Here is a 57,671-nt window from a genome sequence, read left to right as displayed (position 1 = left end):
GCAACAGCACGGGCAGTCACAACATCAAATTGTTCACGATACTGTTTATTTTGCCCCACGTCTTCGGCACGGCCATGAACCAAGGTAACATTTTCTAAATTTAACTGGGTGATTAAGCCCTGTAAAAAATTCAACCGTTTGCCCAAAGAATCGACGATTGTAACCTTTAATTCAGGCAGCATAATCTTTAAAGGAATAGAAGGAAAACCGGCACCGGCACCAACATCACATAAAGTATCAGCCCCTTTTAATACTGAACCAAATGTGAAAAGAGGTGTGATACTATCCCAAAAATGCTTTAGATAGACCTCATCTTTTTCTGTTATCCGCGTAAGATTAACTTTTTTATTAGTCTCAATCAGACTGGTAAAGTATTGGTTAAATTGGTTGATTTGTTTTTCATTTAATTTAAAATTACGTTTTGATAATTCTTGGACGAACTGTTCAGGATTCATTTTTCACCCGTGAAACCTTGTTTCACACCCTTTAAATTTAACGCTAAAATTGGCTTAATGTAAAGTCAATGCATCCCTTTAATTATGAAATATTTTTCGACTGTCGTCAAAGTCTAAACGCATAAATTAAGCTATAATATCGTCAAAGGAGATAAATATGATTGTTACTTTAATTGTACTGGCTTATTTGACACTAAAAACCTACAAAGGATTTCAAACGGGCTTCACCAGATTAATTATTAATCTGATATTTGCTGCCATTGTCTTCATTACAGCTATTCTGTTTCAAAATCCTGTTGGCAATTGGCTTTACAGTCAGATCACCGGGCAAAATATTCAAACCACTTTAACTCCCGGAACTAACTTAATGCTCTTTCGTTTTTTGGCATTCTTTATCATTGTCTTTTTGGGCAAAATGGTTGTTAAGATTTTTAAAGGCTGGGTACCTAATAAAAATCCCCATGCAACTAACTTTGGCAATTTACTAGATAGTGTTTTAGGTGCTGTCGTATCTTTTTTTGCCAGTTATTTCTTCGTTTACATTATCTTGTCAATGCTTAATGCTTTGCAAAATCCGTGGTTTATCCAGCAAACTTTAGACTCATCATTTATTCGTTTCATCATTTATAACACACCTGGCTTATCCAACGGGTTGTTCAACAGTATCTTTAGTATCAGTAGAACTGCTGCCTAAATAAAATAAAATAGTCATCAGCGTTTAAACTTGTTAGTTTAGACGCTGTTTTTGTTTATCAATTAGCAAAAGTTTACTTCGATCTTTAACTAAAATAATTTGAGTAATTATGTTATATACACTTCTACTAATAATAGAAATCCACATAATTTTTTGGCATATATTTGCCATTTGTTGTAGTAAACTTGTTATGAAGGTATTTTGAATAAGAAAAATTAGGAGGATAAATTGAAAAGTAAATTAACTTTAAAGAAAATTGCAACTATTTCTGCAGCTGTTATTCTTGCAGCACCTGTTTTCAGTAACAATCTGACCAAAACAGTTAGCGCAGAAACGGAATCTCAAAATAAGCAATTAAAGCAGGACCATAATCAAGTAAATAAAGAGTCTGAGACACAAAAGCCGCAAGAAAACCAAAAGACAGACAAAGAAACAGGTAAGACCGAAACCAATGTCCCGGCTGCCGCGACCCAGAATAAAAAGCCTGCTAATGCCACTGCCAAAAAAGTCAAAACTTTCAAAGTAGCAATTGTTAAAAAGAATTATGGTATTTATCTTGATAATTTTACCAAGAAGAAGGCAGCCAAGAATTATTTTCACCAAACATTTAATGTCAATAAAAAATTTACCCACAATGGCAAAACATACTATTGGCTTAACAAAAAGGGTAAAAAATCAATTGGCTACATTAATAAAAAAGCCGTAGCTACTCCTAATCAGGCTAAAACAATTGAGAATACGCCATATGTCAGTCAATATGTTCCTGTTAAAACCCCGTGGGGCTGTGCAGGAGCATCAATGGCAATGTTGTTAGGTTCTCAGGGACAGAAAATCACCACTAGCTTGCTTACAAAAATTCAAAATAATTTACCAATGCAACCAGTTAAAGGCGGACAAAAAGGGAATGTTTACACTGGCGTCGGCTTTGGCTACGTAATTAGCCCCGGTGCTCTAGCTAAATATGCCCGGACTTTTAAAAAGGGCAAAAAGATTATTAATATTTCCAGTAAAAAACTAACTGTTGATGATCTTAAAATGTATATTCAGGCTGGCAAGCCAGTGTTATACTATGGCTTTTCTTCATATCAAAAAGCTGGCGATTACAAGCGCAATCACTGCAAAGTTATCACCGGCTACAAGAAAGACAAGTTCTTGGTTTATGATCCCCTTTATTACTCCAAGTTTGATAAAGCGGGTACTGGTGGCAAGAACATGAATTATGATCATGGTGCAATTGCCTGGGTACCAAAGAGTGCTATTGAAGCAGAATTTTGCCATAAAGCTCTCTCGTTAAAATAATATACTTACCTTACAAATTTAAATTGTAATTAAAAAAGTGCCTTAGAGGCACTTTTTTATTACTTTTGAAAGTTATCATACTCAACGTGTTCATCGTTATAAACAAAAACTGCTCCAATGCGGTCAGGATCATCATGCCAACCAGCAACCGGCTTACCTGCAAAAAACAATCTCTTACATTCGATTTCAGCTTCAACTGAATACTTGGTAAAAGTAGTCACGCCAGCCAAATCAGTTTCAACCGGATAACCAGTTCGCGGATCAATTAAATGGTGATACTTATGACCGTCAACTTCTAGATAACGTTCGTAAGTTCCGCTGGTAACTGCAGAACATTCCGGTACCATCACCGAAGCAATATTATTGCCACGAGGCTCTTTGGGATCCTGTACTCCTACTGACCACTGACCACTAGTCCTTTTAGGTGAGTCGCCAACAAGTAAAATGTTACCACCAAGATTAATAATTCCGGCGTGAACTCCGTAAGCTCGCCAGTAATCTTTGATACGATCGGCAATCCAGCCTTTAGCAATACCGCCTAAGTCTAATTCCATGCCCTCTTTTTGCAAAAAAATGGTTTGATCAGCATCGTTTAGGTCAACTTTAAACGGATCAATCAGTGCCATTCTTTCCTTAATTTGCTCAGCAGTAGGAACGTGAGCGTTTTTAAAACCAATTGCCCATAACTTAACAACCGGGCCTATCAAAGCATTGAAGCCAAAATTTTCCCGACTTTTTTCTACCGCCAATTTAACTAAATCATAGGTACCGCTTGAAACTTGAACGGGGTGCTTACCTGCAGCATGATTAACATCCATTACTTCCGATTCATCACGATTAACTGTCAATAAGTCTTCATAATGGTCAATCAAAGTAAAGGAATCATTAATCACGCTTTTATCACGAGCACCAAAAACCTGTAAAGTGATTGCTGTACCCAAGGCATGATGCTGTCCTACTTCTTGTTCTATAGCCAAATTTTTAATCATTATTTTATCCCTAATTTTCCAAATAATTCTTTCTTATCTTCTCTTGCATTTGCTGGTCAATTCCTAACTGGTTAGCAATATAGGAATCAATTCCACCAAAATCCTCATTGATGGTAATCAGGCTGGTATCAAAATATGCATTTGCAACTGAACCCAAAATACGCATGTTAGCCCGAAACTTATCATTTTCACCGGCTTTTTTAAATCGGGCATCGCGAACTTTACGGTAATCGTTGAGCATTATATTGGAATAAAGGTAATCCTGGCGAATTGTTTCTAAATCCACGCCTAAAATGTAAAGCAGTATTACTGTGACTAATCCCGTTCTATCCTTACCTTCTGAACAATGATATAAAACTGCGCCATCAGTTGTAGCAGCAATTAAACTAACAATTTGATGAATATTATTCTGAGAAAATTGATTACTGATATGATCATGATATCTTTGACACATCATATAAAAGCCGGCATATTGATCCTTGCGGTATTGCTCAAATTCCCTGCTCATATCCAAACCCTTACCACCGGTATTATCATCAGCCGATAAGGGGAATTCATAATGAGCAACGCCCTGAATACTTTTATCAGAATTAGCTTTGCATTCTGCCGGAGAGCGCAAATCAATAATTTTAGTCAGACCATAATTAAGTAAAAACTGTTCATCTTCTGGCGTTATTTTACTTATGTTACCAGTGCGTAGTAAGCGATGAAACTTAATCTGATGTCCGTTTAAGCCAATATAGCCACCCAAATCACGCGGATTACGAACAGATTTTACAGGTAAAATGACAGGTTCAGTCATGCCAACTTCCTTTCAAAAAAATAACCGGATAGGATACCCCCTATCCGGTTATTTTACTCTCTGCCAGTTAATCTAGCAAAAGTTTATTTATGTGCTTGCTCAACAAACTTAAAGAAGTTGTCCATCATGCCATCTAATTGCTTGATGGTTGCTTCATCAGTCAATTCACCAGTTTCTTTGTTGAATTTATCTGGAGCTTGACCAATTAAAACTTCATTGCCTGGTAAAACATTTGCACTCATATCAGGTGAAAGCAAAATTTCACGCATATCTTCTTGGGCACGGCCAGTACCTTGTGAACCATATGATGCACCAGCAATAGCAACGGGCTTCATTTTCATAACGTTAGGGCCAGCGTGTGAGCCTAACCATTCAAGACTGCTCTTTAAAGCAGCAGGAATTGTATGATCATATTCTGGAGTAGTAATTACAATACCATCAGCACTCTTAACGTCTTCGATCCAAGCCTTGATAGTATCATCAGCCATTTCTGTTCTGCAGAAAGGTGTCAATTTGTCGACTTCTTTAACTTCAATATCTGCTTTATCACTATAATGCTTGGCAATAAATTGTGCTAAAAAGCGATTATATGAAAAAGGTGCATTTGTACCAACAATTGCTAATATTTTCATTCTCAGCCCTCCTATTTAGTTACTTGTGCGTACCAACTATCAACTTCATCGAAAAAGTGATCTAAGAATTTAACGGTTTCTTCATTTTTCAAGTCACCATTATCATCAAATTGAGTTGGTGCAACACCCATCATGAATTCATCACCATTGAAGACCTTAGCGCCAAAACCAGGTGCTAAAAACAGACTCTTCAAACGACTTTGTGAACGAGAAGCACCTTGTGGCATTGGTGAAGTTGAAACAATAGCAACTGGCTTACCCTTAAATGGGTGAGTTACACAAGATAACCACTCAAGCGCGCTACTTAAAGCACTGGTAACAGAGTGTTGTTGTTCAGGAGAACCAATTAATACCAAGTCGGCATCTTCAATTTCTTTACTCAAGGCTTGGACTGCTTCTGGGGCATCTTCACCTTCTTTAAACATTGGCAACCCTTTAACTGTTGTCAGCTTAAAATCATACCTGTCGGCAAAACGCTTAGAAATAAATTTAAGCAATGCCTCATTAAATGAATTTTTGGCATTTGAGCCAGATAATGCAAGGATTTTCATAAAAACCACCTTTCAGGAAACTAATTTCACTGTTAATTATAGCATATCCGTATCTTTTTAACATGTTCCTGATTTCAGATAGCTTTAATAATTTAATACTTTCGTATAGCTTATCTTGCTTACACTATGTAAGTAGTAAAAACTATTTCGGGGCTTTAACTGTATTTTCCTTCTGTCTTAAACAGAGAAACATTACTTTTCTTGCTAAGCCAATCGTTTAAAATTGCATCATTAATTTGTGCCTTTAAAACGTTGATAATTTGTGTTTGGGAAAAAGTCGCAATTTTATTAACTATTAATGAAGCAATTCCACAAGTAGTTATCCAGTTAGCAATAATAATACTTCTGATTTTTTCTGCAGAATACTTACTATCCGGATATTGCTCTTTAAATTTCTCAGTTCCAAAATCTATTAAAGTATCAGCGATTATTTCATTGCCACACTTACCTTCAACAAACATTGCTTTAAAGAGGTTCTCTTGTTCTTGGGCAAAATCAATATACGATAAATCCATGTCAATCAATGGTTCAGCAATATAGCTTTTCTGTAAAATTTTATTCTTTAAGTTGTCTGCAATTTTACGCAAAACCTCTTGGCGTAAATCGTCCATACTATCAAATTCAAGATACAAAGGCTGAGTAGAAAAATGGCCAGCCTTAGCAATGCTGCGGGCCGTTAAGCTTTCAACTCCATCCTTAACAACCATTTTATAAGCAATATTTAAGATCTTACTTTTTCCTATTTCTTTTTTTCTAGCCATTTTGATTTTTTCCTTGATTAACTTTAAACGTATTTTTTAGACCAGCTTCTAGAACTGGTATTGCCACAGGTGAAATATATTTAAGCACACAAATGTAATGAGCAGTTAATCCTCATTATTCAAAAACTCATCATAGTAAGTTGAAACCATATCACTTAATTCTTCTTTACTTAAGCCTTGAGCTGCACAAAATGAAAAGAAAGCAGCTGATAGTATATAGCCACGTTCAGAATCATCTGTTAGATTATCCGAAAAAGCCATATTAATGCTATGGTTCTGGTAGTCAGTTGTTAATTCAATAGATTTGTCTTCGGGAATATCGTTCATCATTGTACCTCTAGATAAAAAGCTTTATTTAGCAAAAATTTAGTATTACACTATTAAGCTATAGACAAAAATCCTGCCAAATAAAAACATGAAATAAAATATTTTAGTCAGTTTAACGTAGAATCCATCTCTCAATCAATTCTTCAAACAGCTTAAAAATTAATAATTTTATTTTTAATTACTTCTGTTATTTTGCTTAAAAATAACATCTTTTTTACTATTATTAAGAATAGTAAATTTAAAAGTACTTTGTCAAGGACAAAGTACTTTTTCCTAACACAAAAGAATAAAGGATTTTTCTAACTTTTAATAAGCGGTTTCAATTAATAACAATAATTAGAACTAGTTAAAAAAATTACAAACAAAAAATTACTATTGATAAAACAATTTAGTTACTTTGACATTTTTTTAAAAAACATTGCTAATAGTTATTTTATTCTTAAAAATTAACAATTAACTCTTTTGCCTGATTTTTCCATCCATCATTTCATAAATGTGATCTGCGTATTGTTCTAGTCGCGGATCATGTGTGACCAGCAAGACGGCTTTGTGATAATCTTTAGCTAATTTTTTAAACAATTGACCTACTTCAGCCACATTCTCACTGTCAAGAGAAGCGGTAGGCTCATCGGCCAGCAAAATTTGCGGGTTAGCATAAAGAGCACGAGCAATAGCTGCGCGCTGCTGTTGCCCACCCGATAGTTCATTAGGATACTTATTAATTAAAGAACTAATTTTCAGCTGCTTGAGTAATTCTTGCAATTTTGCAGCACTGATATTGCCCTCTTTTTTTACCTTATTAACTAATTCAAATTGCTCTTTAATTTTTAGAAACGGTACTAAATTATAAGCCTGCAATACAAAACCAAGTTGCGTTAGTCGTAAACGGTCACTTTCTCTAGTAGAAATATGCGCAATGTCCTGACCACCAACAATAACTTTGCCCGCAGTCGGTTTTTGCAAAGAGCCGGCAATTGTTAAAAAAGTGCTTTTACCAGCTCCTGACGGGCCCATAATTAATACCACTTCACCTAGGTTTGCCTTAAAATTGATGTTTTTTAACGCAACGACTTGTGCAGCCCCTGTACCATAAACTTTTTGAACATTCTTTAATTCAATAATTGCCATGTTATTCACCTATCGCCTGTGCTGGATCTACTTTTAATATTGATCTGACTGGAATTAAGCTGCCGATAATTGCAGTTACCAATAAGCCGATTGTTCCGGTCAAAATAATTTGGGGTGTAAAACTAATCGGAACAGCGGGCGGTAAAACCTTGACTGTTATCATTGTGGCTATCAATCCGATAATTAAACCTGCAAGTACTAATATCAATGCCTGACTAATAGTTGCTTTAACTAATGTACTGCTGGGAATCCCCTGTGCACGCATAACCGCATAGTTATGCAGTTTCTGCATTGTTAAAATATAGAGAAAAACTGCAATTATAATTAATGAAATAACATATAAAAAACCAATCATTAATTCAAAAGTCATATTTTGGGCAGTGTACCCCGGGAGTTTTTTAATAAACTGGTTAATGGGGTAGGTCTTACAGTTTTGATAATTATAGTTATAATCTGGATTACGAGAAACTATTGCCGCAGCCCGCAAAGTTGGCACTCCTTGGCGTAATTTTTTCCAAGACTGCAGCGTGCCATAAATAATTGGGGCAATATTGATTTTGGCATTTTTAACAAAACCAACAATGCGGTACTTTTTAGTAGATCCGTTTAGCGCTAATTTATCACCTAACCGGTAACCCTTGGTTTTAAACGCCTGATCAACAGTTACTTCATAATTCTTTTTTGCTCTTCTACCTGCAATCAGTTCCTGATCATGATAAATAAACTGCTCCTTTTTAATTCCGATGAACTGCGCTGAAATTTGTGGTCGCTTTGAGTTTTTGACTACCACCGGAATTTGTCCAACTAGGGCTTCATCTTTAGTCAATGCGTCTTTTTTTAAGTCATTTTTTGTTAAAATCGACTGACTCATACTGACATTGGCATTTTTGTTTAAAACTACTTTCTGTGCATTCCAAGATTCTAGTGCCTGGGTATTTTCACTGGCCAAACCTGTTGCCAGTGCTGACAAAATAAATATTAGATAGCTAATCAAAAAGATCATTAAAATAATTAAGCCGTAACGAAGTTTTTCTCTTTTTATTTCTTTAATTGCTAAAAACATTAATTTTTCCCTCTGTTTAACAATTCCAAACTTGCCTTCAAGCGCTTCATAATAGCTGCTTTTTGTTCTGGATTCTCAAGAACCATCCTAATAGCTGCATGACTAAGTACCATAGCACTCCAATTTTGCGGATCTAATGCGGACAGTATTTTTGACGGAAAATGATGATCAAATGTATGCTCGTTATACAAAATATGCATTTTAATTAATCCTGCATATGTACTTTCTTTTGTTTCATCTAAGAAATGAGTTACATTATCGTAATACTGCTGGGCTTGAAATTGCGGCAATATTTTCACTGGTGAATGAACAGTTTTTAGAGCTAAATCATATATATAGTGATAAGCATCATTTAAATCCGTAAAATACTTATAAAAAGCGCCACGCGCAATCCCAGTCGCCTTAACTATTCGCGCTACCTGTGCTTTTGCCAAAGGATATTGACTGAATTCTTTCAGTAATGCACTTTCAATTTTTTGCTTTTTATCCTGTGGCAAGTTAATAAAAGTCGCCTTAACCATATTCTGATTCATCTCCTCTTCTTCTCGGTGACACTGTGTCACTTAAAAAGAATAATTCACTGACGATTAATCGTCAATTATAATGCTCATTTAATTGCCGCCATCAAAAAAGACCTCTTATTGAGGTCTATTGCTTTTTATTCTAGTGTCAAAATACGATTATAGTAGTTTACCCGCGGAATGCCACTGCGATAAGAAACTTTTGCTAACGCACAATTGTCCATAGTTTCAAAGAAGTTCATATCACCTTGCGTAAAATAATGAGCAAACATCATTCTGATAAGAGTGCCATGACAAAATACCAAAACTTTTTTAGTTAAATAGTTCTTTTTCATATCAGCTAAAAAGCTGCCGCATCTTTCATCTAATGACTCAAATGATTCACCACTAGGTGCATATTTGATGTAAGCAGCAGCGGCCTTACCCCAAGGATCAATTGCGTCAGGATATTTTTGTCCTAATTCGGAAAGAAATTCACCATCCCACTCGCCAAAATTAATTTCCGTTAACCTCTGATCAATTTTAATTTCTTTTTGTCCCTTGGTGAAAATTTTAGCGGTGGTCAAAGACCTCTTTAAGGGACTTGAAAAGACCACGTCAAAACCAGAAGGATCAAAATTAGCAGCGGCTCTTTCAGCACTTGCATGGCCAACCTCATCCAAATCATGATCATAGACTGAGCCTTGAATTCGGCCAGTTTTATTTAAATCAGTTTGACCATGACGAACAAAAACAATTTCCATAATAACCTCACATTTCCATGTCGTAAATATATTCTTTTACTCTAAATTCTTCAGCGCCGCCTAAAATCATACTCTGTCCGAAATATGTAAGTATTGTCGGTGCTAATATTTGGTACAAAATTAAAGCCAAAATCATGAAAGTCCTGCAATTGCTGCGGCTTACTCAATTGCTTTTCTGCAATATAACGCACCATTTCTCCACGTGCCATTTTGGCATGCACACCAACTGTCTTCCACTGACCATTTTTCTTTTCTTGAAAATTAATGCTAATCATTTGTCTGTTATTTGCTACAAAGGGCGCAATATTGCGCGAATATTCTTTTGAAGCTAAATTAATTAACACTTGATCTTCATTAAAAAGATTATCAGCGATTGTTGAACCCCAAAATTGGTATAAGTTGGGCTGACTAAACCCCCAAACTTTATTTTTCATTTCTAAACGGTAAGGCCATACTCCGTCAAAAGGCCGTAAAACACCATACAAACCCGATAATATCCGAACATTATCTTGTAAATAAGATAGAGCAGGGGCAGTAAACAGGTCAGCAGCCATGTATTGATATTGAATACCGGAATATGAAATAATGGCTGGAGTTAGATTGTCCTTTTGCTGCAAATTAAGTTCCTTAATTTGTCTTTGACCTTCCTTGGTCGTGCGTTCACTTGACTGCCAGATTTTTTGCAATTCCTGATAGCTGCACTTTTTTAAAAAAGCAGCTAATGCTTGGGCTTGCGCTAAAAACTGCGGCTGCGACTTAGCAGGAAAAGATTCGCGGTCGACTATCATCTTCATCGCTGGTGAAATAATAATTTTCATCTTTACCACCTTTTGGGTTAAACTTATTACTGATACTTACTAGAGGAGAAAAATTAATGAATCCTGATTTTGCCATCGTATTAAATTTTAAACTAAAAAATGCTAAAGATGTAGACGCTGATTTTTTAGTAAAAACTGCACGCAATATTGGTGCTCGAGCTGTTGCTACGGATGCATTTAAAACTGACTTTGAGAAAGCCTGCAAAAAGTATACTATTGCTTTAGTCACTACTGAATCCATTCAAGCTAACTATGAATTATCTGCCGCGAATGTGGTAGAGCAACTAGTTTCGCAGCGCAAAGCAGGACAACAAGCAGTAATTGATATTCCCGTCACAGATGACGGCAATTTATTGGCAGAAACTAAAGCACTGCTTACGCAAATCAATAACTGGATGCATCTTTTTGGTCATGCCTTTAATGAAGGCGAGCCGTGTCATCTTACTATCAGCAATGTTAATGAAGATAATGGCTTTGTGTTGCAAAATAGACACATGCACTTTCAGAAGTATATCTTCATCAAGGCCCCTTTGCCTGAAATAATAAAAATTGACGGCTTGACCACTGAACCCAACCGCATTGAAATGATCGCCCAAAGAACTGAACTTGATTTCACTTTTGCTGATAACCAATTGACTATCAACTTAAAAAATGCACCTAAAAGTGATTTTACCTGGCAAGTGATCAGGATTCAAGAGCATCGGCCAGAAGATGATATTAAGGAAACAAAATATTAAAAGTTAAAAACAGGGATGAAGATTTTGTTACTCTTCAACCCTGCTTTTTCATTTAAGATATTCTAATACTTGCCCAATATTTTCTTTTTTTATCCTCCGGCATATTCTGATTATTTAGAATTTCAATTGCATGCTGCAGCAATGAATAAATTTGTTTATCATCATTACTGTCAATAATTAAGATAACTTATTTTAAAGTATGATTCCAAGTTTGAAGTATCTTTTTCTTCTAAAGCCTTTTTAATTAAAAACGTAAAACTAGCCTTCATATTACGTATCTTTTTACGTTTTTCCTGCTTTTTGTCATAAACCGGCAAAAATAGTGCAATACAAACAGCTGCAATTTCGGCAAATGCTGTCACTCATTCTGACAAAGGTCCTATACTAATAGTCTCGCCTCCACAATTATTATACAAGTATTGGTTAAAAGCAAAACGAGATTTTTTACTGAATAAATACTCATAACAACAAATATAATGCGTATTGTATTCATTTATATAAAAAATTACACATTTTATTTCTATATGAGGTATGATTATATTAAACAGCTGATTGTGTTATTGAGGAGGTAAGATATGCAGTATAAAAGACCTTTTTATAAAAAAATGTGCTTTTGCTTTGCAATTATTTTTATATCTTTTTTTACTAGTTTTATTTCTGGCAATACAGGTATGCAAGATTCTCAACAAACTGTTATTGCAAAATCGACCAAAGTAGTAAAAAGTAATGCGAAAAAAGTAGTTACTGAAAAAGTAACTGTAAAAAGCAGAAAAACTACTCGTAAAAGAAAGCTAACTGCAAAAAGAAAGCAAAAAAAGCGGAAAGGTGTCGTCAAACGTAATATACGCAAAGTATATATAGCTCCTAATTCGGGGAGAAGATACCATTTTAATCCGAGTTGCCGTGGTCTTCGAAGAGCGCATGGCAATATCACCAAAATATCACTAAAAAAGGCTATTAATCAAGGTTATACCTTATGCAAATGGGAAGATTAAGGAGAAGAATAAATAATGATTAAAATTGGTTTTAGAAAGCCTAGTTTAAGAAGGTCTATCTCTGCCAGAACAAAGGGGAGAGCGACAAGGGCTATGAAAAGAGCTATCATTCCCAACTATGGTAAGCGTGGTAAGGGTTGGGCCCATCCAAAAAGAAAGATATATAACTCAATTTATCTTAAGACTACCTTTGATACTCGTAAATTATTTATTCATGACAGTTCTAGAAAAAGCCAATAAATATTTAAAACTATTTCTAAGCAATTTAAAGTGAATTATTAAAATAATGAAAGTATGGCTACCGCAAGAAATTCAATATTTTAAAATAAATAGCCAAAAAGATTAAAAACTAACCGTAATTCGTATTGTATTACTAAGGTCGGGTCTTAATAGTGACACATAAAGAGACTGCTAAATACGTTAACAAAACGTTGATTTAGCAGTCTCTTTATATAACATTATAGTTTTTAAACTAATTATTCATTACAAAATCTTGAAATAGGTTAAGCCAACTACTACCACCATCATTGCAATAATTAACATTGCTGCATGTTTACCATTAGTCTTCTTTAAGATGTAGTAAACCAAAACAGTTACCAGTAGACTTAACAGACCCGGCATAATTTTATCAAACATCGATTGCAAGCTAATGACATTGCCACCAACTTTGTTAGATACATTAGAGTGAACAACAATTTTTAATGGTGTTTTGACTTTAATAACTGTTGAAATCAGAGCACCAACAACCATTAATCCAACTACATTAGCCATTGTGGAAATACGCTGGATGACGTCGCTTTGTTCGTTATTATTTAAAAAAGCAATTCCCTTTTTATAACCAAATGAAACAGCATAGTATCTTGCTCCCATATTAATTATGTTATAGAGAATAAACATCAAAATTGGGCCAAAGATGCTGCCACCAAAAGCAATTGAGGCACCAATACTACCAACGATTGGCAACCATGTAAATTTAATCAGACTGTCGCCTAAACCGGCCAAAGGTCCCATTAACCCGGTTTTTAATGGATTGATCCCATCTTTTTCATCAGGAGATGTTGTTTCCTCCATTGCGGCTGATAATCCTAAAATTACAGCATCAAAATTAACGTGAGAATTATAGAAAACCAAATGCCGCTTCATAGCTTCTGATAAGTCTTTTTTATCAGGATAGATTTTTGCCAGAGCCGGTGCGATTGCCCGCATAAATCCTACACCTTGCAGCGTTTCATAATTTAAGGTAATGCGCATAGTATTGAGTCGCATAAACATGCGCCAAATATCTCTATTGTTCAATTTGTGTTCAGGCGCAGTTAACTTTTCTTCACTCATAGGTCATAGTCCTCCTCATCGTCTTCTTCATCGCTGCTTGAATTATTTAATTGCGTGCTTGGTGAAACTTGAGCTTTAGCACTAGGCTCACGAGTTGCTCTTTCGTATAAGAAAGCAAACACCAAAGCGATCAACGTAATTGGTAAGATATCTAATTTTAAATAGGAAGATAAGACGAAACCTAAAATAATAAACATCCACAATTCGCCTTTTTTAAGCATTGTCATCATTAATAATGCAATACCCACTGAAGGAATGATGGAACCTGCCGTGCTTAAGCCATTAATGATAAATTTTGGCAGGTCATTTATTGCTTGTTGAATTGCTCCTGCACCAAATTGCAGGGCCAAAAAAGTAGGGAATGCACAAGCAAAACCGTATAAAAATGCAGGTGGCCATGTTAGCCAAAATGTACCTTTAACATCAGCATTATCAGCTAGCCGTTTGGCCCAGCCGTTAAGAGAACAGTTAATTGTTTCGATTAAAACAAGTAGTTGTTGCGCCAAAATTGAAGTTGGAACAGCCAGTGTAATGGCAGTTGCCACCATTGTTGAAATATTGCCACTGGTGTTACCCATTATTGCAAGAGAAGTACTAATCATCGTACCGGTAATGATGTCTGGAGCCATATAGGCACCAACATCACCAATACCCATCCACATAACTTCAAGTGTTGCGCCAATAATAAGTCCAGCTTGCAAATTGCCTAAAATAATACCCACAATTGGTGCAATTAACAAAGGCCGCCTGAACATCTTTGTACTGACATTATCAATTCCTAAGAGAAAGGCCAAAGCCGTTAAGATAAAGACTTTCATTTTTGTAAAACCTCACTTAATTTAACTGCTCCATCTGTTGGAACCATTTGAATCTCTATATCTACTCCTAAATCCAGCAATTTCTCCAGTGATTTCTTTTCCTCATCAGTTAAGAAAACAGCTTTGGTATATTGTTTACGTTCATCATTGCCGCGAATGCCACCAATATTTAATTTTGGTATCTGATAACCACTGTCAACAATCTTTTCCACCGTAAATGGAGAGGCAAATAAAAGCATGGTTCTTCTTGTAACTGGGTTGTGAGGGACAATTTTTAAAAATTTCTCAGTTGAAAAAATATGTAATTTAACATTGCGCGGAACACTCATTTTTAGAACATTCGATTGAATTTTATCCTTAGCAACCTTATCATCAACAATGATCACTTGCTCAATCTGCTTAACATTAAGCCAAGTCGTTACCACTTGTCCGTGAATTAAACGGTCATCAATTCTACAAAATTCCACTGCCATCTTCGTCTTGCTCCTCTTCTTTAAATCTATCTGAAATATTCTGAAAGCCCATGTTATAGGACTTCTCTAGTGATTCTGCTAGTTCAGCCAAACTGCGATTGCGATTGGTGAATAAATCTAGCAGCATTGGCAAGTTCAACCCGCTTAACACCAAGATGTTGTCTTTTTCTAAGCAAAAGGTGCCACTGACATTTGACGGGGTGCCACCTAAAATGTCGCATATAATGATGGTGCCATTACTGGTGTCAAGTTCATCATACATTTGATTCATTTTTTCTTTTGCCTGATCCAAGTTCAGGTCTTCAGTCACAGCCAAATAAGCACAATTATCTTGCTTACCTACAATCATTTCTGCGCTACGCAGTGCTTCTTTTGCCATGTAGCCATGACTAGCTAAAATCACTGCAACTGCGGAATTTTTATCTGCCATTTTCGTTCCCCTTTTCCAAGTAAAAATCTCTGGCTTTATTAATTTCTGCCATAGTTAATTTAAAATGTTGCTGAAAGTAATTTTCAGGAGTACCAAAAAGCTCGTATATTTTATTGATTGCCGCTTTAATGTAACTTTCGCGCGTATCAATCATAGCCATTAAATAATCAAGATATGATTTTTTCTGAACCAGTTTATGATACAAGTCATACTTTAACTGGTTTCTTTCTTTGCGAATAATCTTAGTCAGCATGTAATCGCGCACGATATCTTCTTCTTTGATGTTCAATAGCAGCAATATCAGCATTGAGCCAAAACCGGTTCTATCTTTGCCACCACGGCAGTGGTGAAGTAATGGCAAAGCTTCTCTGCGCACCACAGCTTTTAGCATTCTGCCATAAGACTTTTGCGCAATCGGAGACGTTACTAGGTCCTCATAACTTTCAATGACATTGTCGCCACGATCGTTGATATACCTTTCTGGGACTTCACCATTTTCCAAAGACTGTACCAGCTTTTCATTTTCACCTTTTAAATCAACTACATTTGCGGCAGCCTCAGAAAAGCTTGACTGTGGGTCACAATTGAGAATTTGTAAAACTGTAGGTAAATATTTATTGGGATGATACTGTCTTTCATGTGGTGAACGATAATCAACAATTGTTTGCAAGTTATAATTTGTTAATATTTTCTGATCGCTGTCATTAAGCTTTGATAACTGATCTCCGCGAAACAAAACACCCCATTTTAAAAAGCGCCCGTCTTTAGCTGAGTAGCCTCCCATATCTCGGATATTTATTGCATTTTCAAGTGGAATAACTCGTTCAGCAAAGATATTCGTCACAAAATGAGAAGCGGTGTTTTTGATAATATAGTATTTTGGCAAATTCTTGCGCGGAATTTTAACTGTAAAATCACCGCTAGAGCTTTCCGCTATAACCTTTTGTATTTTTTCAAGTTCTGGTACGTCACCTATTAAAAGCTGATAAGGGCCATTGTTTTCATTCTGCAATTTAATTATCAGTTGCTCGCCATCACGTTTCATAGAAATGTTCGGTAAAATGTATGGTTGCTTTTTCATTAGCTTTTGATACCCCTTTCATTAATGATAATACTACAAGAAAATATTTTTCGCAATTTATTTTTTAAGAAAATTATTTTCATTTTTGATAAAATGTAGTACAATGAAAAAAAGCAAATCTATCCGCTTACAATAAACTTTAAGGCTTTCTTGGGAGGAAATTATTTTGAATCCACTTATAGCAATCCAAAAAAATTATTTGAATTTTTCTAAAAATGAAAAAGTTATTGCCAATTATATTTTGCAAAACAGTCCTCAAATAAATAATATGAAAATTACTGAACTGGCACGTCACACTTCAACCTCTATTTCTACTATTACCAGGTTCGTCAAGAAAATCGGCTGTCAAAGTTATTCTGACATGAAGGTTAGCATTGGTCACCATTTGATTAATACTGTTCCTAAACAAAAAGATGACATTTTAAGTGAAGTTTTTACTTTTTATCAAACAGTTATTAAAAATACTCAGCAAATGATAGATCAAAGTCTAATCAAGCAGTTTATTGCGTTGTTAAAAAAGCAAGACCATATTATTGTAATTGGTTCCAGTAGTTCTGGTGTTTCCGCTGCTACATTTGGTCTGAGACTTATGCGAATGGGTTTTGATGCTCAGAGCTTCAGCGATCCTAATTGGATGGAAATGCGTGCTAGTATTGCTAGAAACAATGATCTTTTTTTAGCTGTATCAAATAGCGGTACAACAGATTGCATCGTTAAAACACTGACCTTAGCGCAGAAACATCAGGCAAAAATCGTTTCGATTACCAGTTATCTAGAAAATCCTGTTGCCCAACTTAGTGATCTGATTTTTCACGTATATAATCCGCGCTTTGCTAATAACGAGAAATTTATTAATTCCCAGTTTTCGAATATGTACCTAATTGATATTTTGACTTCATGCTTGCAAGAAGAAGCTGATTTACAAAAGTCAATGCTTACTACCAGAAAAGCTGTAGGTGATATTTAGTAATAAAAAGGCCCCAAAAGTTAGACAACTTTTGGGGCTTAGTACATTTTATTTACGTCTTTTTATTATTCTAATAGTAAATATGTAATTATTTACTTCCTTCAGCTCTCGACTTATAGGAACCTTCAGCTGTATTGATAACCAGCTCCTCTCCTTCTTTAATAAAGTCGGGAACTTGAACTACTAATCCGGTTTCCATTGTGGCTGGTTTACCAGAGCCAGTAACAGTGGCACCTTTAATGCCTGGTTCAGTATGAGTTACTTTCATCGTTACAGTTGATGGTAATTCCACACCCAGCAATTTACTGTCATTAGCAAATTCCAACTGAACTTCAATATTAGGCATCAGATAAAGTTTGTCATCACCTAATTGTTCACTTGAAACTTCATATTGTTCGTAAGTTTCAGTATCCATGAAAGTATAAATATCACCCTCATTATAAAGATATTGTGCGTTTTTCTTAGTGATATCAACTAAATCTACTTTCTCAGTTGGACGCATAGTCTTATGAACCACAGCACCACTTTCAACGTTACGCAAATCCATTTGCATAACGGTGTTGCCCTTTCCGGGCTTATGGTGGTTAGCTTTCAATACCCGAATTAGTTTGCCGTCTTGACTAAAAACCATACCTTTTTTTAAGTTTATTGCTTGTACCATTTTTTACTCCTTTAAATCCATTTATTAAATTAATTATTGATTTCAGAAAACCACGCCGGAGGTAAAGCAAACTTTTTTATTAATAATAAATAAATCTCATTCATAATGATTAGTATAGCAAAATTTGGACTTTATCAACACCATAAAATCAATCATTTTAAATAAACTAAAAAGTTGAGACTTACATGTTAACTTGAGTTCCAACGTTTTGCTTTACAGCGTTATCATAAATGGATTTTGCGGCCATCAAGTCTTGAGCCGCAATACCAACCGTTTCAAAGAAAATTATCTCATTGTCATTTTCGCGTCCAGTTACTTCACCGCTAACGACTTGGCCAATCTCGCCAGTAAAGTCAGAGTCAGAAACTAAGCCTTTATTTAACGGAATAATTATGTCACCTGACTCTGCCAAAACAGCGTCTTTAGAATCAAAGTAAATTTTATCCGCTTTAGCAACCAGTTCTGCTGGTGTTTCTTCCATCTGTGGTTGATAGGCACCTACACCGCAAATAGTAGCACCTTGCTTAATAAAGTGAGCATCATAAACTGGTTTAGTTGACGGCGTGACAGATATGACCACATCTGCATCCTGTACCGCTTCATTACCAGTCTCAACCGCCGCGATTTTGGTGTGGTATTGCGCCAAGTCCTTTTGCATTTTCACAGCAAACTTTTGAGCACGTTCAAAATCAAGGTCACTCACGGCCACCTCATCTAAGTGACGCACAATCAGCATAGCCTCAAGCTGAGTTGCAGCCTGTCCGCCTGTTCCAATTAAGGCACCCTTCCTGCAATTCTTTTTCGCCAAGTACTTGAGTGCAACTCCTGAAGCAGAGCCGGTGCGTAATTGGGTTACGTAATTACCGTCTAATATAGCATTAACTACACCGGTTTGGGCATCAATATTTAAGACTTGGGCATTAATAGATGGTAATCCATGACTAATATTTTCAGGAAACATATTCAATACCTTCACGCAAGCAGCTTCGTAATCTTCACAAAAAGCGGGCATACATAAGAAAGTATCCTTACCATTTTGCTTAAGAATTTGAGTTCTTAATGGTACATCCACTTTACCGGCAGAGAAGTAACGAAAAGCGTCACTGACCGCAGCAATACAATCTTTTAATGAATAACATTTTTCAATATCACTTCTGTTTAACAGTAACATCTATTCCTCCTGTTATCTCTCAATATCATAATTCTAAAGCCTACTATAAGTTAAAGTTATCCCCGCTACACGCTAGATTTGTTTGAGATAAATTTTGTCAATAACATGGCCAGCAGTTTTATGCAAAATCAAACTGGCACGCTGTTTGGTAGGGGCAATATATTCCCGCAAATTAACCAAATTTACCATTTGCCAAGTTTCTTGTGCAAATGTGAGAGCCTCATCCCGTGGCCCATTAGCCATTTCATAATAAAAGTTATGTGGATTATTTTTATTTAGCTCCAGCAATCTGACAAAACGCTGCATAAACCATTTTTCAATCAAGTCTTCTGGTGCATCAATATAAATCGAAAAATCGAAAAAATCGCTGGTTACAATTTGACCATTGGTAGGTAGTTGCAACGTGTTAATTCCCTCAATAATTAAAATATCAGGCTCACATACGTGACCATATTTTCCGGGAACAATATCACTTAACTCCTGAGAATATAGGGGGTAAACAATGTCTTTCTTGCCACTTAAGACATCTTGTAAAAAATTAATAAGCAAGTTCATATTATAACTTTCGGGAAAACCTTTGCGGTCGGTTAAATTGCGCCTGGTTAATTCTTGATTGGAATAAATAAAACCATCTGTAGTCATTAAGTGCACTTTTAAACCTGGATATGAACGACTAAGTAATATTTGCAAAAGCCGTGCAGTAGTTGATTTCCCCACTGCTACAGAACCTGAAATGCCAATAATAAAGGGGGCGCTTGCAACTTTTTGGTGTAAAAAACGCCCTTGCTTTTGCTGCAAAGTCCGCTTTTCTTGATAGACTAAATAAAGATATTTGATTAAACTGTCGTATACCTCTTGCACATCAGTTAAATTGATAATATCTCCTAAAGATTTAATCTTAGCCAATTCATCTTGAGTTATTTTAACCGGTTCAGTGGCAGACAGTGACTGCCATTCTTCTCTATTAAACTGTAAATAATTTTTCATCCTAGATATCCTTGAATTTTAATTCTTATAATATAGTAAAATAAAAGTATAAAGTTCTTTAATTAATTTCCTTAATCATACAGAAAGGCAAAACTATGAAAAAAATAATCTTATTTGGTGACTCCCTGTTTAATGGTTACCGTGCTGGTCATGATACTAACGTAATAACGGCTGGAGTGCAAAAAGAATTTGTTGGTCAAGCTCAAATTAGCAACTTATCCTTAAGTGGTGCTACAACAGCTCAAGGCAAGCAGCGTTTAAACTTAATTCCAACAGATTCTGACATAGTGGTTCTTGAATATGGTACAAACGACATGTCTACTGGTTGGGGAATCAGTAGTGCTGAGTATGCCGCCAATCTTAACGACATGGTTAAAAGTATTGGTGCTTCGAAAATGATTATTGTAGGTCCTGCTTATGAGGATCCTAATAATAAGTATATTATGCAATACTACAATCACCAAAATATGACAATTTATAATCAAATCGCTATAGATTGTGCCCGCAAATATAACATTCCTTTCATTAACTTGATCGCTAATTTTTGTCAGTTAAAAAATTTATCTTCATATTACCAAGAAGATGGACAGCATCTTACAGTTGCAGGAAATCAAATCTTAATTAACCTGGTAGTAGCGGCAATTAAACAAAAACTTGCACAATTGTAGTGCAAGTTATTATCTTTATAAATCCTTATACATCATTACATGCTTAATGTCAGCTTCTGTAAAAGGCTCACCTTTAGTATGGTAGCCTAAAAAGTCGTAGAAGGGTTTAGCCTGCCATTGTGCATGACAATAAAGGCGGTCAACTCCCTGATTACGCAAGTATTCATGAACCTGAGTCATCATTTTGGTACCCAGTTTTTGCCCGCGGGCCGTTTTAGCAACTGCTACTCTGCCTAACAACCACTTGCCTTTTTCTTGAAAAATGCGGCAAACAGCCAGAGCTTTTGTTTTTTGATCATTCAGTAAATAGACTTGAATGGCATCCAAATCTTCGTCATCCAGCTCGGGTACCGTAATTTCCTGTTCCGTTACAAATGTATCTATCCGCAAACGCGCAACGCAAAACATTTCCCGCCCAGTCATTTGCGCAACTGTTTTAAACGTAAATTTTTCACTTTCAGTCATAGCATCACCTATTTTTCTATATATGTTTCTGGGTCTACTTCAAGAAGTGGGCTCTTTTCATTTGCATAAATAATATCAAGCTTGTACATTGCACGAGAAGTAATTGTGTAGACAAGTTGTGTTTCATCAATGCGATGATAATTTTCTTTTGAAGCAGCCCACATAATGACTGCGTCAAATTCCAGACCCTTAGCTAAATATGACGGGATGACAAGAGTACCATCTACCAAACGTTGATTGGCAGTAGCAATTAGCGTCGCCTTCACCCTATCCTCTTTTAGTTGCTGCGCTACAATTTTCGCGCTGGCTAAATCTTTGGTGATGATCGCTGTTGTCAATTTGGTTTGATCATTTTCACTTAAAATTTGTTCTAGTACCTGCATAGCAGCAGTATTATTGGACCGCCCCCACAGAACTGGTTTAGGCCCTTGACGGTTAAATGATTCAATTTTTTCGCCTTGCCGCAGAATTTGCTTGGTAAATTCTGTCAGTTGCTTGGTTGAGCGATATGATTTGGTTAATTGCACCACATCAGTTTTTTCAGGATCAAATAGACCACTAATCTGCTTAAGCAGGCTCCTGCTTTCGTCTTTAGTAAAAATAGCCTGATTTAAATCACCCAGCATAGTAAATTTGGCACGGGGAAAATTATACTTGAGATAACAAAGTTGAAACGGAGTATAATCTTGAATTTCGTCAATAAAAGCATAACGCATTTCATAATCTACGTGACGACCCGTAATTAGATCATAAAGATACAAGTAAGCTGAAACATCATTCATATGAATATAATGCTTCATAAAACTTTGCTTGACATTTTCAACATGTTTTTCCCAGTCTTTTTCGCTAATTTGCCATTTAGCTAAATCAGTCATTTTAGGAACTGCACGTAAAAAGCTCAGATATTGGGCACGCATGTTAATAAAATTATTGCGTCTTATTTGCTGGAAAACTTTTTCTAGTGCTTTGACAACGATTTTACGGCTGAGGAATTTTTCCTCTTTTTCTTCAGATTCAAATTCTTGGTCCGGTCGATCATACAAAGCATTCAATTGCTCTTGGCTCAAGTTTTGGATAGCATCCGATACCCACGCCTTTTTAGTTTCACCATTAATTTTGCGATTAAGTGACTTAATTAATTCTTCACGTGTAGCATCAATTCTGTTACTTAAATTATAGTTGGAATTAAATGAATAGTAGAGCTCACTGATTTTTTCTTTCGTAAAAAATGGTTTCTTTTTATTGCGGAAGTAAATATTTTTAAAAATTACCCCCCGATTATTAAGGTGCTTAGCATAATGATGTAACAGATTAAAGAAGCTGGTAGAGTCCTTAAACTGACTGATAGCAGAATCAGCTGCGCTATCTTCAAATTGGTCAAACAAGTTTTCGACTGTCATTCCCGGCAGTCTTCTCGCCACAAACTGCCAATAGGTCATTTGCACCATGTTTTGTTCACCCATTTCAGGTAAAACATTCTTGATGTAATCGTTAAACAATTGGTTTGGACTGAACATAATAACGTCACTACTAGTGAGGTTGCCCCGATAGCGATAAAGCAGGTAAGCTATTCTTTGCAAGATGGCAGAAGTTTTACCAGAACCAGCTGCACCTTGAACAAAAAGCAAGTCGGCACTGGTATTTCTAATGATCTTATTCTGCTCACGCTGAATAGTAGTCACAATTGATTTCATCTGGGTGCCGGATTTTTCACCCAAAACTTCCAGCAACATTTGATCGCCAATGGATTCATTGGTATCAAACATATTAACGATCTTGCCATCCTTAATCATGAACTGCCGCTTTTTAGTCATATCAACGGTAATTTCACCTTCAGGTGACATATAAGAAACTTTCCCAATTTTCCCATCATAATAAATTGAAGAAATTGGTGCCCGCCAATCATAAATCAGAAAATGGTTATTTTTATCAGCAAAGGAGCCCAAACCAATATAAATAGTCTCTGGCTTCTCCTTGTTCTCTTTAAAATCTACTCTGGCAAAATATGGCCTTTGTTCTAACTTTTGCACTGTACTCAGTTGCTTTGCGGCATGCTGCCAAGCATTTTGACGCTCATCAAGCAGTTGCTGCTGTTGGTGAATAGACAATGCAGTTTCCATTGACGTTGAATAACCGTCATAATCTAGTTTTACATCATCAAAAAAGTGTGAATTAAGATCTTGGGCCTCACCTTCAGCGGACTTAATTGACGAAGACAACTCGGACTTTTTAGCTCTAATCATTTTCAAAATCCGGTCGAGATGTTTTTGCTCAAATTCTTTATCATCCATCGCTTTTGTCATAAACTCACCTATTTTTTTAAAACTTGCATTCTATTTTACCATGAAATCGGTTTATATTAAAATCCTGCACTTATTTTTTCAACCAGTAAAATAGGGGCAATTAAGATAATTTAGGCAGTTTATGACTATAATTTAATATGCTAAAGTTAGTAAAATATGATACTTTCACCATTTTTCTTATATAATGTAAGATAATGGAGTGATTAAAGTATGAAAAATTTTCGTCATTTTTTCTCTAAATTAGCGTGTGCACTAGTTGCAATTCTGACAATTGGAAGTGCAATAACTCCCGTTGCTGATAACCCTTTAACTAACTGGTCTTCGCAGACTATTTACGCTAAAAAGGCTAAAAAGAAAACTAAAAAATACAAAAAAGCTAAAAAAAAGCATGTCGCTGTTGCAACTTCTTGGCGCTGGAAAAAGCCCACAGCTTCGGTCTACATTGATCTTAATGACAATCAAGAACTGATTTCCGCTACTAATGACGCGATTAAAGCATGGAATGATACTGAAGCTTTTACTTTTACCAAAGCTAAAAGCAAGAAAAATGCTAAGATTGTGATAGAGCAGATTTACAGTCCCAACACGAACTATGCCGGTTATACTACCTTTCATTATTACGTTAAAACCGGGATTATGTACTCTGCTTTAACCAGGCTAAACATTTATTATTTACAAAATTTCTCACCATATAATTATACGTATCAACGCATTCTTAATACTGTTGAACATGAATTGGGACATGCAATAGGTCTTAAACATAATAATGGCGTTTCGGTAATGTATCCAACTGGTTCGCTCTACTCAATTGAACCCGTTGATGTTGCCAAGGTTGAAAAATTATACGGGAAATAAGTTAAAAATTTGCGAGGAGTAAAATGAAAAGAATATATATTGTGCGTCACGGTGAAACCTATATTAATCGCTATAACAAAATGCAGGGCTGGTGTGACACACCACTAACAGAAAAAGGAATAGCAGGCGCAGAACAAGTGGGAAAAGTTTTGAAAGACATTCCTTTTGATATTGCCTTGTCAAGTGATCTTAAGAGAGCAAGTGATACTTGCGATATTATTATTAAGCACAACATTAATCATGATAAAATTCAGCACATTGCCACCCCATTTTTCCGTGAGCATTTTTACGGCTATTTTGAAGGTATGGATTCGGATGCTGCTTGGCAAATGATTAGCGGCCCACATGGTTACACCAGCCACGCAGAAATGCTTAAAAATGAATCTCTAAACACTGTTAAAGATTGGATTAAAGAAGCTGACCCGTTTCATGACGCTGAGAATGCCCATGAGTATTGGCAAAGACTAGATAAAGGTTTTAAATTAATTAGCCAGTTAGATGGCGCAGAAAACATCTTACTTGTTACTCATGGCTTTACCATCCACAGCATTGCTGATCGCTACGGAGATTTTGAAATTAAAAAGCGGCCTCGTAACGCTTCAATTACCATAATGAATATGACGGATAAAGAAATGAAAATTGTTTCATATGACAAACTGAAACTGTAGTATTTTCTTTAATTATAGGAGAAAATTTATGCAATTAGAAAATGAGCACTCGGAAATCACTGACAATTTAAACAACTGGAATGACCGTGCTGTTGTACATGCAAATGGTGGCTATGGCGATCTCACTCAGTTTGTTAAAGATAAAAGTGCCGTTACTACAACTGTTAAGCGTGACTTCGCCGTATTCAAGCCATACTTATCTCATAATACGGTTAAAAACAAACGACTACTTCATCTGCAATGCCACATTGGTGATGATACTCTTAGCTGGGCACGTCTAGGTGCTAAAGATGTATATGGCCTTGACTTTTCACCTGTAGCTTTAAAATATGCTCGCAAGCTAGCTAATGAGGCTAATACTCCAATCACCTATGTAGAAGGTGACGCCCGTTATGCCGCCAAAGCTTTACCAGAAAAAACAGGTAAATTTGATATAATCGTAACAAGTGCCGGTACGATTACCTGGCTACCGGAACTAAAGTCTTGGGCACAATCAATTGCGCAATTATTAGCGCCCGGTGGTATTTTTATGATTCGCGATAATCATCCACTACTGTTTGCACTGGATAATGCTGGACTGGAAATTAAGTTTAATTACTTTAGTGGCACTGAAAATACCTATGAATCAGATGCTTCATATACCCCAAATTCTACTGGAAAAATTAAACATCAAACTAATCATAATTGGGCGCATGATTTTGCAGAAATTATTAATACATTAATTAATGCTGGTTTGACTATTAAAAATATCGGAGAACATCAGGTTAGTGATTGGCAGTCTTTACCTTCGTTAATCTATGATAAAGACCAAGAAGGCTGGATACAACCAACAAATTTACCGCAAGTGCCATTAACCTTTTCAGTAGTAGCACAAAAGCTTTAATAACTTCTATTTAATACTTCGAAATTTTTTCGAAGTATTTTTTATTTTACTTTTAAGTATATATTTTTATAAATAAAATATTGATTTTATTATTTTAAAGATATATACTTTATTCGTAATTTGTAAACACTTACATAAAAGGAGTGCGATTGAATGAAAGAACAAAGAAAGTTGCCAAAAAGCTTTTTTTGGGGAAATTCTGTTTCAAGTATGCAAACTGAAGGTGCTTGGAACGAAGATGGAAAAGGTTTATCAGTCTATGATATTCGTCAGCCTTCTGCCAACACGTCAGATTGGCATGTGGCAATCGATGAATATCATAGATATAAAGAAGACCTCGATATTATGAAAGAAATGAATATGAATATGTATCGTATTCAAATTTCATGGTCACGAGTTTGTCCGGACGGAGATGGTGCATTTAATGAGAAGGGCATCGAATTTTATGATCATTTAATTGACGCTATGCTGGAGCGAGGAATCGAGCCAATGGTTTGTCTCTATCATTTTGATATGCCGCTTAAACTAGCGCAAGCATACAATGGTTTTATTTCAAAACACGTTGTTAATGCTTTTATCAGATTTGGCAAAAAAATGATTGAACATTTCTCTGATCGCGTTAAATACTGGATTGTATTCAATGAGCATAACTTATATTTCCAAGACCAAGCCTTCAATATTTCTGGATACCAAAATGGCGATAAAAGCTTATCTGACATGTATACCATTTTTCACCACACAATGATGTGTCACATAAAATTAGCCAACTACATTCATGAAAACTTTACTGATGTCAAGATTGGCGGTATGTTAGCCTACCAACAAATTTACCCGCAGACCAGCAAGCCCGAAGATGTTTGGGCAGCTAAACAAGTGCAAGAATTTTTGAATTTTAATATTTATGATGCTGATACGGGTCGGGGTTACTCCCCAGAAGTCCTACAATATGCTAAAAACAATGACATTGATATGGACATAACTGAAGAAGACATAGCTGATATGAAAAAGGCACAAGCTGATTTCCTCGCTTTTTCTTATTATTCTTCATGGGTGTTATCAAGTGATCATCTTCTAAAAGGTGAAGCACCTAACCGCTACTTATTACAAGGTGGTGTACCGGCAAAATACGTTAAGACGAATGAATGGGGCTGGACAATCGACCCCCTTGGCTTTAGAAATGCGATCACTACTATGTACAATCACTACCATATTCCGATTTTTCCTATTGAAAATGGCATTGGCCTGAGAGAAAAGTGGGACGGGCAACACATGATTCAGGATGATCAACGTATCAACTATCACAAAGAGCACATCAAGGCTATGAAAGATGCAATTTTTATAGATGGCGCTCAAGTTTTAGGGTATTTAGGCTGGGGGTTAATAGATATTCCCAGCTCTCAGGGCGATATAGAAAAGCGCTACGGAGCGGTTTACGTCAATAGATCAAATCATGATTTAAAAGATTTAAAAAGAGTACCCAAAAAATCATTTTATTGGTTCCAAAAAACATTTAAAAATAATGGAGATGAATTATAATGGCTAATCAAGAAAAATCAGGTTTCAGTGCCTTTATTAACAAAAAGATATTGCCTCCAATAATGAAATTCGTTAACACTAAAGCAATAGTTGCCTTACAAAATGGTATGGTCTATTCACTACCGTTTATCATTATCGGGTCAATATTTTTAATTCTCGGCAATATTCCAATCCCTGCAGTTGCTAATGCAATTAATGCATCAGGCTGGGGTGCTTTCTTTGCTCAGGCAAATAACACTACTTTTCAGTTGATGGGTTTATGGGCAGCTATTGGTATAGCTTATGTCTACGTTAAAAACGAAAAGTTTGAACCTTTAGCACCTGCCTTAACTTCTGCAGCTGTATTTATCATGTTACAGAATTTAAGTATAGATAATCCCCTCAAAGCTGCTTTGGCTGGCGGAATTACTAATGGTAATACTACAATCATGACTGGTAAGGCCGTTACTGAAAACATTGACAAATTACCACATGCTTTACAAGCATTTTTGCAGTCACCGGTTACTGGCGTTATTAATACCAAATGGCTCGGTGGCGACGGGATGATTGCCGCTATCATTATCGGATTACTTGTTGGCTGGATTTACAGCAAAATTATGAAAGCCGGCTGGACTATCAAGATGCCCGAATCTGTCCCACCCGCAGTATCCAATCAGTTTACTGCAATGATTCCAGCTGGGATTATTCTCATTGGAGCAATGTTAATTTTTGCAGGCTTCAGTTCGTTTGCACACACCGACTTTTTAAACTGGATTTACAACACATTACAAATCCCACTGCAAGGAATATCAGACTCATTTGGTGGAGCGCTGGCAATCGGATTTTTAGTTCCGTTCTTCTGGTTCTTTGGAGTTCATGGTGGCTTGATCATGGGTTCTTTAGTTGCACCAATGCTACAAGCCAATACTGCTGACAATGCTCGACTATTTGCGGCAGGAAAATTGACATTTGCCAATGGTGCTCATATTGTTACTAATGAGTTTTATAACAACTTCATTAATTTGACCGGTTCAGGAATAACAATTGGCTTGATCGTATTTTGTTTAGTAGCAGCAAGATCTGAACAACTAAAATCAATTGGTAAACTGGAACTAGTTCCTGGTATTTTTAATATTAATGAACCATTTTTGTTTGGTATACCAATCGTGATGAATCCTATGCTGGCTGTGCCATTTTTCTTAACGCCAGTAATAGTGGCAGCTTCAACATATTTCGTAATCAAACTGGGAATTGTACCTCCTCTTAACGGAGTAGCGGCACCGTGGACAACACCGGCAGTTATTTCCGGATTCTTAATAGGCGGTTGGAAGATGGCTATTTGGCAGGCCTGCACATTACTAATTTCAACAGCCGTCTATTGGCCGTTTGCAAAGAAGTACGATAAAATGTTATTAATGCAAGAACAAGAACAAGTATCAAATAAATAAGTAAAAAGATGTCACAAATAATGCTAAACTTAAATGTGACATCTTTTTTATGATAAAAATCAAAAAATTTTAAGAATAGTGGTGACTAAAGGATGGCAAAGGCAAAATATTTAGGAGTTGTCCAAACTATTGTTAGTAGAATTAAAGCTGGCACCTATCAACCTGGGGACTTGTTACCTAATCAACAAACATTAGCTAATGAACTAGGAGTTAGTCGATTAACCGTCAAAAAAGCTTTAGACGGCTTGGAGAGAAAAGGGATAATTTATAAGCAGTCTGGTTTAGGCACTTTTGTATCGAGTGCTATCCCTATTCGCAGCAAAATTGATTCCCCGGCCAATGTATTTACCGGCTTAATGGAATTGATGAAAACAGATGATATTAAAAGTAAAATTATTAAGTTCTCTGTTGGTTTCCCTAATAAGCAAATTCAAAAAAACCTTAATTTGACTAGCTCTGACCCGGTTTATAATATCATTCGACTAAGACTTGTAGATGATAATCCCCTTGTCATTGAGCATACTTATATGCCAGTCAATTTAGTTCCCAACTTAAATACTGATATTTTGCATTCATCCATATATAATTACATTCACCAAAACTTAAAGCTAAAATTTGGTCATGCGTATCGCAAAATCAAAGCTACTAAGTCTGATGAATATGATCAGAAATATCTGGCAGCTAAGAAAGATGACCCTATGCTTGAACTGGAACAAATAGTCTGGTTAACTAATGGCAAACCCATTGAATATTCGATTAGTCGCAACCGATACGATCAACGAGATTATACGATTATTGAAAATACCAGGTTTTAAGAATGAAGTACTCAAATTCATGAGGCTAATATTTTGAAAACAAAAAGGCTCACATCAAAATGTGAGCCTTTTATTATTTTTTTAACAAAATTATTCAGTTTTAAAAGTTTTCCCTACTTTACCATTGATTAATTCCTCTACTGCTAGTGGCTTTTCAGGATTATGGTTTTTATCAACATTAATTTTGCCAGTTACGCCAATGAAGTTTTGAATATTGCTTAACCCTTTAGCAATTTTGGCTGAATCATCAGATTTTTCATTTTCGATTGCTTCCTTGATCATATATACAGCATCATAAGCTAAAGCTGAAAAAGTTGGTGCTTCTTCATGGTAACGCTTCTTAAAATTCTGCATAAATTTAGAAGCTGTCGGATCTTTAGCAGCTACTTGAGTTGAAAATGGTGTTGTGTAGTAGATTCCGCTTGCGTTTTTAGCTCCAGCTATCTGAGCCAGTTTCGGATCAGCCATGCCATCGCTGCCAATAATTGGCACTTTAATTCCGATTTGACGTGCTTGTTTAATGATTAAACCCACTTCAGTGTAATAACCAGGAACGTAAATAGCATCAACCTTCTTTGCTTTAAACGAAGTTAAAACAGCGTTAAAGTCCTTGTCACCTTCTGAAAAAGTTTGACTATCAACAATTTTACCTTTATATGCTTTCTTAAATGCTTTAGCCAGACCATTGCCGTAATCACTTGAGTTATCACTGTAAACGGCTACTCTTTTTGCTTTAACGTTATTCATTACAAACTTGGCAGCACTGCTACCTTGAAAGTTATTTTGGTAGCATGCTCTAAAAACAAATGGCTGTACTTTGCCATTCTTTTGTAAAGTGTAATTCGGATCCGTCGCTGAAGGACTGACACTTGGCACTTTTGCTTTAGTAATATTAGGTATTTCGGCTGTACCCGCATTAGTAGTGGCGGGGCCCACTATTGCCGCAACTTTATCTTTATTAGTTAATTGAGCCGCAACGGAAGCAGACGTGGCAATTGCTGTTTTATTATCACGCACAATGAGCTTAATTTTCTTCTTTTGACCGTTAACGTCAATGCCGCCCTTTTTATTAATTTCACTAACGGCTAGTTCAATTCCCTGCTTTTGAGCATTGCCATAGCCAGCAGCAGCTCCAGACAATTCCATGTTAACGCCAATCTTAACAGTTTTATTATCTTGTTTAGTACCAGTATTACCACTACTTTTGGCTACAGTACAGCCTGCCAGCATGAAAGCCGCCACACCAGTAACAACAACACTCATTACTTTTTTAATACCACTAATATTATCCATCTTTTAGTTCCTTTACTCTCTAAAATTAATTAAAATGCCAACCAAAAAGCCTCATTCAATTCAATGAATGAGGCTCAAATTATTAATTAGTTAAACCCCAATCATTGACACGCAAACTAGGGCTTAACTGCTTTTAAATTACATAATGTAATTCATACACGTTAAGTCCTGCGCTCCAACAACAAGGCAACTAAATTCTGAATTTGAAAGATATTAATATTGTTTTGTTTGTTTAAATATTTCGTTGTCATCAAAATTACCTCCTCAGAATTTTAAGTAAACTTTATGCGTTTGAACGTGTGAATTAATAATGAATTACTCTCACAGTCACTACAACAGTTTTATTATGTACTAACCGCCAAAGTATACTTTCTGCACCTCTGGGTTAGCTAATAGTTCCTGACCGGTACCACTTAGTTGCACTACACCGGTAGCCAATACATAACCCCGATCTGCAATTGACAATGCTTGTTTAGCATTTTGTTCAATTAACAAAATAGTCGTACCTTTTTCGTTTAGTTCTTTAATAATTTTAAAAATTTCTTGAATATATAAGGGTGATAAACCCATTGAAGGCTCATCAAGTAGTAACAATTTAGGTTTGGCCATTAAGGCACGTCCCATTGCCAACATTTGCTGTTCACCACCGGATAAAGTGGCAGCATCCTGACTTCGTCTTTTTTGCAAAATTGGGAAACGCTCAAAAATCTCTTTATACGTCTTAGAAACTTCGTCATGATTTTTTTGTAAGAATGCACCCATTTGCAGGTTTTCCATTACAGTCATGCCAGCAAAGATATGACGACCCTCAGCTACTTGTGAAATGCCTGCACTCACAATTTGTGGTGCACTTTTATGATCTATTTCTTTTCCAAGGTAAAAAATTTGACCGCTTTTAGGTTTAAGTAAACCAGAAATGGTTTTAACAATAGTTGATTTGCCAGCACCATTTGCACCAATCAAGGTTACAATTTCACCTTGGTTAATTTCAAAGCTGACATTCTTGACAGCCTGAATAACACCATAATTTACAGACAGGTCACGAACTTCTAACATTGCCATCTAGTCATCACCCTCTCCTAGATATGCTTCTATAACTTTAGGATTTGCTTTGATTTCTTCAGGTGATCCGGTAGCTAGTATTTCACCTTGATCAAGTACGTAGATCCTTTCCGCCAGGTTCATGACCAAAGACATATCGTGTTCAATTAGCAAAACCGTGATTTGAAATTCTTTTTGAATATACTTAATAAGGTTAGTTAAATCTGCCGTTTCTTCAGGGTTCATCCCCGCCGCCGGTTCATCCAAGAAAAGAATTTGCGGATGTGTTGCTAATGCCCGAACTATCTCTAGACGTCTTTGCGTCCCGTAGGGCAAGTTCTTAGCTAGAGTTTGTTCATTTTCTGTCAAATCAAAAATTGCCAGTAATTTTTGTGCGGCTGCCCTCATTTCCTTTTCGGTTTTATAGAAACTCGGTAAGCGAAAAACCGTTGTTAAAAAGTTTTCCTTATATTCATTTGTCATTGCAGTTAAAACATTATCCATTACTGTTAAGTCTTTAAATAAGCGAATATTTTGAAATGTCCGGGACAAGCCTAAATCTGCAATTTGAACTGCGCTTTTATGGGTTAAATCATAATTTTGATCATCAACTTGTAAATTAATCTTTCCGCTAGTAACTTGCACCATGCCGGTTAGCAAGTTGAACAGTGTGGTTTTACCAGCACCATTAGGGCCAATCAAGGCAACTAGTTCGTGCTTGTCCAGATGAAGTGAAACATCATTAACGGCAGTCAACCCACCAAATTTTCGCACTACGTGGTCAACATCTAATAAGTGTGGCATATCTAGCTCCTTTCCTTTTTACCGAAGTGGCGGGTTAAATTTTTAAGGGAGAATTCCCAGTTACCTAAAAGTCCCGATGGCTTGAAAATCATGATTAATATTAAAACTATAGCATAGATCACCATTCTTAATGCACCAAAGCTTTGTAAAACGGTGTCTAAAACGCCTAAAACGATTGCTGCTACAAATGTGCCAGTCATACTGCCAACACCACCCAAAACAACAATAACTAAGATAGAGATTGATTCCATAATGCCAAAGTTTGAAGGTGAGATTGTTTGTAAGAATGAAGCATGGAGACTGCCGGCAATTGCAGCTGTTGCTCCTCCTAAGACAAAAGCAGCTAATTTCCATTTAGTAGTATTAATTCCCATTGCTTCAGCAGCTATTTCATCTTCCCGCACAGCTTTAATTGCCCGACCATTTTTCGAACGAATAAAATTCGTCAAGATAATTGTAGTTACACAAACTAAAATATAAACAGTAGGCCATGAACATAATTGCGGAATATTGTACAATCCGGCTGCTCCACCAGTAATTTTCAAATTATTAATGACATTCCGAATAATCTCAGCTGCTCCTAGAGTTGCGATTGCTAAATAGTCACCCTTTAAGCGAATGAAGGTAGCCGTCCCAATAATTGCTGCAATTACAATGGCTATCAGCACACCTACGAGCATTGAGATTAAAAAGCCAGCTTCGCTACTCATGCGTTGAGTAATAATCGCAGTAGCGTATGCTCCAATTGCCATGAAACCGGCATGACCCAGAGAAAATTGACCACTGAAGCCGATAATCAGGTTCAAGCCAGTTGCTAAGATAATATTTATTCCAATCGTGACCAGCATGTTTTCAATAAAATCATCTATGACGCCAACCATTATCAGCGCATTGATTAGGTAAAATCCACCTACCATTAATAACAGCCACGACAAAATGTATTTCCAATTCGATTTCATTTTGCCACCTACACCTTCTCTTTAGTATTTTTGCCAAAAATGCCAGCAGGTAAGAAAAGCAAAATAACTATTAATACCAGATAAACGACTGCATCTTTATATGCCGACAAGCCAATTGACTGGAAAAATGTCTCTAAAATTCCGATTAAGAAGCCACCAAGAGATGCTCCAGGTACTGAACCAATTCCACCAAGCACGGCAGCCACAAACGCCTTAATACCAGGCGTCATTCCCATTAAAGGATCAATTTGGTTATAATACATTCCAATTAAAATACCTGCAGCCCCAGCTAAGGCAGAACCTAAAGCGAAGGTAAATGATATTGTATGATTAACATTAACACCAACTAATTCAGCTGCAGCAGGATCGACAGAAACTGCACGCATCGCCCGCCCCATCTTAGTTTTTTGAATAATCAATTGTAATGAAACCATTAAAATCAAGGCAGTAGCCAAAATCAAAATTTGAACGTTTGAAATCTGTACCCCACCAATATTGTAATTAACCTGTTCAATTACTTGCGGAAAACTGCGAGCATTTGAACCTACAAAATATGACATACCATTTTCCAGTAAGAATGAAACGCCAATAGCCGTAATCAATACTGCTATTCGAGGTGATTTACGTAGTGGTCGATAAGCAAAATATTCAATCACTACACCGGAAACTGCACCAATAATCATTGCAGAAAGCAGTGCTGTAATAAAATTAAAATGCCAAGCATTAATCACATAGTAGGCAAAGAATGCACCTAACATATAAATATCGCCATGAGCAAAGTTAATTAAGTTAATAATGCCATAAACCATGCTGTAGCCTAATGCCAGCAAGGCATAAATTGATCCCAGTGACAAGGCATTAATGATTTGCTGTAAAACTGTTTGCAAATTTAAGCACTCCTTTTATTTTTATTTACTCAACACGAAATGAGTCGCTTACTTTACCATTAGTCAATTTTTCAATAGCGATTGGCATTTCAGGATTATGGAACTTATCCATGGTAATTCTACCGGTAACACCATCAAAGTCTTTTATCTTAGCCAGACCTGCAGCAACTTTAACGGAATCATCAGATTTTTGTTGCTCAATCGCCGCTTTTACTAAATAAACTGCATCATAAGCTAAAGCTGAAAACGTTGGCGCTTCTGAATGGTAACGAGCTCTGTATGCTTTGATAAACTTAGCAGCTTTTGAATCTGGGTTTTTAGCAGCTACATTAGTTGAAAATGGCGTGGTGTAATAAATATTAGTTGCATTTTTAGCACCTGCTATTTGAACTAATTTAGGATCACACATGCCGTCACCACCAACGATTGGAGCTTTTAGACCCATCTGACGTGCTTGCTTTATGATCAAACCAAGCTCTGTGTAATAGCCGGGTACATAAATAGCATCGATCTTCTTAGATTTAAATGAAGTTAAAACAGCGTTGAAGTCTTTATCACCGGCAGAATATGTTTGACTGTCTACAATCTTGCCTTTATAAGTTTCCTTGAAGGCTTTAGCTAAACCTGTACCATAATCACTGGAGTTATCAGCATAGACAGCTACCCGTTTGGCTTTCAGCTTATTGTCGACGAACTTAGCTGCGCTCTTTCCTTGGAATGTATCTTGGAAGCAGGCTCTGAAGGCATAAGGTTGCACTTTGCCGTCCTTCTGTTTAGTGTAGTTTGGATCAGTTGCGGATGGACTAACGCAGGGAACAGAAGCCTTGGTAACATTAGGAATTTCTGCCGTACCGCAGTTAGTAGTAGCTGGCCCTACAACTGCAGCCACTTTATCCTTGGTTACCAATTGTGCAGCGACTGAAGCCGAAGTAGCAATTGAGGACTTGTTATCACGGATAAGCAACTTAAGCTTCTTCTTATGCCCATTGACGTTAATTCCACCAGCCTTATTAATTTCAGAAGCGGCTAGAACTATACCTTGTTTTTCAGCACTGCCGTAGCCGGCAGCTGTACCAGACAACTCAATATTAATCCCGACTTTGACTGTATCTTTATCTTGGTGTGTACCCTTGCCTCCCCCGCTTTTTGCTACTGAACAGCCTGCTAACGCTAAGCCAGCCATTCCCAACGTCAGGACACGCAACATTCTCTTTGAAAATTTATTCATCATTTTCTCCTTATAAATAGCTTGGTAACCAAAAACCTCATTCACTTAATGAATGAGGCTTAAATTAGTTATTAGTCAAGCCCCATTCATTAGACGCAAACAAGGGCTCAACATGTAAAATTACTAGAAGTAATCTATTCAAGCTAAGTCCTACGCGACAACAACAAGGCAATTAAATTTTGGGCAACAATATTTTTAGCATTACTTCGCATATTTAAATATTTAGCTTTCATTAAAATCACCTCCCAAAATTTAATTTAATACTTAGAATTATAAAAAAAGAACATTAGCATGTCAAGATAAATTTACAATTATTTTTAGCAAAGCTTTAAGACTTTTCTATTAAATTTATTCTTAGAAAAAATTGTTGATTAATCACCATCATAAATAGTGCCAAATAAACATGTGATTTTGTGAGCTTTATGGTAAAATAGAATTATTGAGGAGGCATAAATATGTTTGCTACGGTTTTTTACTGGATTATAATTGCTGCTACCGGTCTTTGGGGAATATGGTCAGCAGCCTGGTCGATTATATATGTTGCTAAACATGAAAATGGCAACTTATGGATTTTTGCAATTATTAATGTTTTGATTTTAGCTTTAATAGGTCTGGCTGATTTAATCTATAGTACTGAAGGGAATCAGTGGTACTGGTTTGCTTCCACTAGAGCAGACATTAGCCTTTTGGTTTACATGCTGCTGGCTTACTGCGTTCTGGTGATTTTACAAGTCATATTTGGTTTCACTCGTAAACCTAAAAAGGCATAGATCTAAAATTAACAATTAATTTAGCTAACTTTTAAATATTTTCATCAAAATAAAAGAGGTTGAACTGTTTTGACTCCTAATTTGGAGGTCATAGCAAACATTAAGTCAACCTCTTTTTTTATAATTAACAATTTCTGGTAAGCATTTTACGGACAATATCAGCGACCTTTTCATATCCCGGATATTTAGCAAAATTTTTCTCAAGTAGCGCCAATGCGCTATTTGTAAAGTCATTTGCTAAATTTTGTGCATGCCTAATTCCACCTAATTCACTCACCAGAAGGTCAATTTGCTCTAGCTGAGCAGAATTGAGTTTCTTACCCTTCTTCACTAAATCTTTCAATTTACCAGAAGAATCTTTTTTCAGTGCAAAAATTAGCGGCCCAGTATAAACACCGTTAACTACATCTGATAATACCGGCTTTTTTAATTCAGCAGTAGAAGCGGTGTAATCTAATATATCATCTCGCAATTGAAATGCTTGACCAAATAGCAGACCTACTTGCTGAGCACTTCTGGCCAGTCTTTTACTAAGCCCACCTTCAAGAGCACCAATATAGCAGGCATAACCAAATAAACTAGCCGTTTTGCCCCGAATTTGTTCAAGATATTCTTCTTCCGTAATTGTAATATCATATTCATTACCAAACTGAGTGGTTTCACCTGCAAGTATTTTTTGCATAGTGCTGCCGTTTGCACGCAAGTTCGTTATCTTTGAAGTATTTTCACTTAGCAGTTGTAATGACAAAGCAAATAAGAAGTCTCCGGCATATAATGCTATAGTTTTACCATATTTAGCCTGGACCGATGCCCTGCCTCTTCTAACATTTGAATTATCAATGATATCGTCATGAATTAGAGTGGCATTGTGCAGTATTTCAATCGAACCGGCAATATTAATTAATTTCTGTTCCCTATTGCTTTCGCCCATTTCTCCAAATAATAGAACGAAACTAGGACGTAATTGCTTGCCAGGCTTAGAAAACGCATATCTGACTGCTTCTCCCAGTTTACCTTTTGGCGTCCGGATATTTTTTTGAATTGTATTTTGGACTTGCTGTAACTCTTTTTCTAGCCTTGACATGTTAATTACCTTTATTAATTATTCCTTTGATAAAACTCAATGCATCAACATAATGCAATAAGTAGCTGCTGACAAGACCAACTATTGTTCCAGAAAGAATTCCGAATACTGTCAATAAAGGCAGATACAATAAAACATATTTACTATGTGCTAGCAGCGCTGCAATTAATAATTGACCAAAATTATGACATACGCCGCCAAGAATTGATACCCCCATTATGCTGATAAATCTGGGAACCAGCGGTAAAAATAATTTCATTAAAAACAGACTTAAAAATGACCCTGCTGCAGCAAATAAAAAGGTACCAGTACCTCCTGTCATCAGAGCAGTTAGCACCAGGCGCAAAAATGTCAGTAAAATACAATTATTAAAAGGTAAAATCATTAATGCGATCATCGTTATAATATTAGTTAAACCAAGCCTGGCACCAGGTGCAAAGAAAAAGGGCGAAGGAAACATTTGCTCAACAACACTAAGAATAATTCCTTGTGAGCATAGAATTCCTGTAAACACATATGTGCGTAAATAATTATTTGTTTCAGTCATAATATTTAAATCTATTTATTATCGTCAATTTGATTTTTATTTTTTAACTCAATTAAAAATTTATGTGGCAGACAGACTATTGTATCCCCGCTTTCGCTTTTCCAGCCTTCTTTAACACATACTTGATCCTTACAATTGGCATCAATTACCCGAATCTTGTGCTTTTTTATTTGTACAATATTAATTCTACCATTTTTTTGATAACGCCATTTCTGATCTTTAGCCAAAGAAAGTCTTTTCACTTCACGATTATTAATTTTGACGATTCCTATAATTTGATCGTCAGCTTTTTCCTGATTGTGCAACATATAAAAAGGAGTAAAACTAATGATTAATAAAACTACTATTATTAAAAAATCACCAAGTTTAAGCTTCTTTAAAATTTTCATGTATTACCTCACTAACAATAAAACTAAAAAAGTCTTACAGATAAAACCATAGGACTTTTTAGAGTTACCATTGTTAGTTCTTTACCCCGTTTTTATCGACATGATAAATTGGTTTCAAGATACCATATCTCAGCTTAGTAAGCTTCTTTTCCAGCCATGGAACAAACCACATGTCCAGACCAAATGCTCTACCAGAACCATTCATAACTGCTATTGCCGCAAATATCATCCAAACATTTACCCAATAGTTCATTCCTGATAAACAGAAAATAGCTACAAAAATTGCACTCATGCCACCGGCAAACCACGTGCATAATCCTAAAACCAGCATAATTCCTAATGCAATTTCCAAACACGTCATTGTCTTTTGAGCAACTAATGCCGCATCCTTGTTAGGAATCATGACTTTAGTCATTGATTGTACCCAGTTTGGCATTTTATCAAAAACAGCCATTGGTGAGTGACCATAGTCATAGTTTAGAGAAAATAGTGCAGGAGCAGCAGAAGTCGCTGCCTTGCCGCTTGCTGCTGTAGTAGCGGCAGCTTTCTGTGAAGCGCCACTGGTTGCAGCTTGCACAAGCCATGGAAAATGCAATTGCAATTTGTTGGTAAACCAGGAGCCGCTACCTTGAACTTTATACCAGCAGTCTACTAACCACATTAAGCCTAAGTAAATTCTCAAAGGTACAGTCCATAAGACATTGCCATACCGGTTAAGATTGCCGCGCCATAAAGTTGGGCGCTTAATTCTGAACCATTCATCCATAATATAATGGAAGAGATAGTGACCAGAATAGATTTCCATAAAGTAAATCATGTCCACTATGTCTTTCATTAAGATTGCGAAAAAGCCGCTCAGATGGAAAGTGTTAACAAGAGAGGCCACACCCCAAGCAGGCCCTAAAGAAACCATAAATCCTGAATAGGTGCCTTTAAACTTAACGGGTTCACCGCCGTTAATCTGACTCAAAATATTTCTTAGAGCACACTTACCAGCAGATTCAGCTCCCTGAACCACTTGTGGTTCACCACGGCCGCTACCGTTAGCATCATAAAGAGCAACATCTCCTATGACGTAAACATGGGGATCGGTTGGAATTTGGGAATATTCATTAACTATAATTCTGCCGGCTCTGCCAGTCTCAAAACCAAAGTTTTTAGCAGTATCAACAGCTTTAACACCAGCAGTCCAAATTAAAGTTCTGGTCGGATATGTTGAACCATCTTTAAGATCAATATAATTTTCATGAACACCAACAACGCCAGTATTGACTTTAATTTCTACACCTTGTTTTAAGAGATATTTTTCTGCCTTATCAGCATCAGAGCGATCAAGCATATTCATAACCGTTGGTGCCATTTCCATCATGGTTATCTTGATATCATCTTTTTGCAGGTTATATTTTTTAGCTAAATCACCACGCCAAGAATTTAATTCTCCGGCCATTTCAGTGCCAGTAAACCCGGTACCAACAACGACAAAGTTAAGATACTGTGCCCGCTTTTCAGGATCGCGTTCTTTAGAACCTAAATGAACCATCATATCAATGTGGTCACGTAATTGCTCTGCATCGTCCAGATTGCCTAAAACAAAGCCGTTTTCTTTAACACCAGGAGTATTAAAGTCATTAGGCTGCGAACCAATAGCTAATATGACATAATCGTAGGGATAACTGCCGTTATCGCCAATAACTTTTTTGGCAGATTGATCAATTTTGGTAACATTGTCAGTTACAACATCAACATTTTTTCTCCGCGAAAATAAACGTTGCAGATCATATTTCAAACTTTTGGCTTCTACCCTGTTAGCCGCAACTTCATGAAGTGAAGTCATCATAGTCATATAAGGATTTTTATCAATCAGCGTGATTTTGATATCATGCCGCTTTTTTAATTTCTTGGCAAGGTGCTTAGTCGTATACAGACCACCATAGCCGCCGCCAATAACTACAATATTTGTTTCAGCCACTTTTAACACTCCTTAATGCGAATATACTAGTTATATTATATTATACTAGTGTTTTGGACTATGGTAAAGTGGTCACTTTCACAAACTATGTTCGTAATATTTTACTTATACGATTTAATTGCTATCATTATAAGTTTTCGCTTTCATATTTTGTAGTTGCACAAAGTAGAGCTCTATCTTATAATTATAGTAAGTGAACACGTACACAATGTTATAATCTTTTATTATTACTGAGGGAGATATTATGAAAAAGAATAATTTAATATATAGTACTGCCATTCTGGCACTCTCTACACTTTTATTAAGTGCTTGTTCAACAACAGCTAAGAAAAGTTCTTCAAGCGATTCTAAGCCAAAGGTAAGCAAAGTTGAGAAAAAGAAAGCTCCTAAGCAAATTGCCGGTGGTAAACTGCAAGACGGTGTTTACAAATTAGTAGAAGACAACTATTTCAATGGCTATAAAGTAAAGGTTTCTATGACTGTTAAAGGTGGCAAGGTTACAGACACTAGCTATGACAATGTAGACAAGAACGGCAAGTCAAAGGCAAAGGATACTAAATATGAATCACAAATGAAGAAGTATTCTCAAGCAAAGATTGGCCCTAAGGAATACATCCCACAACTACAAAAATCATTCGCGGCAAATGGTGCTAATTCGAGCGCTATTCAAGTTGTTACTGGAGCCACTAGTTCCAGTAATACTTTAAAGAACTATGTTAACCAGCTAACTCAAGCCGCTCAAAAAGGTGATACAGCCACCATTCACATCAATAATAATAAGAAGATGAAAGATGGTACATATAAATTAGCTGAAAAGAATTATAGTCACGGCTATCGTCAAGTTTTAACTATGGTAATTAAAAAGGGTAAAATCAGTGACTTTACTTATGACCAAGTTAATAAAAAGGGAGTTTCTAAGACCAAGAATGCTGCTTATGAAAAGCAAATGAAGAAGGTTAACAAAGTTGGTCCTAAAGAATACATTCCAAAATTACAAAAGGAATTCATCAAAGCTAAAGGAAATACTGAAAAAGTACAAGCTGTTTCAGGAGCAACAGAATCTTCTCATTCATTTATTGCTTACGCTGAACAACTAATTAATGCCGCTCAAAAAGGTAAAAGCGGAACCATCAATGTTGACAATATCGTTTATCAAGAATAAAAATATAATTAGTTAATCACAAAAAGAGTGACATTTAGCCGCTCTTTTTTATTAGGAGAAATAAATTATATGACGAAGCGAACAAACAAGTTTTTGCTGATACTCGTATCACTATTAGCAAGTTTCAACCTGACAGCTTGCTCAACTCAGAGTAAAGACACAGCACCGGCCAAAACCGCTGTTACCACTACCCCCACTTCAGATACTCAATTTCTAATGGGAACAGTTTGCACCATTAAAATTTACAATAAACACCAGCAAAAAGCCTTAAAAGCGGGTTTTAAGCGCATTAAACAGTTAGCCACTGAAACTACCGTTAATCAAAAAGGCAGTGAAATAGACAAAATTAACAAATATGCCGGAATTAAACCGGTCAAAGTTACCCCTACTATTTACCGTATGTGTAAAGACGCCTATCATTACAGCAAAATTTCCGCTGGAACCTTTGATTTAACAATCGGACCAATTACCAGTTTATGGCGGATTGGCTTTCCTGACGCCCATAAGCCCAAAGCAAGCACAATCAAAAAGCGGCTGCCGCTGGTTAATTATCATAATGTGATTTTTGATGATCAGAAACAAACTGTTTTTCTTAAGAAAAAGAAAATGATGCTCGATTTAGGTGGCATGGCCAAAGGATTTATTTCTGATGAAGTCATGAAAGTTTTGCAAAAAAATGGTGTGACCAGCGCGATTATTGATTTAGGCGGAAACGTTTATGTTATGGGCAATTCTCCTACGAATAACAGTAACTGGACGGTAGGTATTCAGGATCCCAGCGCTGCGCGTGGTGATGCCATCGGCTCTTTACCGCAAAAGAATGCAACTGCAGTAACATCAGGTATTTATGAACGATACCTCAAAGTCGGTAATAAAGTTTATAGCCACTTAATGAATCCTAAAACAGGTTACCCTTGTCAAAACAACTTGTTAAGTGTCACAATTATTGCCAAGCGTTCAACCACTGGCGATGGCCTTTCAACTGCTGTATTTAATCGCGGTTTGAAAAAAGGCTACGACTATGTGGAACATAAACCTGGTGTAGAAGCAATATTTATCACCAAAAAGAAAAAAGTATATATTACTTCCGGCTTGAAAAATAAATTCAAATTATTTTCAGGTAATGGTTATCAGCTGACTAGTAATTAACTTTTCTCTGTTAAATGATGTTCTGAAAGGAAAATTCAATGGAAGCTAAAACGAAGTACAGTCATTTCACAATAACTGATTTTTTTGAACTGGTGCGGCTTAATACCAAGTTAAACAGCTTAATGCCGTATTTATTAGGAATACTGTTTGCTTATTTTTATTTTCATACTTTTAGTTGGCAGAATTCTTTAATATATTTAATTGCTCAGGGGGCGATCGCTTTATTTGTTACTGGTTTTAATAACGTGCAAGATTATCGCTTAGCCAAAAGCCGGGACTATCAAAAAGAACACAATTTAATCGGTAAGCGCAATTTATCGCCAGCAACTGCAATGGCGGTTATGCTTAGCCTACTTTTAATTGCAGCAGTCTTGGGAATTTGGCTAACTGTGCGAACCAATCTTTTTATTTTACTGATCGGTGCCCCCGGACTTTTTGTAGCCGTATTTTACACCTACGGGCCCGTTCCCTTTTCCAGAGTACCGCTAGGCGAAATTCTTGCCGGCTTATTCGAAGGGCTGGGAATTATGTTCTTAGCGGTTTACATCAATTCTCCCGTAACCCAATTAGCCTATTTGAATTTTGATTGGCCGCAATTTAGTGTCGGAGGCAACTTAGCCAATCTATTATTAATTTTTTGGGTAGCTTTACCGCAAGCATTCTTTAACGCGGCGACAATGCTGGCGGACAATACCTGCGATTTGAAGCAGGACTTGGCTAATGGCCGTCACACCCTACCTTCATACATTGGAGTTCAGAATTCCTTAAACTTATTCAGCTTTTTAACTCTGGCCCCATTTGCTATAGTTGCCATCAGCGTCATATTCCGTCTTTTACCCATTTGGCAACTATTAATTTTTGTAACTTTGCCGAAGCTCTATAAAAACGTGCAGGCATTCAGGCAGAAGCAGACCAAGGATATGGCTTTTTGGGTTGATGAAGATAACGTCAAGCACAGAGTACCCACAACTTTTGATTTAGCACCGCAAAACTTGTTTTGGTTTCAATTAATGCAAGTCTGCGGACTAATTTTAGGCATTATCTTTCATTAATTAAAGAAACTGAAAAAAGCACGCTCTTTAGCGTGCTTTTCCATTGTCTAAATTTTTAAAACTCAACTTTGTGATGCCGCATTACTGTTAGCAGATAAATAGCAAAATAAGCCAGTAACATTAATACTATTGGCAGCCAAACTTCATAATATGCTGTTGGCAAAACCTGATTGAAAAATCTTAAGCCAAACAAAACATCAAAGACCCCAAATATTGCGGGAATAAAGAATAAAAGCCCTGTTTTGCTCTGCCATGTTCTTTGAGCCAGTCTTTCATTCGTAAATTTCTGATCTCGTTTAGCAGCTTTGACTGCTATTATCAAGATCGCAATCAGGCTTGCACCAAATACAAACGCCAGTGAGTAGCCCAAGATCTTCATTTCTTTACTCATCCCCAAAATCAGCTGATAAGTAGCAGCCTTAGAGTTACTATAGAGGTGACTATAAGCAAGATTACTTTGAGCCCGTTTATGTTCAATTTTTAGTAGAAATGGCCAATCCCTATCAAAACTGTTTAACTGCACCAAAGTCAGATATTTAGTTTTACCTTTAATCTTACTTAATTCTGCAGCTGAACGAAGTGCAATTACTTTATTTTTAAAACCATTGGGAACGAGTTCACGAAAACTGTCATCTGCTAGAGAATTTTTATTCAATTGGTCTAACTTAATAGATTTGACTTGAAAATTGCGTCTACCGGTGCTTTTGACATACTTAATTGGATTATTTGCCAATTCATTACGAACAAAATAAAAGTGCCCTTTTGTTTCTTTATAATGGTAAGTTTGCTGCTTTTTAATTTTTAGTTGAGCAACATCGTTTTTAATATTGGCGGTATTGCTGACAATTACGCCATCATAATAAGTTCCCCTCTTAATATCTTGAGAAAAGGCATTAAAGTCATGACTTAAAGCCAGAGCGCCCATAGTCAAGGCAAAGAGTATGGAAATGATAGTAAAAACACTGGCATAATGATGAAGTCTCAGCAGCGTTTTTCCTTTAGCTAACTTAATTTTGCTAAACCAAGTTGTAGGTACCAAGCTTAATAACGAGTGGCAAAGTAAATAAGTACCTGACACAATTGTGACAAAGGCTGCCAATAAAGTATTAAACAGATTTTGACTAGGCAAATTTAGTATAAAATAGCCGGTTACTATTAGTACCAACCCTAAAACCATTTCAATTATTCTTAGTCCTAAATGTTTTTGAAAAATTGCAGGTGCATCTTCTTTTGCAGCTACACTTTTTAAAATTGTTCTGGTTAGGTTATAAGTTACTACTATACCGCCAATCATTATTAGAACCGCCAGTAACATAACGACTTGCATGCCCGAATTGATCCGCAGAAAACTGTTAATGACGTTAAAATTCGGCACATTTGGTTTTATTAAACCGCTAAATAACTTAATAATTAAAGAAGCTATATCCAATCCTAAAATAATACCAGCAATTATCATCAAACCGCCAATAATGAGTGTCGCACAAAGTTCTATTAGTCCAATGCGCATATTTTTTAATTTTTGCATCAAGATCACCAAACTTTCTGTTCAGCTCCTTCAAGCAGACCACCTTTTAACTTAATTATAGTTAGCGCTACCAACTTTTTAATAAGCTACCTTTTTTCTTTAACATATTTTAATACTTAGTTTTTAAAGCATCTCCCTTTATAGAAAACTTGCTTATCTTTATAATTTTTTCTCAATTATTTTTTCTCGGTTTAAACTTTATAAATAATCCATCTACAAATCCTTCATAGAAACAATCATCTACTTTAGACCCTATTTTTAGATTCCCACTTAACTTACAAACATCTTTCGCATCTTTCTAATTTATCAAAGTTGGCTCAGCATATAATTCACGTAATAACTTTGCCTTTTTTTATTTATTCATTTTCGAAGAATCTTCGTTATTTATATAAATAATATAATTGTTTTTTTATTAGTAAAATTGTTATATTTGCCACAAATAAGCTAGATATGACAAATATAAAAAAGGCGGGAGAAAAATCCCACCCCTTTGTTGATTACTACATAAATATCCGAAGAATCTTTTCAATCAAATTAGCTAACTTATCGAGAAAGTTTGCTAATTTATCAAGATCTTTTCCTAGCTCTCGCAGTGCAGGCGTTAGGATAGATAGTAGTAAACAAGTTAGAAGAAATAAAAGTACGACCTTTCCCATGCAATCACCTCCTTTCAGGGAGGGTTGAAAGACGTACTTTTATATTCTATCATGTGTTCTTGTGTTATAATTGTTATAGAAGAAATAAAGTGCGATTTTCGCATGCAAAAGAGGCGTACTAAGCGTCTAGGGCGATCCAGCTGGATCGCTTTTTTGCTTTTTAAAAGATAACTCGGACTGAACCTCCGCAAAGAAAAAATATTTTCCAGTTGATTTACTCGCCGTAAAGCAGTCTTAAGTTAATGCAATGGTTGGTTGTCTCCGTAGATCGCAAAATATTATCTTCTTCAGCAGGGCTTTTAAACACAATCTTGGCAATCGCTGGTCCATTAATGACGACATTATTTACCACCATAGCTGGTACAATCAACGTTAATTATGCCCTGTACGGTGTCCTAGGACTTAATGCAATCGTCTTCACTGTTACTTTAATTGTAATGATAAAAGTCAACAAAACAAAACAAGCTGAAATTGCATAAAAATTTATTGATGTTTTTACCTAATAAATCCAGATCAATCCAACATTAAATAATGGAACCTATACCAATTTTTCGCATACTAGGGATAAAAGCGTCCCCCAATTAAGATTTTGTGAAATTAAAGTCTTTTTTACCGGGTAATTTTGCACAATTTGAACAATTAAAAAATCGTATCCAAAAGGACACGACTAGACGAAAAAAATAAGCATTAGTCCAAGCATCTTTTGCTTATTTTTTCATGAGATGTTGCGTGAATTCCCACCAATTAAAGAGTTACTAGTTTAATTTTGAAACTTTATTTCAAAATCCGGTCTTTTTATAATTATTTATTTGTCAGTACAATTTTTTCATATAGAGTAACTGTTAACAAATAGTATCCTAAATAGAGAACAATAAAAATTGTGAATGGAATCCAAATATTATGGTAAGGTGCCTTCAGCAACGAACGAAACAGTTGTAAACCACACAAAACATCGACTATACCTAAAATAGCAGGCATGGTGAACAAAGTACCAATTTCTTTTCTGATTGAACTGCGCAATAATCGTGGTCTAGCACCAATTTCATGTAGCATCTGGTAGCGCACCTTGTCACTAGCGGCACCACTTAAAACTTTAAACATTAACGTCGAAGCCAGCATAGTCAGAAATGCTATTCCTAAGAAAAAGCCCATAAATTCAAACGCACTGGTAAAGCCGAGCACATTACTATAATAGTATGGCTTTGAATTAAGGTAAGTATCTTTGTAGTTACGATTTTCCCTCAATTGCTGCTTTTGAATTTGATTGATTACCGGAAAATCGTGGACAAAGTCTTTGACGTTAATATAACTGACAAATTTTTTCTGACCATCAATACTCTGCCACCTTTTTGGTGACACTAGATGTATTTTCTTAGGAAGACCATTAGGCACCATTTGGCTAAAAATACTGTTTTCCGTAGTTTGCGGTTTATCCAGTTTAGCAGTAGCCAGCGTTTTTACTTTATAAGTGGGGGAATTGTCTTGATTGTCATGAAAATAAACTGCCATTTCTTTCAACGGCTGCTTGTTAAATTCCGCGAGGTTAAAGTAGAGGTGCATTCCCTTTTCTTTGTAATGATATGTTTGCTTATTAGTAATAGTTAACTTGGCTTCTGCTTTTTTAACTGCTGGCGTCTGACTGATAATTGTAGCATCATAATAAATCCCTTTTTGCGCTTCATCCTTCATGGAGCCAAAATTAAGTCCCACGGTAATTGCACCTAAAGCCAAGGCAAACAGAATTGAAATCATAGTTAATACCTTGGTGTAACTTTGCAAGCGAAATTTCAACTGCCCAAGAGTAAATTCATTAATGCCACGATATGAAAAAGATTTTTTATTAAGTAAATAATTAATAATAGCCGTGAAGACGCCATTAAAGACAAAGAAAGAACCGACAATAATTGTTACTAACGCGGTGGGAATAAGAAGATAAATATAGTTAGCAGGTAAAGTCATTACATAATAACCGATCGCTAGCAAAAGTACACCGCAAATTGCTTCAATTCCCCGTAAAACTGGATGATGATTTAGATTAATGGGAGTTTGATCTTCGTGTAAAAGATCAATTACCGGAGTATGTGTAAGTTTGCGCATATTGCCCAGTGCACCTAAGAGAAAGATAATAACAAAGAAAAGCAATGTTCCTATTATGGCACTCGGCAATATTGCCTTATAGTGAGTAATTTCCAGCCCTAGTTTACCTACCAGCACCTTGGTAACTATTGTGGTCAACCCTAGACCCAGTGTTATTCCAAGCAAAACAGCCAAGAAACCAGTTAACAGAGTTTCACAAAAAATGAGTAAGCCAATACGCGTGCTTTTGGCTCCAAGCATCATATACATGCCATAGTCATGTTTACGCATGCTCAGCAAAAATGAATTGGCATAAATCAAATAGACAGATGTAATGATTACTAACAAAATAATGCCAAAGGTAAAAATATAATTCAGGTATGCTTCTCTGCCATAAACATCTTTACTAATAAACACAGGATTAGTAGCAATTGACAAGAACATATAAAAAATCATGCTGGCTACAATCAAGCCGGAAAATAATACCAGATAGTCTTTCAGCCTATTCTTAATACCCGTCACGGATAGCTTCCAAATCATTACTGCTCCTTTTCTTTTACTAAAAACAAACTTGTATTAATTACCGCCCCAATTTTATTCATGTGCAAGCACAATTTTTTCATATAATTTCACCGTTAATAAGTAATAAATCAGATAAAGCACAATAAAAATCGTAAAGGGAATCCACAAGTTCTGGTAGGGGTGCGGTAAAAGCAATTTAAACAGTCTCAACCCGAAAAGAACGTCGATTACGCCCAATACACCGGGCAGAAGAAACAGAACTCCAATCTCATTTCTGATAGATTGACGCAATATCTTTACCCTTGTGCCAATTTCAAATAACATTTGGTAGCGCACCTTGTCACTGGCAGCACCACTTAACACCTTAAACATTAAGGTCGAAGCCAGCATGGTTAGAAAGGCGATACCTAAAAAGAAACCCATAAATTCAAACCCGCTGCTGAAATTCTTAATTAACTGGTAACTGCCAGCCTTGCTCGAAGTATATATATACTCATAAGCAGAATTTTCTTTTAACTGCTGTTTTTGTAATTTTAAGATGGTGGGGTAATCTTGATCGAAATTTTTCACATTTACGAAACTGACAAATTTATTCTGCCCTTTTTTCTCGGCCCACTTTTCAGGTGAAACCAAGCGAATGATTTTAGCAATACCATCAGGAACCATAGCGCCAAAAGCATTGTTAGCATACGTTGCTGGCACATCTAATTTTTTAGTAGGCAAGTTGATCGTCTTGTAGGCAGGCTGACCATTTTTCATGTAAAACTTGACGTTTTTAACTGGATTATTATTAAATTCACTGCGGTTAAAGTATAAATACTTGCCCTGTTCCTTATAATGATAAGTTTGTTCACGGGTAATCGTCAGTTTGCTTTTAGCCTGCGCTACCTTTGGGGAATCACTGATAATAGTGGTGTCATAGTAAAAATTGCCTTTAAGCTGCTCACTGAGCGTGCCAAAATTAAGTCCCACAGTAATAGCACCAAGTGCCAAGGCAAAAAGTAGTGAAACTACTGTCAAAATTCGCGTATAATCATGCAGCCGAAATTTCAACTGCCCCAAAGTAAATACCCGAATGCCATGATAAGAATAGCTTCTGCGGTTAAGCAAGAACCCAATTAAGGCACTGAAAAAAGCATTAAATGTGAAGTATGAACCGGCAACTATGGTCACTAACGCTGCTGGAATAATAAATAAAATAGCACTGCCTGGAAGACCCAGAATAAAGTAGCCTGCAGCTAAGAGCACCAGCCCCAGTATTCCTTGAATCCAGTGCAAGACCGGCTGGCGCTTGTAGGCAACCGGCTTTTGGTCATCACGCAATAATTCAATTATCGGTGTCTTGGTTAATTTACGGACATTTTTCAAAGCGCCAAATAAGAAGATCAAAATGAAGAAGATAATCGTCCAGATAATGGCATTGGGTAAAATAACGGCAAAATGTTTTACCGTCAAGCCTAAACGTGATATCAGCAGCTGCGATACAATGGCTGTTAGACCAAAACCCAGCAGAATACCCACTATTGTGGCCAAAATACCGGTTATCAGAGTTTCCAGAAAAATTAGTGCCCCGATTTTAGTACTCTTAGCTCCGAGCATCATGTACATGCCGTAATCATGTTTGCGCATGCTCAATAAAAAAGAATTAGCATAAACCAAATAAATAGCAGTAATGATTACCAGCAAGACAATACCAAAGCCAAAGGTGAAACGGACATAATTACTTGGTGCTGCAATATCATTTTTAATAAAGGTGGGATTAATAGTGATTGTGAGGAACATGTAAAAAATCATGCTGGCAACAACTAGGCCGGAAAACAAAACCGCGTAATCTTTAAAGCGACTCTTGATTCCCGTTAAGGACAACTTCCAAATCATTTTTGTTCTCCTTATTCAGCAGTATCTAAGTGATCAATTAACAGATGATAAAATTCCTGCCTCGACTGCCCGTTTTTCAACATTTGTTCACCAATCTTGCCATCTTTAATAAATAAAATGCGGCTGGCAAAACTGGCGGCAAACGGGTCGTGGGTAACCATGAGAGTGGTGATACCGTCGTTTTGATTCAAATCTGCCATAGTAAAAAGCAATTCACGCGCGCTCTTTGAATCCAAGGCGCCAGTTGGCTCGTCCGCCAGCAAAATTGCCGGTTCATGCACCAACGCCCTAGCAGCTGCCACTCTCTGCTTTTGCCCACCAGATACTTCAGCAGGATATTTAGGCAATATCTCTTTAATTCCCAGCCTAGTCGCAATTTTGTCAACCAGCGGATCAATTTTTCTAGGAGAAATACCCTGTAAGCTTAAAGGTAAAGCAATGTTTTCACGATTAGTTAAATTTTCCAAGAGATTGAAGTCTTGAAAAATAAAGCCAATTTGCTGACTCCTAAAATCAGCCAGCTGATTAGCATTTAACGTGCTGTTGTCTTGGTGATTAATAAAAACGTTGCCTGAAGTTGGTTTATCTAAAGTCGACAAGATATTAAGCAAAGTCGTTTTACCAGAACCCGAAGCTCCCATAATGGCTACAAATTCGCCTGAATTAACTGCAAAATTAACTCCCTTTAAAGCCTGGTACTGCTTTTCGCCCCGCTTGCCGTATGTTTTTGTAACTTGATCTACTCGTAAAATTTCAGTCATTTGCAAAGTCCTCGGTGTAATACTTCTGTACTATTTATCTAATACACTAATGTAAGAAAGCAAGAATGTCAATAAAAAAATAAGCCTTTCAAAAATTGAAAGACTTACATCAATGTTATTTTCCTAATAATAGTGACTAGCTCAAAAATATTAACTTTTTATTAAAACTAAAATTTTTAACCCAATCTGCGTAAAACTTTGGCGAGTGGAGTAACAATAATGGGTGTTACAATAGCGGTAAATATAGCTTCCACAAGTCCATTCAAGCCGAGAGCAACTATTAACGCAGTAATTAAAGGTGTGCCTTGACTAAAACTGCCTAAATGTCCTAACAACTTGGCAGAATTACCCATGAAAACCAAACTGGTTAACAAGATTACAAAAGCAGTGTTAGTTAAAGAAGTCACTGCTCCCGCAACCGTGTAGCTTACTTCTTTAATGCTATTTTTCTTTTTAGCAGTTAGTTTCCCAATCAGTCCCGGGAAAAGACCAGCTAAAACACTAGGAATTACCGCAATCACAAAGTTCTGGAAAAGCATCAGGCTGACAATATCGCCAGGCTGAGTATACGCCTGCACCATGCGGGCAATGCCCCAGAAAATGCCAAAGAAAGTCCCAGCAATTGGCCCCATAAGCAAAGAATATATGGCAACAGTTAACGGAATAGTCGTTACAGCAGGCAAAGTTGGTAGTATGCGAATGTAACCAATATTGGGTATGAGAGTTTGCAATAAAAAGATTGCGACAAATATAGCAGTAATAGCCAGGTTTTTTGTTTCTTTTCTGTGCATTTGCATCCTCCTTAAAAAAAGCACCTTGCTATTATATTGCTTAGAATTATTTGTCGCAAATATTATCTCTGCTAAGTATTAGTTTTAATAATAATTAATTCAGTAAAAGCTATATTTTAAATCCTTTCTCTAAAACTGACCCAGACTCAAAAAAGCGCTTAAAGTTTTCGGCTTCAGTGAGCAGTTTCTCCCGGTTGTCTACCTGCGATAGCTTATAACCGACAAAATATGGTGATGCCGTATAACGTAAGATTAATTTAGCACTAATGCCCCGATCAAAGCGCGGATAGAAAAACAAGTTATAGGAGTTATTACGCCCTTTTGATAAAACTTTTAGCATATACTTTGCTCCGCTTTGAATCCAGTCGGACCATTCGTCAATACTGTTTTCATCAAGAAGATTAAAATCGAGTTCAATGTAGCCCTGAATTGGATGCGTGCTCACGTTAACCTCAACCCCATCTTTATTAAAAATACTTATGCCTTCAAAATTATTGGGTTGAATGTACTTATAACCATCCATCTTTTCCAGACCCACTATTTGCATGTGGGGGTGTGCAAGAGAGCCACCAGAATTTTCGCCATAATTTTTATACCATAAAACCGATCTGTACTTGTGTGAATCATTCATCTGCTTAAAGCATGACAGTGAAAAACGCATCAAAGAACGATTATAATCAAGCGAATAAGTGGTAATATCTCCTTGATGCTTATTGGACTCAATCAAAACAGTCTGAACCGTATCACGTAACGTATGGTATTTATTATCAAGCCAAATCATCCCACCCTGTTTTTTTAAGATATGGGTCAAACCCGCCACATCACAAAAGGGACAGCCAGAATTATTTTTTACTTTACGATAAGAATTAGGCTTTTCTTTAGCTATGTTAACATCAAACACTAATGGGTCATTTTCCATTGAGCAATCCCTCCCAAAAACATTCTTATATCTTGCATTTTACTAGGGCCGCAATAGATGGTAAACTGTAACCGCAATTATTTTTTTGAAAATTCCAACGGTGGTAGAACTTATGCAATCAAAAAGAAATTTAAAAAAATACAATAACCGCAATAACTTGCTTTTAATTATTATCGGAATAGTTCTGATTTTAGCAGTTGTATTTGGCGTGGTGTTGTATAACAATCACGTCGAAGCGCAAAAGCAGGCTAAAGCATTCGCTACAAATCATTTTAACCCTAATGTTAACATTTATGGCGTAGAAGTTGGAAACTTAACAATTAATAAAGCAACTGCCAAAATCAATCGGAAAGCGAACAACATGGTTTCCCTGGAAAATGGTAAAGTTGCACTTGAATATGATCCTAGCAGCAAGACTATTAAAAAGCGGGAAGTTGCCGCTTATTTTAAAAAGCAACATACAACTATGCCCAATAAGCAAAGCTATGAATACCGCAATACTGATCTGGATGCCGCTAACAAAAAAATGCAAACGATGAGCCACGCCGTAGTTAATTACCATGTTGCAGGCAAAGTTTATAAACTCAAAGCACAAAAATTAATTAACCAGGCAATTTATAGAAAAGGCAAGTACACTTTTCTTAATAGCGAAAACTTAACGGCAAAGCTTAATAAAATTGACCAGGATGTTTCAACAATTCATCAAAGCTATAGTTTTGCGGTTCCAAAAGGCAATAAAGTTGCAGGAAAGAAAATTAGTGTTAAAAACCAAAGCTATGGCTGGGGCGTGCATGTCAAAAGAGCACAAGCAGCTGTTGAACAAGCATTTTTGAATGGAACTAAAAATCTGGACGGCAAAAATTATATTTATGGTCTTGGCTACAGCACTTATGGTTTAGGCTACGGCTTAAATAATCATGGCATAGGTGATGACTATATTGTAGTTTCTCTGCAAAAGCAGGAAATGTGGATTGTGCGCAAAGGCAAGATGGTTGTTCACCTTAACGATGTTGTTACCGGGACAAAGGATGGTAATAAAAATAACCGTACGCCTCAAGGAGTCTGGTATATTCACTATAAGCAACGCCATGCGGTACTGCGTGGACGCAACAACGATGGCTCTAAATACGCTTCACCTGTTAGTTACTGGATGCCGTTTACTTTAACCGGTTGCGGTTTTCACGACGCTGGCTGGCGCGGTGACTGGAGTAAAAAAGCCTATTTAAGAGGTGGCTCACACGGCTGTGTTAATATTAAGCCCAGAGAAATTAAGCAGGTCTGGCACAATGTAAGTAAACACGAGCCGGTTATTGTATATGACTAAATCTTAATCAAATAAGTCAAATAGTATGCTAAAAGACTAACTTTTACTTCAAAGTTAGTCTTTTTTCTATAAAATTTATTGCTCACAAAAAAGACTAGCAATAACTATAGTTAAGGCTAATCTTTTTAGTAGTGATATCTTTAGTAGTGATATTTTTAATGCAATTCCGGCCAATATTGTTTATTAGCCTCATATAACTCATCCAAAACCTTTTTACCTACATGGTAATCTGGTATGGTCTTATTAAGGACAACTGCTTCTAAGGCAACTTGATATGAGCCAGATAACGCTGCGTCAACTGTCCGTTTTTCGTAAGCTTTTTGCAGTTCCATTAGTCCTTTATGAAAAGTTGGGATCTTACCAATACTAATGGTTTCTGCACCCATGCTGCCAATATATGCTGGAACTTCCACTACGGCATCTGGATCAAAATTAGATATGGCACCATTGTTCTTTTGGTTAACGGTGAAACGTTCGCGGGTATTATGGATAATTGCGTTAGCAATATCAACGATGTAGTTGCCGTGAACACCAGAATTAAGTGAAGAGCCTTTAGCTGTGCCGGCTTTTAAAACGCGCCGACATTCTGTGAAGATTCTCTTTTCACGTCCCTGCATTACCCAGTCACCACGTGTGAAGTTAACATCAGATTCAGCCATCATTACATCAGGCATCAAATAGTACTGCAAGTAGCAGTTAGGGAAATATTCAGGAAAACGCTTGAAAATGGTAATCATGCGCTTGTATGTATCAATCCAATACTGGTCATCAAGAGTTTCGTCATTCCATTGAGCAAGGGTATCAATCTTGCCAGACTGGACGTCCTCACGCAGTTGTGGCAATAAGTCCTGACCGTTCTCATCAATCATTGATGTCCACCAGCCGAAGTGGTTCATGCCAAAATATTTGAAGGTAATATCTTTTAAATCTTTATGGAAGTATTGTGCAATTGCACCTTCAATTGAAATTGGCATGTCACAGATACAAATTACCTTTGCTTCAGGAAATTCGCGGTAAATTGCCTCTGACAAAATTGCTTCTGGATTAGTGTAATTTAAAATCCATGCATCAGGACAAATTTGCTTAACCTTCTTAATAATAGCGATAATATCTGGTATTACCCTCATTGCAAAGGAAAAGCCGCCAAGTCCACAAGTTTCCTGACCAATAACGCCATTGCGAATACAAATTTTTTCATCAATAGCCCGTTGCTTGTTCAGACCTGGACGAATTTGCATGAATAAAAAGTTTGCATCTTGTAGAGCTTCTTCCAAGTTAGTCGTGTAAGAAACATGAACCGGTGAACCTGTTTCTTTATAATACATTTTGGTGTACTGCCCTAAAAGAGACACTCTTTCTTCATCAATATCATAAAGAACTAGCTGGTTCATATCTAAGTCAGCAGAACGTTGACGTAAAACCTCCAAGATACTTGGTGATTGGGTTGATCCGCCACCAATGATTACAAATTTATTTGCCATTTCAATAATCCTCCTAAATTACTTTCCACTTTCTGATGGGTGTTTTTTCAGATAATCAAGATATTCATCAACTTTATCATGAATACTTTCTACATCAACTCCAAATACTATTTGGATATTATTACCATCTTGCATGACGCCTTTAGTACCGGTCTTTTGCTTCAATAGATCCATATCTAATTTGTTTGTATCTTTAACGTCAACGCGAAGTCGAGTATAACAATTAATCATTTCATCGATGTTTTCTGGACCACCTAGACCAGCTACAATATTTTTAGTTTGATTATCAAATTTTGCAGTGTCTGCAGATTCTGTAGCACTGTCAGTTTGAGCAAGTTTTTCTTCTGCCTGCTCGACAGATTCATCTTCACTTTCTGCACCATTAAGGAGTGTCTCGTCCGCGTTAGCACGTCCAATAGTTGGAATGTTGAAGCGTTTGATCATAAAGACGAAGACAAAGTATTCAAGTAAACCGGTGACGACAAACATTATTGGGATGAGATACTGGTGTCCTAGCCTTGCCGGAAAGGCAAAACTATTAATAATCATATTAATACCGGTATCAAACTGAATATCGATACCAACTATATTTGTCAAAAATAGACTAATTCCGTAAACAACTGAGTGAGCTAGCCATAGTAATGGTGATAAGAACAGGAACATAAATTCCAAAGGCTCAGTAACACCTGCTAAAAAGGCAGTAGTAACAGTTGGAATTAAAATAGCCGCAACTTTTTGCCTATTCTTTGGTTCTGACATCTTCCAGAAAGCAAAAGCAATACCGATAGGTAACGAAATTGAACCAAAATTAGACAGATAACCAATGGATTGGTGCATTGCAGTAATATGACTAGGGTTGCCTAACTCAGCTAACCAAATATTAAACGCACCAGTGTATAGCTTGCCGGCAATCCTGGCAGTACCACCTAAAGGAGTGTAGAACAAAGGCATCCATAAGAAGTGGTGCAGTCCAACAGGTAAAAGCATACGGTTTAAAAAGCCATAGAAGAAGAACCCAATGGAGCCCGTAGTTGACATTACCTTAACAATATTTTCAATAACCCAGTTAACTGCAGGCCAAACATAAGTAATAGCAATTGCAAACAGAATAGTTACAAATACTAAAATAATGTAAACGGATTTTGTTCCTGCATATGGTGATAAATATTTATGGAGCTTAATATTCCCCCATTTATTTACCATCCAGCCCACTAGGATTCCTAAAATAATTCCAAGGAAAACTCCCATATCAGTGACTTGGATACCGAAAACCATGTTTTGCCCAGTACCAAAGAGTCCCTGAGAATTTGGCTTAGCCAAACGGTGGGTTAATTGCAGCCATGAATTGT

General features: G+C 36.5%; 60 protein-coding genes (2 of these 60 only partly in view). 19 read left to right on the top strand and 41 right to left on the bottom strand.

From position 1 onward, the window contains the following. Window positions 1–455, bottom strand: partial view of a 16S rRNA (guanine(527)-N(7))-methyltransferase RsmG gene (rsmG, locus tag LDX54_RS01395; protein WP_110445544.1) — the 5' portion only. 268 nt of this gene lie to the left of the window's left edge; 455 of the gene's 723 nt are visible here — the first part of the coding sequence; the start codon lies at window positions 453–455; its stop codon lies beyond the left edge, outside the window. Between the two features lie 157 nt (window positions 456–612). On the opposite strand from rsmG, the gene LDX54_RS01390 reads away from it, so the two are divergent. Together LDX54_RS01390 and LDX54_RS01385 are read left to right on the top strand one after the other, a co-directional pair. After that, a complete protein-coding gene (locus LDX54_RS01390) occupies window positions 613–1,149 on the top strand; it encodes a CvpA family protein (RefSeq protein ID WP_046324233.1) in 537 nt (178 codons plus the stop codon). Between the two features lie 228 nt (window positions 1,150–1,377). Beyond that, window positions 1,378–2,448: a C39 family peptidase gene (locus LDX54_RS01385; RefSeq protein ID WP_265667093.1), complete on the top strand. Its 1,071-nt coding sequence runs from the start codon at window positions 1,378–1,380 to the stop codon at window positions 2,446–2,448. Window positions 2,449–2,507: 59 nt separating this feature from the next. Here LDX54_RS01385 and LDX54_RS01380 read toward each other — a convergent pair whose 3' ends face one another. From LDX54_RS01380 to yaaA, 11 genes are all read right to left on the bottom strand, one after another. Continuing rightward, complete coding sequence (locus LDX54_RS01380) at window positions 2,508–3,437, bottom strand: FAD:protein FMN transferase (RefSeq protein ID WP_174794857.1); 930 nt, start codon at window positions 3,435–3,437, stop codon at window positions 2,508–2,510. A 10-nt stretch (window positions 3,438–3,447) separates the two neighbouring features. Then, complete coding sequence (locus tag LDX54_RS01375) at window positions 3,448–4,239, bottom strand: tyrosine-protein phosphatase (protein ID WP_110445540.1); 792 nt, start codon at window positions 4,237–4,239, stop codon at window positions 3,448–3,450. 83 nt (window positions 4,240–4,322) lie between these two features. Continuing rightward, the gene (locus tag LDX54_RS01370; RefSeq protein ID WP_046324230.1) at window positions 4,323–4,871 is read right to left on the bottom strand and encodes an NADPH-dependent FMN reductase; all 549 of its coding nucleotides are present in this window, start codon (window positions 4,869–4,871) and stop codon (window positions 4,323–4,325) included. Window positions 4,872–4,882: 11 nt separating this feature from the next. Continuing rightward, complete coding sequence (locus tag LDX54_RS01365) at window positions 4,883–5,422, bottom strand: NAD(P)H-dependent oxidoreductase (RefSeq protein WP_110445539.1); 540 nt, start codon at window positions 5,420–5,422, stop codon at window positions 4,883–4,885. Window positions 5,423–5,577: 155 nt separating this feature from the next. Further along, complete coding sequence (locus LDX54_RS01360) at window positions 5,578–6,183, bottom strand: TetR/AcrR family transcriptional regulator (protein WP_265667094.1); 606 nt, start codon at window positions 6,181–6,183, stop codon at window positions 5,578–5,580. A gap of 105 nt (window positions 6,184–6,288) precedes the next feature. Next, a complete protein-coding gene (locus LDX54_RS01355) occupies window positions 6,289–6,510 on the bottom strand; it encodes a hypothetical protein (protein WP_046324227.1) in 222 nt (73 codons plus the stop codon). Between the two features lie 453 nt (window positions 6,511–6,963). Further along, a complete protein-coding gene (locus tag LDX54_RS01350; protein ID WP_122037226.1) occupies window positions 6,964–7,638 on the bottom strand; it encodes an ABC transporter ATP-binding protein in 675 nt (224 codons plus the stop codon). Window position 7,639: 1 nt separating this feature from the next. Beyond that, window positions 7,640–8,701 (bottom strand): ABC transporter permease, encoded by a 1,062-nt coding sequence (locus LDX54_RS01345; protein ID WP_265667096.1) that lies wholly within the window; start codon window positions 8,699–8,701, stop codon window positions 7,640–7,642. Further along, complete coding sequence (locus LDX54_RS01340) at window positions 8,701–9,234, bottom strand: TetR/AcrR family transcriptional regulator (protein WP_265667097.1); 534 nt, start codon at window positions 9,232–9,234, stop codon at window positions 8,701–8,703. The genes LDX54_RS01345 and LDX54_RS01340 overlap by 1 nt, the downstream gene beginning before the upstream one ends. Before the next feature lie 125 nt (window positions 9,235–9,359). Continuing rightward, the gene (locus LDX54_RS01335; RefSeq protein WP_265667098.1) at window positions 9,360–9,965 is read right to left on the bottom strand and encodes a histidine phosphatase family protein; all 606 of its coding nucleotides are present in this window, start codon (window positions 9,963–9,965) and stop codon (window positions 9,360–9,362) included. Between the two features lie 50 nt (window positions 9,966–10,015). Then, window positions 10,016–10,783 (bottom strand): peroxide stress protein YaaA, encoded by a 768-nt coding sequence (gene yaaA, locus LDX54_RS01330; protein ID WP_265667099.1) that lies wholly within the window; start codon window positions 10,781–10,783, stop codon window positions 10,016–10,018. A gap of 56 nt (window positions 10,784–10,839) precedes the next feature. Here yaaA and LDX54_RS01325 point away from each other — a divergent pair, with 56 nt between their 5' ends. Continuing rightward, window positions 10,840–11,520: a hypothetical protein gene (locus tag LDX54_RS01325; protein ID WP_265667100.1), complete on the top strand. Its 681-nt coding sequence runs from the start codon at window positions 10,840–10,842 to the stop codon at window positions 11,518–11,520. A 170-nt stretch (window positions 11,521–11,690) separates the two neighbouring features. Here the strand turns inward: LDX54_RS01325 and LDX54_RS01320 are convergent, their stop codons facing one another. Next, window positions 11,691–11,882: a hypothetical protein gene (locus LDX54_RS01320; RefSeq protein ID WP_265667101.1), complete on the bottom strand. Its 192-nt coding sequence runs from the start codon at window positions 11,880–11,882 to the stop codon at window positions 11,691–11,693. Window positions 11,883–12,095: 213 nt separating this feature from the next. Here LDX54_RS01320 and LDX54_RS01315 point away from each other — a divergent pair, with 213 nt between their 5' ends. Together LDX54_RS01315 and LDX54_RS01310 are read left to right on the top strand one after the other, a co-directional pair. Further along, complete coding sequence (locus LDX54_RS01315) at window positions 12,096–12,515, top strand: hypothetical protein (protein WP_198202290.1); 420 nt, start codon at window positions 12,096–12,098, stop codon at window positions 12,513–12,515. Between the two features lie 18 nt (window positions 12,516–12,533). Next, complete coding sequence (locus LDX54_RS01310; protein ID WP_348650910.1) at window positions 12,534–12,755, top strand: hypothetical protein; 222 nt, start codon at window positions 12,534–12,536, stop codon at window positions 12,753–12,755. Window positions 12,756–12,998: 243 nt separating this feature from the next. Here LDX54_RS01310 and LDX54_RS01305 read toward each other — a convergent pair whose 3' ends face one another. The 5 genes from LDX54_RS01305 to LDX54_RS01285 are packed head-to-tail and all read right to left on the bottom strand — an operon-like array spanning window position 12,999 to window position 16,649. Further along, entirely contained in the window at window positions 12,999–13,847 is an 849-nt protein-coding gene (locus LDX54_RS01305; protein WP_110445528.1) for a PTS system mannose/fructose/sorbose family transporter subunit IID, read from the bottom strand. Then, on the bottom strand, window positions 13,844–14,665 hold the full coding sequence (locus tag LDX54_RS01300; RefSeq protein WP_122037219.1) for a PTS sugar transporter subunit IIC: 822 nt from the start codon (window positions 14,663–14,665) through the stop codon (window positions 13,844–13,846). Before LDX54_RS01300 ends, LDX54_RS01305 begins: the two co-directional genes overlap by 4 nt. Next, a complete protein-coding gene (locus LDX54_RS01295; RefSeq protein WP_122037218.1) occupies window positions 14,662–15,138 on the bottom strand; it encodes a PTS sugar transporter subunit IIB in 477 nt (158 codons plus the stop codon). The genes LDX54_RS01300 and LDX54_RS01295 overlap by 4 nt, the downstream gene beginning before the upstream one ends. After that, complete coding sequence (locus LDX54_RS01290; RefSeq protein ID WP_122037217.1) at window positions 15,119–15,568, bottom strand: PTS sugar transporter subunit IIA; 450 nt, start codon at window positions 15,566–15,568, stop codon at window positions 15,119–15,121. The genes LDX54_RS01295 and LDX54_RS01290 overlap by 20 nt, the downstream gene beginning before the upstream one ends. Continuing rightward, window positions 15,558–16,649: a tyrosine-protein phosphatase gene (locus tag LDX54_RS01285; RefSeq protein WP_265667103.1), complete on the bottom strand. Its 1,092-nt coding sequence runs from the start codon at window positions 16,647–16,649 to the stop codon at window positions 15,558–15,560. Before LDX54_RS01285 ends, LDX54_RS01290 begins: the two co-directional genes overlap by 11 nt. Before the next feature lie 166 nt (window positions 16,650–16,815). Between LDX54_RS01285 and LDX54_RS01280 the strand changes: the two genes are divergently transcribed. After that, the gene (locus LDX54_RS01280) at window positions 16,816–17,616 is read left to right on the top strand and encodes a MurR/RpiR family transcriptional regulator (RefSeq protein WP_265667104.1); all 801 of its coding nucleotides are present in this window, start codon (window positions 16,816–16,818) and stop codon (window positions 17,614–17,616) included. Between the two features lie 88 nt (window positions 17,617–17,704). Here the strand turns inward: LDX54_RS01280 and efp are convergent, their stop codons facing one another. The 3 genes from efp to coaA form a co-directional block, all read right to left on the bottom strand. Continuing rightward, on the bottom strand, window positions 17,705–18,277 hold the full coding sequence (gene efp / locus LDX54_RS01275; RefSeq protein ID WP_046324214.1) for an elongation factor P: 573 nt from the start codon (window positions 18,275–18,277) through the stop codon (window positions 17,705–17,707). A 181-nt stretch (window positions 18,278–18,458) separates the two neighbouring features. Next, window positions 18,459–19,448, bottom strand: coding sequence for an ornithine cyclodeaminase family protein (locus LDX54_RS01270; protein ID WP_265667105.1), 990 nt, complete (start codon window positions 19,446–19,448; stop codon window positions 18,459–18,461). Between the two features lie 72 nt (window positions 19,449–19,520). Further along, window positions 19,521–20,435, bottom strand: coding sequence for a type I pantothenate kinase (gene coaA / locus LDX54_RS01265; protein WP_198202282.1), 915 nt, complete (start codon window positions 20,433–20,435; stop codon window positions 19,521–19,523). Between the two features lie 95 nt (window positions 20,436–20,530). Between coaA and LDX54_RS01260 the strand changes: the two genes are divergently transcribed. Beyond that, window positions 20,531–21,103 (top strand): GDSL-type esterase/lipase family protein, encoded by a 573-nt coding sequence (locus tag LDX54_RS01260; protein WP_265667106.1) that lies wholly within the window; start codon window positions 20,531–20,533, stop codon window positions 21,101–21,103. Between the two features lie 15 nt (window positions 21,104–21,118). Here the strand turns inward: LDX54_RS01260 and LDX54_RS01255 are convergent, their stop codons facing one another. Both LDX54_RS01255 and helD read right to left on the bottom strand, forming a co-directional pair. Beyond that, complete coding sequence (locus LDX54_RS01255; protein ID WP_265667107.1) at window positions 21,119–21,568, bottom strand: GNAT family N-acetyltransferase; 450 nt, start codon at window positions 21,566–21,568, stop codon at window positions 21,119–21,121. 8 nt (window positions 21,569–21,576) lie between these two features. Further along, window positions 21,577–23,871, bottom strand: coding sequence for an RNA polymerase recycling motor HelD (gene helD / locus LDX54_RS01250; protein ID WP_265667108.1), 2,295 nt, complete (start codon window positions 23,869–23,871; stop codon window positions 21,577–21,579). Window positions 23,872–24,081: 210 nt separating this feature from the next. On the opposite strand from helD, the gene LDX54_RS01245 reads away from it, so the two are divergent. From LDX54_RS01245 to LDX54_RS01220, 6 genes are all read left to right on the top strand, one after another. Next, a complete protein-coding gene (locus tag LDX54_RS01245; protein WP_265667109.1) occupies window positions 24,082–24,726 on the top strand; it encodes a matrixin family metalloprotease in 645 nt (214 codons plus the stop codon). A gap of 23 nt (window positions 24,727–24,749) precedes the next feature. After that, the gene (locus LDX54_RS01240) at window positions 24,750–25,394 is read left to right on the top strand and encodes a histidine phosphatase family protein (protein WP_265667110.1); all 645 of its coding nucleotides are present in this window, start codon (window positions 24,750–24,752) and stop codon (window positions 25,392–25,394) included. A gap of 28 nt (window positions 25,395–25,422) precedes the next feature. Beyond that, window positions 25,423–26,277, top strand: coding sequence for a class I SAM-dependent methyltransferase (locus tag LDX54_RS01235; protein ID WP_265667111.1), 855 nt, complete (start codon window positions 25,423–25,425; stop codon window positions 26,275–26,277). Between the two features lie 153 nt (window positions 26,278–26,430). Further along, a complete protein-coding gene (locus LDX54_RS01230; protein ID WP_265667112.1) occupies window positions 26,431–27,813 on the top strand; it encodes a glycoside hydrolase family 1 protein in 1,383 nt (460 codons plus the stop codon). Then, on the top strand, window positions 27,813–29,240 hold the full coding sequence (locus LDX54_RS01225) for a PTS sugar transporter subunit IIC (RefSeq protein WP_110445511.1): 1,428 nt from the start codon (window positions 27,813–27,815) through the stop codon (window positions 29,238–29,240). The genes LDX54_RS01230 and LDX54_RS01225 overlap by 1 nt, the downstream gene beginning before the upstream one ends. Window positions 29,241–29,332: 92 nt before the next feature. After that, entirely contained in the window at window positions 29,333–30,055 is a 723-nt protein-coding gene (locus tag LDX54_RS01220; RefSeq protein ID WP_265667114.1) for a GntR family transcriptional regulator, read from the top strand. Between the two features lie 90 nt (window positions 30,056–30,145). Here the strand turns inward: LDX54_RS01220 and LDX54_RS01215 are convergent, their stop codons facing one another. From LDX54_RS01215 to LDX54_RS01190, 6 genes are all read right to left on the bottom strand, one after another. Continuing rightward, window positions 30,146–31,318 carry an ABC transporter substrate-binding protein gene (locus LDX54_RS01215; RefSeq protein ID WP_198202352.1) on the bottom strand — a complete coding sequence of 391 codons (1,173 nt, stop codon included), beginning with the start codon at window positions 31,316–31,318 and terminating at the stop codon, window positions 30,146–30,148. 381 nt (window positions 31,319–31,699) lie between these two features. After that, complete coding sequence (locus LDX54_RS01210) at window positions 31,700–32,410, bottom strand: ABC transporter ATP-binding protein (RefSeq protein ID WP_110445509.1); 711 nt, start codon at window positions 32,408–32,410, stop codon at window positions 31,700–31,702. Beyond that, window positions 32,411–33,193: an ABC transporter ATP-binding protein gene (locus LDX54_RS01205; RefSeq protein WP_174794828.1), complete on the bottom strand. Its 783-nt coding sequence runs from the start codon at window positions 33,191–33,193 to the stop codon at window positions 32,411–32,413. It abuts the gene before it with no gap. A 2-nt stretch (window positions 33,194–33,195) separates the two neighbouring features. After that, window positions 33,196–34,152: a branched-chain amino acid ABC transporter permease gene (locus LDX54_RS01200; RefSeq protein WP_265667115.1), complete on the bottom strand. Its 957-nt coding sequence runs from the start codon at window positions 34,150–34,152 to the stop codon at window positions 33,196–33,198. 8 nt (window positions 34,153–34,160) lie between these two features. Further along, window positions 34,161–35,039, bottom strand: a complete 879-nt coding sequence (locus tag LDX54_RS01195; protein ID WP_110445506.1) for a branched-chain amino acid ABC transporter permease — start codon at window positions 35,037–35,039, stop codon at window positions 34,161–34,163. A gap of 25 nt (window positions 35,040–35,064) precedes the next feature. Further along, a complete protein-coding gene (locus LDX54_RS01190) occupies window positions 35,065–36,267 on the bottom strand; it encodes an ABC transporter substrate-binding protein (RefSeq protein ID WP_122037203.1) in 1,203 nt (400 codons plus the stop codon). Between the two features lie 455 nt (window positions 36,268–36,722). Here LDX54_RS01190 and LDX54_RS01185 point away from each other — a divergent pair, with 455 nt between their 5' ends. Next, a complete protein-coding gene (locus LDX54_RS01185; protein WP_046324199.1) occupies window positions 36,723–37,037 on the top strand; it encodes a hypothetical protein in 315 nt (104 codons plus the stop codon). Window positions 37,038–37,161: 124 nt separating this feature from the next. On the opposite strand, the gene LDX54_RS01180 is transcribed toward LDX54_RS01185, so the two are convergent. The 4 genes from LDX54_RS01180 to LDX54_RS01165 form a co-directional block, all read right to left on the bottom strand. Then, the gene (locus tag LDX54_RS01180; protein WP_198202271.1) at window positions 37,162–38,121 is read right to left on the bottom strand and encodes a polyprenyl synthetase family protein; all 960 of its coding nucleotides are present in this window, start codon (window positions 38,119–38,121) and stop codon (window positions 37,162–37,164) included. Between the two features lies 1 nt (window position 38,122). Further along, window positions 38,123–38,668 (bottom strand): Gx transporter family protein, encoded by a 546-nt coding sequence (locus tag LDX54_RS01175; protein WP_046324197.1) that lies wholly within the window; start codon window positions 38,666–38,668, stop codon window positions 38,123–38,125. Window positions 38,669–38,679: 11 nt separating this feature from the next. Then, window positions 38,680–39,057, bottom strand: coding sequence for a NusG domain II-containing protein (locus LDX54_RS01170; RefSeq protein ID WP_046324196.1), 378 nt, complete (start codon window positions 39,055–39,057; stop codon window positions 38,680–38,682). 73 nt (window positions 39,058–39,130) lie between these two features. Next, window positions 39,131–41,026: an FAD-dependent oxidoreductase gene (locus LDX54_RS01165; RefSeq protein WP_110445502.1), complete on the bottom strand. Its 1,896-nt coding sequence runs from the start codon at window positions 41,024–41,026 to the stop codon at window positions 39,131–39,133. Between the two features lie 244 nt (window positions 41,027–41,270). On the opposite strand from LDX54_RS01165, the gene pplA reads away from it, so the two are divergent. The 3 genes from pplA (at window position 41,271) to LDX54_RS01150 (ending at window position 44,389) form a co-directional block, all read left to right on the top strand. Then, entirely contained in the window at window positions 41,271–42,188 is a 918-nt protein-coding gene (gene pplA, locus LDX54_RS01160; protein WP_265667116.1) for an extracellular electron transfer flavoprotein PplA, read from the top strand. A 69-nt stretch (window positions 42,189–42,257) separates the two neighbouring features. Next, complete coding sequence (locus LDX54_RS01155; protein ID WP_265667117.1) at window positions 42,258–43,337, top strand: FAD:protein FMN transferase; 1,080 nt, start codon at window positions 42,258–42,260, stop codon at window positions 43,335–43,337. 38 nt (window positions 43,338–43,375) lie between these two features. Then, a complete protein-coding gene (locus tag LDX54_RS01150) occupies window positions 43,376–44,389 on the top strand; it encodes a UbiA family prenyltransferase (RefSeq protein ID WP_265667118.1) in 1,014 nt (337 codons plus the stop codon). Window positions 44,390–44,444: 55 nt separating this feature from the next. Here LDX54_RS01150 and LDX54_RS01145 read toward each other — a convergent pair whose 3' ends face one another. Beyond that, on the bottom strand, window positions 44,445–45,914 hold the full coding sequence (locus tag LDX54_RS01145) for a hypothetical protein (RefSeq protein ID WP_265667119.1): 1,470 nt from the start codon (window positions 45,912–45,914) through the stop codon (window positions 44,445–44,447). A gap of 898 nt (window positions 45,915–46,812) precedes the next feature. Between LDX54_RS01145 and LDX54_RS01140 the strand changes: the two genes are divergently transcribed. Continuing rightward, window positions 46,813–47,049, top strand: coding sequence for a hypothetical protein (locus LDX54_RS01140; protein WP_265667120.1), 237 nt, complete (start codon window positions 46,813–46,815; stop codon window positions 47,047–47,049). Between the two features lie 322 nt (window positions 47,050–47,371). Here the strand turns inward: LDX54_RS01140 and LDX54_RS01135 are convergent, their stop codons facing one another. The 5 genes from LDX54_RS01135 to LDX54_RS01115 form a co-directional block, all read right to left on the bottom strand. Continuing rightward, the gene (locus tag LDX54_RS01135) at window positions 47,372–49,186 is read right to left on the bottom strand and encodes an FtsX-like permease family protein (protein ID WP_265667121.1); all 1,815 of its coding nucleotides are present in this window, start codon (window positions 49,184–49,186) and stop codon (window positions 47,372–47,374) included. A gap of 54 nt (window positions 49,187–49,240) precedes the next feature. Further along, a complete protein-coding gene (locus tag LDX54_RS01130; protein ID WP_265667122.1) occupies window positions 49,241–51,046 on the bottom strand; it encodes an ABC transporter permease in 1,806 nt (601 codons plus the stop codon). Between the two features lie 11 nt (window positions 51,047–51,057). Continuing rightward, window positions 51,058–51,807: an ABC transporter ATP-binding protein gene (locus tag LDX54_RS01125; RefSeq protein WP_265667123.1), complete on the bottom strand. Its 750-nt coding sequence runs from the start codon at window positions 51,805–51,807 to the stop codon at window positions 51,058–51,060. Between the two features lie 176 nt (window positions 51,808–51,983). Next, window positions 51,984–52,598: an ECF transporter S component gene (locus LDX54_RS01120; protein ID WP_265667124.1), complete on the bottom strand. Its 615-nt coding sequence runs from the start codon at window positions 52,596–52,598 to the stop codon at window positions 51,984–51,986. A gap of 109 nt (window positions 52,599–52,707) precedes the next feature. Then, window positions 52,708–53,517, bottom strand: coding sequence for a DUF4931 domain-containing protein (locus LDX54_RS01115; RefSeq protein WP_265667125.1), 810 nt, complete (start codon window positions 53,515–53,517; stop codon window positions 52,708–52,710). 112 nt (window positions 53,518–53,629) lie between these two features. Between LDX54_RS01115 and LDX54_RS01110 the strand changes: the two genes are divergently transcribed. Beyond that, window positions 53,630–54,841: a L,D-transpeptidase family protein gene (locus LDX54_RS01110; protein ID WP_265667126.1), complete on the top strand. Its 1,212-nt coding sequence runs from the start codon at window positions 53,630–53,632 to the stop codon at window positions 54,839–54,841. 155 nt (window positions 54,842–54,996) lie between these two features. Here LDX54_RS01110 and LDX54_RS01105 read toward each other — a convergent pair whose 3' ends face one another. After that, window positions 54,997–56,322, bottom strand: coding sequence for a maltose-6'-phosphate glucosidase (locus LDX54_RS01105; RefSeq protein WP_046324182.1), 1,326 nt, complete (start codon window positions 56,320–56,322; stop codon window positions 54,997–54,999). An 18-nt stretch (window positions 56,323–56,340) separates the two neighbouring features. After that, window positions 56,341–57,671, bottom strand: partial view of a PTS transporter subunit EIIC gene (locus LDX54_RS01100; RefSeq protein ID WP_265667127.1) — the 3' portion only. It continues 298 nt past the right edge of the window; the window shows 1,331 of its 1,629 coding nt (coding positions 299–1,629); its start codon lies beyond the right edge, outside the window — the gene reads right to left on this strand; it ends in the stop codon at window positions 56,341–56,343.

It is taken from the genome of Lactobacillus sp. IBH004, from assembly GCF_026185255.2.
GTDB lineage: Bacteria > Bacillota > Bacilli > Lactobacillales > Lactobacillaceae > Lactobacillus > Lactobacillus melliventris.
Note: the sequence above shows the minus strand (reverse complement) of the source record. Positions and strands in the feature narration are given on the sequence as shown.

What these genes read in the sequence shown, in the direction of transcription:
- LDX54_RS01390 (WP_046324233.1), top strand. Translation starts at nt 613, where the DNA reads ATGATTGTTACTTTAATTGTACTGGCTTATTTGACACTAAAAACCTAC.
- LDX54_RS01380 (WP_174794857.1), bottom strand. Translation starts at nt 3,437, where the DNA reads ATGATTAAAAATTTGGCTATAGAACAAGAAGTAGGACAGCATCATGCC.
- LDX54_RS01375 (WP_110445540.1), bottom strand. Translation starts at nt 4,239, where the DNA reads ATGACTGAACCTGTCATTTTACCTGTAAAATCTGTTCGTAATCCGCGT.
- LDX54_RS01370 (WP_046324230.1), bottom strand. Translation starts at nt 4,871, where the DNA reads ATGAAAATATTAGCAATTGTTGGTACAAATGCACCTTTTTCATATAAT.
- LDX54_RS01365 (WP_110445539.1), bottom strand. Translation starts at nt 5,422, where the DNA reads ATGAAAATCCTTGCATTATCTGGCTCAAATGCCAAAAATTCATTTAAT.
- LDX54_RS01360 (WP_265667094.1), bottom strand. Translation starts at nt 6,183, where the DNA reads ATGGCTAGAAAAAAAGAAATAGGAAAAAGTAAGATCTTAAATATTGCT.
- LDX54_RS01355 (WP_046324227.1), bottom strand. Translation starts at nt 6,510, where the DNA reads ATGAACGATATTCCCGAAGACAAATCTATTGAATTAACAACTGACTAC.
- LDX54_RS01350 (WP_122037226.1), bottom strand. Translation starts at nt 7,638, where the DNA reads ATGGCAATTATTGAATTAAAGAATGTTCAAAAAGTTTATGGTACAGGG.
- LDX54_RS01345 (WP_265667096.1), bottom strand. Translation starts at nt 8,701, where the DNA reads ATGTTTTTAGCAATTAAAGAAATAAAAAGAGAAAAACTTCGTTACGGC.
- LDX54_RS01340 (WP_265667097.1), bottom strand. Translation starts at nt 9,234, where the DNA reads ATGAATCAGAATATGGTTAAGGCGACTTTTATTAACTTGCCACAGGAT.
- LDX54_RS01335 (WP_265667098.1), bottom strand. Translation starts at nt 9,965, where the DNA reads ATGGAAATTGTTTTTGTTCGTCATGGTCAAACTGATTTAAATAAAACT.
- yaaA (WP_265667099.1), bottom strand. Translation starts at nt 10,783, where the DNA reads ATGAAAATTATTATTTCACCAGCGATGAAGATGATAGTCGACCGCGAA.
- LDX54_RS01325 (WP_265667100.1), top strand. Translation starts at nt 10,840, where the DNA reads ATGAATCCTGATTTTGCCATCGTATTAAATTTTAAACTAAAAAATGCT.
- LDX54_RS01315 (WP_198202290.1), top strand. Translation starts at nt 12,096, where the DNA reads ATGCAGTATAAAAGACCTTTTTATAAAAAAATGTGCTTTTGCTTTGCA.
- LDX54_RS01305 (WP_110445528.1), bottom strand. Translation starts at nt 13,847, where the DNA reads ATGAGTGAAGAAAAGTTAACTGCGCCTGAACACAAATTGAACAATAGA.
- LDX54_RS01300 (WP_122037219.1), bottom strand. Translation starts at nt 14,665, where the DNA reads ATGAAAGTCTTTATCTTAACGGCTTTGGCCTTTCTCTTAGGAATTGAT.
- LDX54_RS01295 (WP_122037218.1), bottom strand. Translation starts at nt 15,138, where the DNA reads ATGGCAGTGGAATTTTGTAGAATTGATGACCGTTTAATTCACGGACAA.
- LDX54_RS01290 (WP_122037217.1), bottom strand. Translation starts at nt 15,568, where the DNA reads ATGGCAGATAAAAATTCCGCAGTTGCAGTGATTTTAGCTAGTCATGGC.
- LDX54_RS01285 (WP_265667103.1), bottom strand. Translation starts at nt 16,649, where the DNA reads ATGAAAAAGCAACCATACATTTTACCGAACATTTCTATGAAACGTGAT.
- efp (WP_046324214.1), bottom strand. Translation starts at nt 18,277, where the DNA reads ATGGTACAAGCAATAAACTTAAAAAAAGGTATGGTTTTTAGTCAAGAC.
- LDX54_RS01270 (WP_265667105.1), bottom strand. Translation starts at nt 19,448, where the DNA reads ATGTTACTGTTAAACAGAAGTGATATTGAAAAATGTTATTCATTAAAA.
- coaA (WP_198202282.1), bottom strand. Translation starts at nt 20,435, where the DNA reads ATGAAAAATTATTTACAGTTTAATAGAGAAGAATGGCAGTCACTGTCT.
- LDX54_RS01260 (WP_265667106.1), top strand. Translation starts at nt 20,531, where the DNA reads ATGAAAAAAATAATCTTATTTGGTGACTCCCTGTTTAATGGTTACCGT.
- LDX54_RS01255 (WP_265667107.1), bottom strand. Translation starts at nt 21,568, where the DNA reads ATGACTGAAAGTGAAAAATTTACGTTTAAAACAGTTGCGCAAATGACT.
- helD (WP_265667108.1), bottom strand. Translation starts at nt 23,871, where the DNA reads ATGACAAAAGCGATGGATGATAAAGAATTTGAGCAAAAACATCTCGAC.
- LDX54_RS01245 (WP_265667109.1), top strand. Translation starts at nt 24,082, where the DNA reads ATGAAAAATTTTCGTCATTTTTTCTCTAAATTAGCGTGTGCACTAGTT.
- LDX54_RS01240 (WP_265667110.1), top strand. Translation starts at nt 24,750, where the DNA reads ATGAAAAGAATATATATTGTGCGTCACGGTGAAACCTATATTAATCGC.
- LDX54_RS01235 (WP_265667111.1), top strand. Translation starts at nt 25,423, where the DNA reads ATGCAATTAGAAAATGAGCACTCGGAAATCACTGACAATTTAAACAAC.
- LDX54_RS01230 (WP_265667112.1), top strand. Translation starts at nt 26,431, where the DNA reads ATGAAAGAACAAAGAAAGTTGCCAAAAAGCTTTTTTTGGGGAAATTCT.
- LDX54_RS01225 (WP_110445511.1), top strand. Translation starts at nt 27,813, where the DNA reads ATGGCTAATCAAGAAAAATCAGGTTTCAGTGCCTTTATTAACAAAAAG.
- LDX54_RS01220 (WP_265667114.1), top strand. Translation starts at nt 29,333, where the DNA reads ATGGCAAAGGCAAAATATTTAGGAGTTGTCCAAACTATTGTTAGTAGA.
- LDX54_RS01215 (WP_198202352.1), bottom strand. Translation starts at nt 31,318, where the DNA reads ATGAGTGTTGTTGTTACTGGTGTGGCGGCTTTCATGCTGGCAGGCTGT.
- LDX54_RS01210 (WP_110445509.1), bottom strand. Translation starts at nt 32,410, where the DNA reads ATGGCAATGTTAGAAGTTCGTGACCTGTCTGTAAATTATGGTGTTATT.
- LDX54_RS01205 (WP_174794828.1), bottom strand. Translation starts at nt 33,193, where the DNA reads ATGCCACACTTATTAGATGTTGACCACGTAGTGCGAAAATTTGGTGGG.
- LDX54_RS01200 (WP_265667115.1), bottom strand. Translation starts at nt 34,152, where the DNA reads ATGAAATCGAATTGGAAATACATTTTGTCGTGGCTGTTATTAATGGTA.
- LDX54_RS01190 (WP_122037203.1), bottom strand. Translation starts at nt 36,267, where the DNA reads ATGAATAAATTTTCAAAGAGAATGTTGCGTGTCCTGACGTTGGGAATG.
- LDX54_RS01185 (WP_046324199.1), top strand. Translation starts at nt 36,723, where the DNA reads ATGTTTGCTACGGTTTTTTACTGGATTATAATTGCTGCTACCGGTCTT.
- LDX54_RS01180 (WP_198202271.1), bottom strand. Translation starts at nt 38,121, where the DNA reads ATGTCAAGGCTAGAAAAAGAGTTACAGCAAGTCCAAAATACAATTCAA.
- LDX54_RS01175 (WP_046324197.1), bottom strand. Translation starts at nt 38,668, where the DNA reads ATGACTGAAACAAATAATTATTTACGCACATATGTGTTTACAGGAATT.
- LDX54_RS01170 (WP_046324196.1), bottom strand. Translation starts at nt 39,057, where the DNA reads ATGAAAATTTTAAAGAAGCTTAAACTTGGTGATTTTTTAATAATAGTA.
- pplA (WP_265667116.1), top strand. Translation starts at nt 41,271, where the DNA reads ATGAAAAAGAATAATTTAATATATAGTACTGCCATTCTGGCACTCTCT.
- LDX54_RS01155 (WP_265667117.1), top strand. Translation starts at nt 42,258, where the DNA reads ATGACGAAGCGAACAAACAAGTTTTTGCTGATACTCGTATCACTATTA.
- LDX54_RS01150 (WP_265667118.1), top strand. Translation starts at nt 43,376, where the DNA reads ATGGAAGCTAAAACGAAGTACAGTCATTTCACAATAACTGATTTTTTT.
- LDX54_RS01145 (WP_265667119.1), bottom strand. Translation starts at nt 45,914, where the DNA reads ATGCAAAAATTAAAAAATATGCGCATTGGACTAATAGAACTTTGTGCG.
- LDX54_RS01140 (WP_265667120.1), top strand. Translation starts at nt 46,813, where the DNA reads ATGCAATGGTTGGTTGTCTCCGTAGATCGCAAAATATTATCTTCTTCA.
- LDX54_RS01135 (WP_265667121.1), bottom strand. Translation starts at nt 49,186, where the DNA reads ATGATTTGGAAGCTATCCGTGACGGGTATTAAGAATAGGCTGAAAGAC.
- LDX54_RS01130 (WP_265667122.1), bottom strand. Translation starts at nt 51,046, where the DNA reads ATGATTTGGAAGTTGTCCTTAACGGGAATCAAGAGTCGCTTTAAAGAT.
- LDX54_RS01125 (WP_265667123.1), bottom strand. Translation starts at nt 51,807, where the DNA reads ATGACTGAAATTTTACGAGTAGATCAAGTTACAAAAACATACGGCAAG.
- LDX54_RS01120 (WP_265667124.1), bottom strand. Translation starts at nt 52,598, where the DNA reads ATGCACAGAAAAGAAACAAAAAACCTGGCTATTACTGCTATATTTGTC.
- LDX54_RS01115 (WP_265667125.1), bottom strand. Translation starts at nt 53,517, where the DNA reads ATGGAAAATGACCCATTAGTGTTTGATGTTAACATAGCTAAAGAAAAG.
- LDX54_RS01110 (WP_265667126.1), top strand. Translation starts at nt 53,630, where the DNA reads ATGCAATCAAAAAGAAATTTAAAAAAATACAATAACCGCAATAACTTG.
- LDX54_RS01105 (WP_046324182.1), bottom strand. Translation starts at nt 56,322, where the DNA reads ATGGCAAATAAATTTGTAATCATTGGTGGCGGATCAACCCAATCACCA.